A 56,507-nucleotide genomic window follows, 5' to 3' on the forward strand; every position below is an offset into this window, starting at 1 on the left:
CACACCTCCCCACCGGTTGCTACAATCTCAGCGGGCGCGCCGGGCCGCCCTCGGGGCCGGGGCCGCCCCCCCCCCCCCCCCCACCCACCCCCCCGCGCGGGGCCCCCCCCCCCCCCCGCCCCCCCCGCCCCTGCGAAACGTGTTACGCAACCAGGCTTTCGGCCGCGTAACCGTGTGCGGCCGCGACCGAAGCGGACAGCAGCACACCACCATGCGTACTGAGACCGCTCGCCAGGCCCTGATCCGCCGCCACTGCCTCGCGCCAGCCGTGCTCGGCCAGCGAAACAACGTACGGCAGCGTGGCATTGGTGAGTGCGACGGTCGAGGTGTAAGGCACCGCGCCGGGCATGTTGGCGACGCAGTAGAACACCGACTCGTGCACCCGGTAGGTCGGGTCCGCGTGCGTGGTCGGGCGCGAGTCGGCGAAGCAGCCACCCTGATCGATGGCGATATCGACGAGCACCGAACCCGGCTTCATCTGCGCGACGAGGTCGTTCGAGACCAGCGTCGGCGCCTTCGCGCCCGGCACCAGCACCGCGCCGATCACCAGATCGGCTTCGCGCACGGCTTTTTCGACTTCGAGCCGGTTGGACATGATGGTCCGCACCTGCCCTTTGTACTGCGCGTCGATCTCGCGCAGCCGGGCGATGTTCAGGTCGAGCACGGTCACCTCGGCGCGCATGCCGTGCGCGATGGCGATCGAGTTGCCGCCCGCGACACCCGCGCCGATCACGACCACGCTGGCGGGCGGGGTGCCGGGCACGCCGCCCATCAACACGCCACGGCCGCCGCCGTTGCGCATCAGGTGGTAGGCGCCTGCCTGCGGGGCCAGCCGGCCCGCGACCTCACTCATCGGGGCCAGCAGCGGCAGCGATCCGTCCCGGCCGGTGACCGTTTCGTAAGCGATCGAGGTGATGCCCGAGCTCAGCAGCGCATCGGTGCACTCCTTGGAGGCCGCCAGGTGCAGGTAGGTGAACAACACCTGCCCTTCCCGCATCCGCGCATACTCCTCGGCGACCGGCTCTTTCACCTTGAGCACCAGTTCGGCGGTGCCCCACACCTCGTCGGCGGAGTTCAGTACCCGCGCACCGGCGACGGTGTATGCCTCGTCCTCGAACGCCGACCCGCGACCGGCACCGGTCTCGATGTACACCTCGTGCCCGCGAGAGACGAGCTCGTGCACACCGGCCGGGGTGATCGCAACCCGATACTCGTGGTTCTTGACCTCGCGGGGGACCCCGATCTTCACCTGCGCTCCTGAATGTCGATGGATGTCACTGTCGATGGATGTCGATAGTCGATCCGCATAATATGGACCGTTACAGCTCAAATTATGAAGATCATGCAAGATCAGGTCTATATATATGAAGATAATTCTTCGAACTAGCCGATGCGTGGTGGAATCCTCAGAACAGATCCGCCGTGGCGGGTTCCGCCCGAAAAATGTTCGACAGCAGGCCGGAGCGAAACCGCCACAGGCTCCCGCACCATCAGCCGCGGATCGCCCACAGCCCTCCGGCACCTCGGGTATGCATCTCACCGACCGGCGTGGGGTCCGACGCACGAACGCATCGACCAACTACCCACCACTCGAGCGGTAACAAACCTCACAGTCGGTTCGCGCCTATTCCTACCTAAGATACAACTTGTGTCTAAGACGTATTCATCGGCCGAGCATGCCTACCGCGAGGTCAAGGAACGCATCCTGACCGGCGGTTTGTCCGGTGGCGAACTGATCAGCGAGGGTGAGATAGCCGCCGAGCTCGGCACGTCACGGACCCCGGTGCGCGAGGCGTTCCTGCGGCTGGAAACCGAAGGCTGGATGAAGCTCTACCCCAAGCGCGGCGCGCTCGTGGTGCCGATCCCGCCGGACGAGGCCGAGCATGTCGCCTACGCCCGCTACGTCGTCGAGGCAGCCGCCGTGCGTGCGCTGGCCGGCACCGACCGGACGGCGCTGTCGTCGCTGTTCCGTTCCTCGCTCGACCGGCAACGCGAGCTGGCCGCCGCAGGCGACCTCGACCAGTTCGCCCTGGTGGACACCGACTTCCATCGCTCGTATGTAATCGCGGCGGGCAACCCGCTGCTGGCGAGCTTCTACGACTCATTGCGCGAGCGGCAGCGCCGGATGAACAGCGTCGCGCTGCGCCGCGGGCCGATCGATATCGACCGGATCATCGAGCAGCACGCGCACCTGGCCGGCCTGATCGAAGCCGGCGAGGTGGACCGCTTCGCCACCGCATTGGCCGAGCATCTCTCCGGCGTGCACCAGCTAGAGCTACGGGGGTTGTGATGACGACGCTGACCACCGCGGCCCGGCCCACCACCCGGGCTACCCCGAAAGCCTGGTGGGGTGTCGCCGCCGCGATGTTCGCCATCGCCTGGGGCGGCAACGAATTCACCCCGCTGCTGGTGATGTACAAAAGCCACGGCCTGCCCGTCACAACGGTGGATCTGCTGCTGTTCTATTACGTGCTCGGCATCGTGCCCGCACTGTTGATCGGCGGACCGCTGTCGGACCGGTACGGCCGCCGCGCGTTGCTGCGTCCCGCCCCGCTGATCAGTGCGGCGGGCTCGCTGCTGCTGGCCTTCGGATCCGCCGCTGTGCCCGCACTTTCCGCCGGTCGGGTGCTGTGCGGGGTTGCGCTCGGACTGGCCATGGCGGTCGGCAGCAGCTGGTTGAAGGAGCTCGCGCAACCACCGTTCGGTCCCGCACTCCCCGGCGGCACCGGGGCGCGTCGCTCGGCCATGAGCCTCACCGGCGGCTTCGCGGTCGGCGCGGGCTTCGCCGGACTGCTCGCCCAGTGGGCACCGTGGCCGAACACACTCGCATATCTGATCAATGTCGCACTGTGCCTCGTCGCCGCACTATGGGTGGCGCGGGCTCCGGAAACGATAGTCCCCCACGAGAATCCGGGTCGCCTGCGCGATGACCTGAAGGTCCCTGCGGCCGGGCACCGCCGATTCCGCTGCGTGGCACTGCCGGTCGCACTGTGGTTGTTCACCTCGGCCGGCACGGCATACGCGGTCATGCCGACACTGATGGCGCCACACATCAACGGTGCACCGATCGCGTTCTCGGCACTCGTCGGAGTCATCACGCTCAGTTGCGGTTTCGCGATACAGTCCGTGGCCCGGCGGATCGACAAACCCGGCACCGCACGCGCAGCGGTCGTCTCCCTCGTCTTCGTCACCTGCGGAATGATCGCGGCGGCTTGGGCTTCCGGCGCACTCACGCTGTGGGCGACCCTCGCGACGGCCGTCATCCTCGGCGCGGGCTACGGCATCGGGATGGTCGCCGGACTCCAGGAGATCGAACGCATCGCCACTCCAGCCGATCTGGCCGGGTTGACCGCGGTGTTCTACTCGGTGAGCTATCTGGGCTTCGGCGTGCCGGCCTTGCTGTCGTTCCTGCACGAGGACGTGGGTTTCGGCTACCCGTCGATGTTCGCCGTTGCGGCGCTCGCGGCGGCAGCCAGCCTCACGCTCGTCCTCCGGAACTACCGCGCTGCCCCGCAAGCGACCTCCGAATAGGCCGACCCCGGTAGCCGAGATCGCCGGGGCCGACAGATCTGCGCGACCGCGCCCGCAAAATCAGTGGCGACAGCGACCTGCCCGTTGCTACGGTTGCCGCCGCGCTGGCAGAGCGCCTGAGAGATCGGTTTACCCGGGCTGACGGCCCACGGAAGAAAGAGTGTTTATGACCCGGACCGCGCCGAGCGCGCCTCCCCGCGTGGCGCCGAGCCGCACCGGTTCCGCCCACGCCCGCACCGCCCACAGCCGCTAAATACTCGCGAGGCGCGCTCGGCCTGCTCCTGCTGTTACTGCATCAAGCCCTCAGCAAAGGAGTAATCCGGGTGTCAGACAACACCTCTCCCGGTCCCAGCGCTTCGCTGCGTACCGACACCTTCACCTGCGTGCGCTGCGGCCTCGTCGTGGCCACGCTCGCGCCGGACAACAGCTGGCGTAACCACTGCCCGAGCTGCCTCAACTCACGGCACACCCACGACCACGTCGAGGGTGGCACCTCCGATTGCCGCGCCAGAATGGCGCCGCTCTCGATTGCCGTGCTGCGCACCGGCGAATGGGCCGTGGTGCACCGCTGCACCCGCTGTCACGAGCTGGCGCTGCACCCCGTGTGCGGCGACGACAACCAGCTCATCCTGATGCGCATGGCGGTCCGCCCGCTCGCCGAACCACCGTTCCCACTCGAAGTTTTCGGCGACCTGTAGGGAGGTGCGACATGCCACGAAGGAAACCGGCGGTCCGCCGCCCACAACGCACCAAGGACGTATTGCACGGTCGCGCAGGCGAATCCGGCGATGCGTTCCGCTGCGTCGGCTGCCGCATGGACGTGCCGATCACCGCACCGGGCACCGCACACCGCAACCACTGCCCACACTGCCTGTCCAGCCGCCACGTGGACCGGCGCGTCCCCGGCGACCGCGCCGAGCAGTGCCGTGGCCGGATGGATGCGGTGAGCATGTCCGCCCGCGACGACGGCGAATGGCAGTTGGTCCACCAGTGTCTCGCGTGCGGGGCACTGAAAGCGAACCGTATCGCGGGCGACGACAACGCCCTCGCCTTGATGCGAATCGCATTGCGCCCGTTGGCAGATCCACGTATCGGCCACCGCGCGCTACTGGCGCTGTGAATTACCCGGTGCCTACCGATCTCTCGGTAGGCACCGGAAACAGTGCGTCGCGCCCAACTATTCGACGTCGCCCGGCAATCCGGCCGCGGCCTCGGCCTCGTGAGTGTCGGCTTGGATCGCGCGCCGCACCTGAGCGGCCTCCGCGTCGAGCGCCGCGGCCTGGAGGTAAGCGGCAGTGGTTTCGGCGAGCAGCGTCGTCCACCGGGCGAGACGTTCGGTCCGGCGCAGAACTTCCCGCTCGGCCGCGGCCAGCGCCGTGTCGTCCCCGCTCGCCGCCGCCTCCACCGCGGCGGCGTGCGCCGCACGTAGCTTCTCATCGGCCCGGAATCGGAGTTCCCGGCAGTGGTCGGGGTCGAAAACCTCGGCGCGGATGTCGGCGGCTTCGCCCTCCAGTTCGGCGATTCGGCTCAGCCGTGGGTCGGCCTGATCGACCGTTTCGTCCGGGGCCCACTCCTCTTCGGCGGATTCCCAAGGGAGATCGAATGTTTCGTCGCTCAGCGCTTTACGCTGGAGAAAGCGGCGGTGGTCTTCTTCGGCCCATTCCAGGTATTCGCGGTACTCCGTCATGTCCTTGTCGGTGATCGGCCGATGCCGCGGGTGAGCTGTCATGGATATCGCGACGCTGCCGTCGGCATAGCGCAGCAGCACGGTGACCACGGTGACCGGGCGCGGTTCCGGGTTGCCGTCGACGCGCGCCATCATCACCTCGTACCGGTGTTCCTCCACCACCGTGTCGCAGGCTTGCTCGAACAGTCCGCACGCGACCTCGTAGTACTGCCCCGCGGTGCTGCCGGTCAGCGGATGCGGCTCGCCTAGTCGGCTCTCCCCCGAATCAACGGTCACCCCGTCATGGACGATCTCCCAGGTATAGCGCTCCGCGAGCTCATCGGTGCCCGCACCGAGCGGTGCCTCCGGGGTATCGGTGACGTCGTGCACAGGCCGCTCCCATCTCGTGGCGAACAGCGGACGCGGCCCGGCTTCGAATCGCCGCTCCCGCTGGCGGTTGCACGCCTATATTTCTCCTTCCGAGACCAGCACGCCAGCGGCAAATCTGGGGATTTCCGAGTGACCGGAAATCCTCCGGTGGCTCAGTCCGTCGACGGAAAGCTGAGCCGAAACAGCGCGCCGCCGCCCGGAGCGGATTCGGCGGCGACCTCGGCGCCGTGCAGAGCCGCTACCTGTTGGACAATCGCCAGGCCGAGACCGTGTCCGGGCTTCGCCCGCGCGGTGGTGGAGCGGTAGAAGCGATCGAAGATATGCGGCAGGTCCTGCGGCGGTATCCCCGGCCCGTGGTCGCGGACCGTCAATGCGTTGTGCCGCAACACAACGCGGACAACACCCTGGGCCGGGCTGAATTTGGCGGCATTGTCGAGCAGGTTGGTGATGGCGCGCACGAGCCGAGCGTGCGCGCCGCTGATGGTGACGGGTTCGAGCTCGGCGGCGAATGTCAGTGTCGGCCAGTGCCGCTCAGCGGTCCGCAGACAGTCCGCTACCAGCAGGTCGAGCCGTAGATCCTCGAAGGCTTCCGCCGCGGCGGCCGGGTCGTCGGCGCGCGCGAGGTCGATGAGATCGGTGACCAGACCGGAGAGTTCCTCGGACTGGATACGCAAGGCGGACGCCGTTTCGTCGAGTTGTTCGCCGCTGAGGCGGGCGGCCCGGCGCAGCAGATCGATATTGGTGCGCAGTGCCGTCAGCGGTGTGCGCAGTTCGTGCGAGGCGTCGGCGATCAAACGGTGCTGGGCCGCACGGGAGTTCCGCTCGGCGGTCAGCGCCTGATCGAGCTCGTCGAGCATCGTGTTGAAACTGCTTGCCAGACTGCGCAGTTCGTCGGGCCCGGTGACGGTGATGTGCTGGCGCGGGTCCCTGGTGCTCGCGATGCGCTCGGCGGCCCTGGTCACCGCGGTGACCGGCGCGACGGCCCGACGAGCGACAGCGAACCCCACCCCGACGGCGAGCAACGTCCCGACCGCCGCCGCGGCTAGCAGGGCGTAGGCGACGCGGCGAAGACTCGTATCCACGGGGTCGGCGCGCTGCGCGACCTGCACCGCACTACCGGAACGCAGTGGCGCGGTATACATCCGGAGCCGATACCCGTCCAGCCGGATATCGCTGAAGTACGCCGGTCGCGTGCCTGCCGCGACCGCGGCGGTAGCGGCGTCGACCGGCAGCGGCTGGTCCGGGTCGTGCTCGGATTCGATCCGCCCGTCCGCGCCCACCACCTGTACACAGCTGGGCGCGGTCAGGTACCGGCACGGCCCGGACGCGGTGGCCACCTCGGGGTCGGTGGTGACCGTGCGGCTGATCCGGGTGGCTTCCCGGCGCAGCCCGAGGTCGAGCGAGCGGTCGAGCTCATGCGCGACCACGGCGTAGGCCGCCACCCCCATCCCCGCCAGTGCGACCGCGATAGCGACCACGCAGAACAACGCGATACGAGCGCGCAGCGAACCGGGCAGCCTCACGGCGGGGCCAGCCGGTAGCCGATACCACGCAGGGTGTGGATCAGCCGGGGTTCGTTGTCGGCTTCCAGCTTGCGCCGCAGATACCGTATGTAGACCTCGAGCGAGTTCGACGTCGAGCCCACCCCGGCCCCCCAAACGCGGTCGATGAGCGTCTCCCGCGGCAACGCCTGGCCTTCATTGCGCAGCAGCACCTCCAGCAGCGCGAACTCGGTGCGGCTGAGTTCGACGAGCCGGGCGCCCCGGCGAACCTCGTGCGCGGTGGTATCCATGACGAGATCCGCACAGGACAGCACGGCACCGTCGTCGGGATAGGTCCGCCGGACCAGCGCGCGCACCCTGGCCAGCAGTTCGTCCAGGTCGAACGGCTTGACCAGGTAGTCGTCCGCGCCGGCGTCGAGCCCGTCCACCCGATCGGCGACCGCGTCCCGGGCGGTCAGCATCAAGATCGGCGTGCGGTCGCCCCGCGCCCGCAACTGCCTGCACGCGGTCAGCCCGTCCAGGAACGGCATCAGCACATCCAGCAGCACCACCTCCGGCTGCCACCGCTGGATCACGGCGAGTGCGGCCGCACCGTCTCCCGCGGCGCGGGTCTCGTAGCCCTCGCTGTCCATCGCGCGCACCAGCGCCGTCCGGACCGCGTCCTCGTCGTCCACCACCAACACGCGCATCTTCCGGATACTACGGATGGGATCCGCGCAGGCCGGGGACCCGCATGTCGTCTCATCGAACTCTCATCCGGCTTCGGCAACGTGCCGAGCATGAGACGTCGCAGCATCGAACTCGCCTACCGCGGGATCGCCTTCACCACCGTATTGCTGATCGCCGGCCTGACCGTCACGGCCTGCGACAGCAACGCCGACAGCACACGACCACAGCAACGCGGCGACCACGTCCTCGTACCGATCGCCGGCGGCCAGACGGAGGTGGACACCGCATCACTGGCTATCACCGGGGTCATCGACGACGGCACACGCGTCACCATCTCCGCAGGAGCGCCCGCGCTCGGCCCCGCAGGCCCGATCCGGATCACCGGCGACCTGGCCACCTGGACCTACCCCGACAGGGGCTTGACCGCCGCCGCCGACGCTGCCGACGGCCGCCTGCGTGTTGTCCTGCACAGCGACCGCGACGAACGACTCGCCTGGCCGGTCACCGGCACCGACCCCGCCGCTGCCGCCCTCCAGCTCCCCCGCGGCGAGGGACTGTCGCTCCCCGTCGACGACCCGTTCTGGAACTCCCCCGACGCCACCCTTGTCGGCAATCCCCTCGACCTGACCTCCGGACTGACCATGCCGTTCTGGGGATACCGCATCGGCGAGCGCGGCGTCAGCTACCTCGCCCCCACCGACATCGGTACCACGCTGACGGTGGACTCCGTCGATGGGAAACTCCGCGCGACAGCCGAACACGATTTCGCAGCCAGAGCCGATACCCGGGATTACACAGTCACTTTCGCCCTGACCGACGCCTCCCCGGTCGCCGCGGCCAAGGACTACCGCGCCTGGCTCAGGCAACACGGCCAGTTCCGTTCCCTGACCGACAAGATCCGGCAGAACCCCGCGATCGCGAAGCTGCTCGGCGCTTTCCACGCCTACCTCTGGGGCGACGGCCGCACCCCCGACGCGATCCGCACGATGCGCGATCTCGGCCTGACCCGCATGTGGCTCGGCTACGACGCCGGCGACGACCCGATGCCCCCCGACGCCATCGACGCCGCGAAGCAGGCCGGATACCTTGCCGGACCCTACGATTCGTACGCCAACGCCCAAGACCCGGCCACCGCCGACAACCCGAGCTCCCGCTGGCCTGACCCGCTGTGGCCGACCGGCTGCGTGCACGACGCGGACGGCAAGCCGCAGACCGGCTTCGGCGGTCGCGGCTGCTACCTCAGTTCCCAAGCACTGTCCCAGCAGCCGAGCCTGCTCGCCGACAGGTACGCAGGCATCACCGCCAACGGCGCGAACACCTACTTCCTCGACGTCGACGCCGCGGGTGAATTCTTCGACGATTACAGCCCCGACCACCCGATGAACCAGCAGCAGGACCGCACCAACCGGCTGGCCCGCATGCGCGCCCTGGCCGAGGACCGCAAGCAGGTGCTCGGCTCGGAGTCCGCAGGCGCGTGGGCGAGCTCAGTACTCGCCTACAGCCACGGCTCCCAGACGCCGGTCTCGGACCTGCTGTGGCAAGCCGAGCGCGACAAGCAATCCTGGGGCGGCTGGGCACCGGCGCGAGCTCCACGTAACTTCTTCCAGCCCGCCGAACTGCCGGCGCCGGTGGCGAAGGCCATGTTCGATCCGGCCTACCGGGTCCCGCTGTATGAAACCGTGCTGCACGACTCGGTGATCAACCTGGACCGCTGGGAACTGCCGTACTACAAACTGCCGCAACAACAAACGATGCGCGCATTGACTTCGATCTTGAACAACACCCCACTGAACCTCGTCCTGGACCAGGAGCAACTCACCACCCACAGTGCCGAAATCGCCCGCCTGCAACAGTATTTCGCACCGCTACACGAGGCAGCCGCCGCGACGCCGATGACCGACTTCCAGTGGCTCACCGCAGATCATCTGGTGCAACGCAGCACATTCGGTGACGGCACACTGACGGTCACCGCCAACTTCGGCCCCCGAGCCTACGGCGATCTGCCCGCAGGGTGCGTCGACGCTCAGCTCGGAACCGACGGCGCGCCAAGACGACTCTGCCCGGGGAGATAACTGCGCTACGGCACGACTCCAACAATGTGCCGTGGCAATAGTCCGGCTGCCGCGGAGATCACCGCGCAAGCCACGAGACCCGGTGCCCTCCGGCACCGGGTCGCACGCCCGCAGCCGACCACTACTCGCCTTCCGGCACGCCCAGCACCGACCTGCCGATCTCGCCGGCGAGCACCTCGGTCGAGTACGCCATCAGCTGGCCCGCCTCGGCGTCACGCAGGTGGCGCTGGATGGGCGACTGTTTGAGATAACCCGACGCACCGCCCACCCGCACACCCAATTGCGCGACGTCCACGGCGACCTTGTTGGCGAGATACTTCGCGCGCGACAGCTCGGGGAAGAAGCTCGGTATCCCGTTGTCCGCCTCCCACAGTGCCCGCTCGTACAGTGCGTGCGCTGCCGCCAGTTTGATCTGCACGTCGGCGACCTCGTACTGCACCCACTGCTGATGCGACAACGGCTTACCGAGGATCACCCGCGACTGCGCGTGCTGCACCAGCGCGTCCAGCGCGGCGTCGGCGATGCCGAGCGAGATGGCGGGTAGCCCGGCCTGGATGACCGCGAAATCTCCGAAACCTGGTGCCCGACCACGGTATTCGCTGCGCAGCAGCGTGTTGTCGAACGACAGCAGCTGGCTGCGTGTCGCCCGCAGGCCGAGGGTGTCCCAGATCGGGATGGTCGACACCGTCGCGTCGGGAACCACTCCGAAGAACGCAGGCGCCTCGTCGACCCGCGCGTTCACCAACAGGTACTCGGCGATCTCGCATCCGGAGACGAATCGCTTCGCCCCGGTCAGCGACCAACCGCCCGCCACCGCGACAGCATCTTGCTGAGGGTTGAGAAACCGGTTCCCGCTGGCGGGTTCGGACAGCGCGTTGGCGAAACGCTTCCCCGCGAGGAACTCCTCGGCGAAGAACGAGCCCAGTGTCTCCTTGGTGAACTCCGCGAGCGCGACACCGGCCCCCGCATGCATTGTCCAGATCGTCGCCGTCGACGGATCCGCCTTCGCCAGCACGCACACCACGTGCCCGAGCGCCGCGTAGCTCAGCCCGAGCCCGCCGACGTGTTCCGGTAACACCGCCCGATCGAGGTCGGCGTCGTGTAGCGCCGTCAGGTGCGCCACCGCGATCTCGGCCCGCTCGTCGTACTCGGCCGCGACGGCCCGAAACCCCTCCGCCAACTCGGCGACTCGGTCGAGCACCTTGCGCTCGACATCGCGGACCGGAAAAGCAAACTGGGCAGTAGTCACGAAACGCTCTCTGGTCGAAGGGGTTCGGCTGACCTGTGGTCGCCGGGCGACTCGCCGACCCAGGGTACGCAGAACCTCCGCCCGCCGAGGCGGGAACGGACAAGCCGGGCACGACCACTGCTCCGGCCCGGAATCCCCGCCTGACGTGCTACTGCGCTACCGGTTGACCGGTTCCGCTGCGGCGCAGGCCTTTATAGTCGTACCAGCGGGTGATCACCACGCCGAGCACGAGACCGATGGCCAGTCCGAGCGCCGCCATCCAGACGCCCCGGCTGAGCCCCGCCGGACCGCTCGCGTCGAAGTAGAGGATCGCGCGCACGCCGAGGAACACCTGGTGCATCGGCTCGAAGGACGCGAGCCAGCTGAAGTATTTCGGCGTCGCCTCGATCGGCACGGTGCCGCCGGAAGACGGCAGCCCGAGAATGATGAACAAGATCAGGTTGATCAGCAGGCCCGCCGATCCCACGGCCGCGAGCACGGACAGCCCGGTGACGCCGACGGCGATGATGGCCAACGCGCTGTAGAGGAAGAGCCCGAGCGGGTGGTCGACGGGCATGCCGAGCGCCTTCGCGACGAGAAGGAACACCCCCGCAACAACATTCGCGGTCACCACCATGACGCCCCATTTGATCAGCAGCGTGTGGAAGCGCGAGATCGGCGTCGGCGGGAAGTGCACGAACCACGGTCCGTACTCGGTGGGCACGAAGCCGAGTTGCGCGTCGATCATCGTGTGGATGGTCATCGAGCCGACCAGCCCGGCCAGCAAGAGCAGCAGCGCGTAGAAGAACGCCGTGAGCCCCTGCCCGGTGCCGCTGGGCAGCGGATGGAACGGTTCGGTGACGATCTGCAGCGGTTCAGCGAGCGCAACCCGGCTGGCGCCGCTCAGTTCGGGCGCGGGCGGCCCGCCGGGCGAGGGCGTCAGCTGCGCCCGCACCTGCTCGGTGAGCTGCTGGCCGACCTGCGTATTCACCTGATCGAGTGCCTGCGTACCGATCTGTGTGACGATCTCGGTCACGAACGCGCCGCTGCGCGGATTGGTCTGCAACGCGATGATCGGCCGCTCGATATCACCGGGGATCACGCTACCCACCCCGAGGATGCCCAGCCGTTTGCTGAAGTCGCTCGGGATCAGGATCGTGCCGTACACCTTGTTGTCCTGCATACGCAGCGACGCCTCGTTGGCGGAGACCACCTGCAAGTCGATCTTGTCCGCGGGCACCGCCCTTTTCAGGCCGTCGGTGACTTGATCGCCGAAGACCACCCGCCGTTGCTGCCCCGGCGCGCCGATCGTGTCGCCGACGTCCTGATTCACCAGCGCGATCGGAAAGTCGTGCATGTTCTCTTCCGGATCGACCACGTACGCCAGATACATCGTGCCGAGTAGCGCCATGAACACGCCGAGCACGGCCACCGGCAGGAGCCACATGCGCAGGCCGAGGCGGCGGTCCGAGCCGGCTGCTTCCACGCTGTCCGAAGTCACGGTGTCGGACGGTAGCAGCAGACCGCGCCACCTTCAGGGAGCTGCGCCGGACTGTTTGCTACAGGGATGCGAAGGCGGCCCACACCCCTTGCACCAGCCGAAGTCCGCGTGTCGCCCGCCCCGGCGATTCGCTGGCGATGCGCAATCAATGGCCCGCTGGCGACAGGTGCAGCCCGATCAACCTGCACAAGGTCAGCGCCCCTGCCGCCATCACTGTGCGTTACCGCCCATCACCACGACAGCGAGACCGGTAGCACTGCGCAATGCTACGGCGAACGCAGGTCGAGTCGCCGCATCACCCGATCGACCAGATCCGGCGGCACCCCCGGTTCCCGCCGCGCGGCCATCGCCTCGGTACGCCCCGCCGCCAGCACCGCCTGATTGATCCGATCGAGCTTGCGATTCAGGCCGAAACTGCCCTCGGCCGCCGCCTTCGCGTCGTCGGCCGCTTCGGGGTCGGCTCTGGCCAATCGTCTTTCGATACCGACATGCAATCGGTCGTACACCTCGTCCGGCAGGCCCTCGGCGTGCGCGACTTGTTGCAGCCGGGCGAGCTCTGCACGCAGAATCCGGGTCCACAGCTGCCGCTCCATCAACCGCTCCGCCGCGCTGTCGACTCGAACTCCCGTCGCGCGCACCACCAGCGACAGCGTCGGCCCCTGGATCAGCAGCGTGAAAAGCACCAGGGCGAAGGCGGTGAACAGGATCCCGTTGCGCCACGGGAACGCGGCTCCCGACTCGGTAGTCAGCGGCACCGCCAAGGCCAACGCCACCGTGGCCACCCCGCGCTGCCCCGCCCACCAGGTGACCATGGTCTCCCGCCAGGTATATGGCTCGTCCGCCTCTCGTCGCCGCCACCAGCGACCGAACACCGCCCACGTCCCCATCGACCAGACCAGCCGCACCCCCACGACGGCGCCGATCACCGCACCCGAGACCCCCAGGAACCGCGGCCACTCCGGGCCGACGTCGCGCAGCACGGTGGCCAACTCCAGTCCGATGAGCCCGAAAGCGACGCCGGTGACCAGCATTTCGACGATCGCCCAGAACGAGTCGCCGACCAGCCGGTAATCGCTGTCACCGAAATCGCCGGCCGCGTCGGTCAGATACAACGCGCACACCAGCACCGCGAGCACCGCCGAGCCACCCCAGGCTTCGGCCAGCCGATAGGCCGCGAACGGCAGCGCCAAACCCAGCGCCACCTGCCACGCGGCCTCGTCCAGCCGCCGCATCAACCGACTGCCGCCCCAGCCGAACACCAACCCGACCGCGACACCGACCACCGCCGACACCACGAAGTCCAGCCCCGCCGACCAGGCGGAGAACTGCCCGGTGACCACCGCCTGCACCGCGATCCCGTACAGCACGATCGCGGTGACGTCGTTGAACAGCCCCTCGCCTTCCAGCACCGCGACCAGCCGCCGCGGCAGCCCGAGCCGCCCGGCCAGCGCGCCGACGGCCACCGGGTCCGGCGGTGCCACCAGCGCGCCGAGCACGAACGCCACGGCCAGCGGCACCGCCGGATGCCACAGGTGCACAACCACCGCCACCACGACCGCGGTAGCGATCACCAGCCCGAACGCCTGCAGCGCGATCGCACTCCAGTTCTGCGCGAACGTCCGCCACGAGGTGCGCCGCGCCGCCGCGTACAGCAGCGGCGGAAGCAGCAGCGGCAGAATCAGATCCGGCGCGACCCGGACATCGGGCACCGCCGGGATCAAGGCAAGCACACAGCCGAACACCGTCATCAGCACGGCCGGGGCCACGCCGAGCCGCCGACCGAGCGGCTGGGCGAGGATCGTGCCGAACAGCACGAGAAACGGCAACTCCAGATGACTCACGCCCACGCAGTCTGCTGACCGGACCTGAGAAACGCGAGTGCGTCACCCTGAGAAACGCTAATGCGTTCGTACCTGCGCTCAGGGCTGGACGGTGCCCGCCGCGGTCTCGATGAGCTCGGTGACCGTCGCGGGCTGCGACAACGCGACCGCGTGACTACCGGCCTGCTCGACCGTGGTCGCGTTCATCCGCTTGGCCATCTCCCGCTGTCCGTCGGCCGGGATCATCCGGTCGTCCTTGGCCACCAGCGCCCAGCTCGGCAGCGACTTCCACGCCGGGGCCCCGCTGGGCTCCATGAACGAGGTCACCGCGATCGGCCGCTGCGCCGCGGCGAGCACCGCCGCCTCGTTCGCAGGCAGATCCTGAGCGAAGTTGTCGTGGAACTTGTCCGGCGCGACCGTCAGCTCCTGACCGACGCCACCACCGGGCAGCGGAAAGTCGTGCGGTACACCAATTTTGGTCGCCGGTCCACCGAACTTCGCGTCCAGCGCACCGACCGGCTCGCCCTGATCCGGCGCGAACGCCGCCACGTACACCAGCCCCGCCGCCTTCGCCGAACCCGTTGCGGCATTGGTGATCACGGCCCCACCGTAGGAGTGACCCACCAGAATCGTCTTGCCCGGCAGTCCGTCCAGCACGCTGCGGATGTAGGCCGCGTCGTAGGTGAGCCCGCGCAGCGGCACCGCCGCCGTCGTCACCTGATACCCGTCGCGCTGCAACTGCGCGGCGACCTTGCTCCAGCTCGATCCGTCGGCGAACGCACCGTGCACCAGCAGCACGCCCGGCTTGTTCACGCCCGGCGCCGGACTCGGGTCGCTGTCGGCGGAGGCGGTGCACGCCGTCGCGCTCATACCCAGCGTGAGCGCGGCGACCGTGAGTACGGCGCCGCGCCAGCCACGACCGGCCGCACGGGCGCGGGACCTGTTGTTACGCATGCTTTTTCGAACCCTTCGATAATGGGACTACGGACTCTCGCGGCGAGCAAGCTCCAAGGTAGGTGGACAATCAGGCAAAAGCTATGCTTCAGAAGCCGAGATAGTTTGCCGAAACTCCAGGAGCCTCGATCGTGTTCACCCAGGCCGAGAACCTCGACGCACTCTCGGAAATCCTGGAGACCGTCCGCCTGCACGGCGACGCGGTCGTCCGTTTCGCGCCACCGCCGCCCTTCGAGGTGACCATCCCGGACGGAATCCGCCTGCTGCACATCGTCGAACGCGGCACCATCCGGCTGCGCGTCGGCGACCGCCCACCGATCCTGCTCGGCCCTGGCGACCTGGTCCTGCTCGGCTGCGGCGACGGACACTCGCTCGAGGTCGGCACCGGCGCGACCGCGCGACCGCTGCGCGACTCCGACACCTTCCGCCTCGACACCGAACTCGCCGACCCCGAAGCGCCACGCTGGGTCACCGGAACGTTCGCGGTCCAGGAGGCCATCGCCGCTCCACTGCTATCGGTGCTGCCCCCGGCGATCCACATTCCCGCGAGCCCCGGCGACCGGCCGTGGCTCGCGGCCATCCTGCCGGTGCTGCTCATCGAGGTGACCAACCCCAATCCCGGTGCCGCGGTGATGATCTCGCGTGTCCTCGATCTGCTGTTCATCCATACCTTGCGCGCCTGGTTCGCGAGCAACGACGCTCAACCCGGCTGGCTCACCGCGGCCATGGACCCGGCGCTGGGACCGGTCCTGGCCGCCATCCACCGCGACCCGAGCAAGCCGTGGACCGTCAGCACGCTGGCAGGCGAAGCCAGAATGTCCCGTTCGGCCTTCGCCGAGCGCTTCACCCGGCTGCTCGGGCGAGCCCCCTCGGCCTACGTCACCGAGCGCCGCCTCGACCGCGCCGCCGAACTGTTGCGCTCCACCACCGACCCGGTGTCGCGGATCGCCGCCGACGTGGGTTACACCTCCGATGCCGCGTTCAGCCGCGCCTTCCACCGCCGCTACGGCGACGCCCCGCAACGCTGGCGCAAGCTGACAGCGCGGTGAACGAGTTGTCCGGTGGACGTCCGGTCGATCGCCGTTTGGGGTGCGCCGCACTGCGGCAATCTGGTGCTTACGACGCAGTTCCGACGAGGTGGTGAAAGGAGAGTCCGATGATTATCGGGATGGTCAGCCACTGGGTACGTGTGATGCTAGACGTGATCGGTATCTGACCCGGCAACTCGAGCACGTACTACTGCGGAGACCCGCGAGACCGCCCGGTCTCGCGGTGTTCTCCGCCCCTTCGCGACACGCGTACGACCTCGAATGATGGGTATTCCCCCGCCATGGACGCAGCCGCGGCGACAGTCGGCGTCGAAGAGGAATTCCTGCTCGCCGATCCCGAAACCGGTGCGCCCGCCGCGAAGAACGTCGAGGTCGCACGAACCGCGGCCGAACTCGGCATCGATCTGCAACTCGAGCTCACCCGCTGCCAGGTGGAGACCAGCACCAAGGTGCACACCGACTCGGCCGAACTCGCCAAGGAACTACGCGACCTGCGTTGTGGCGTCGCCGCCTGTGCGGAGAAGAACAGCGCCCGACTGCTCGCCGTCGCCATTCCGCCGACGGTTCCGTACAAGTTCCCGGTCACCGACACCCCGCGCTACCAGCGGATCGCCGACTCGTTCGGCATGCTCGCCCATGAGCAAGGCCTGTGCGGTTGCCATGTCCATGTAGCAGTACCCGACCGCGACACCGCCTTGCAGGTCAGCAATTTCCTGCGCCCGTGGTTGCCGCTGCTACTGGCGCTCACCGCGAATTCGGCCATCTATCGCGGCGCCGACACCGGCTTCGCCAGTTGGCGCAGCATCCTGTGGCGGCGCTGGCCGAGCGCGGGCCCACCTCCCTATTTCGAGTCGGCCCGCGACTACGACGCCATGGTCGCCATCATGCTGTCCAGCGGCAGCATCCTCGACAAGAAGATGGTCTATTGGGACGTCCGCCCCTCGTCCACCTTCCCCACCGTAGAGATCCGCGTCAGCGACGTGCCCGCCACGACCGAGGAGACCGTCCTGCTCGCCACGCTGGTGCGGGCGGCGGTGCTGACCGCACGAATATCGTTGGCCCAGCACCGATCCGCGCCGGCGGTCAGCGCCGAGATGCTGCGCGCGGCCTACTGGAAGGCGGCCCGCACCGGACTCGACGGCGACCTGCTCGACCCGATGTGCGGCCGCATCGTGCCCGCCCGCGATCTCATCGCCGAGCTCGTCGACTACGTCGGTCCCGCACTCGACGAACTCGGCGATCGGCAGCTGGTCACCGACTCCCTCGCCGCCGTCCTCGCCCGAGGCAACGGAGCGATCCGGCAGCTCAACGCTTTTCGCAAGCGTCGCGACGTCGGCGATGTGGTGGCCGAGCTGGCGTCGGCAACGTTGGCAGGGTGCCGCTGACCCGCACGGGCTACAGCCACATGAGACAGAAGATGTGCCCCACCGGGTCGGCGTAGACCCGGAACTGGTCATTGTCGTTGGGCTGCACCAGTTCAGCGCCCAGCGCGAGCGCCTTCGGCTCGGCCGTCTCGATATCGTCGACCAGGACATCGAAGTGGATCTGTTGCGACGCTTCGGGATCCGGGAAGCGCGGCGGCTTGTACTCCGGTGCGCGCTGGAAGACGATCCGCCTGCCCTCGTTGTCGACGGTGACGACCCACGAGTCGTCCTCGTCGCCGGTCAGTTCGAGGCCGAGCAGGCCGATATAGAACTCCGCGAGCTTGCGCGGTTCCGGGCAGTCCAGCACCACACTGCGCAGGCGGCCGACGAAACTGTCTGAACTCATGGATGACCTCCTTGGAATCGGGACCTTGATCGCCTACCCGCCGCCCAGGCAAGCAAACGTCCGGCGATACCTCCGCAACCAGCCGCCGAATGAAACACGTTGTGGTCAAATACAATTCGCCGCCGAAGCGCACACCCCGCCATACCCGGACTCCTACGATGAGACCCGACAAACAGCATCGGACGAGGGGGCACGACATGACCGACCTGACGCACGTCATCGACCAATCCAAGCCGAGTATCGCCCGGGTGTACGACTACCTACTCGACGGCAAGGACAACTTCGCCGCAGACCGCGCGATCGGCGATCACTTCAAGAACAACCTGCCCGGCTCGGTGGCCATCGCCTTCACCAACCGGCAGGCCCTCGTCCGCGCCGTGCGCGACATCGCCCGCGACGGCGTGCGCCAGTTCATCGACCTCGGCAGCGGCCTGCCCACCGCGGACAACGTGCATCAGGTCGCGCACCGCTACGCACCCGGCGCCAGGGTGGTCTACGTCGACAACGACCCCATCGTCCTCGCGCACGGCCGCGCCCTGCTGGCCACCGACGCCGACACGACCGTCTTCCAGGCCGACCTGCGCGACCCACAATCCATCCGGGAGCACGCCGAGGTAGTCCGCATGATCGATTTCGACCGGCCCGTCGCCGTCGTCTTCAGCGCCATCCTGCACCACCTCAACGACGACGAGGACCCGGGCGCCGTGGTGCGCTACTGGTCCGAGCAGCTGACGCCGGGCAGCCTGGTCTACATCTCGCACTTCCGCTCGGGCGGCAACCGGGAGACCGCCGTCGCCGAGGAGAAGCTCCAGTCGACCTTCGGGCGCGGCCGCTGGCGGACCGACCAGGAGATCGAGGCCCTGTTCGGCGACCTCGAAATCCTCGACCCCGGCATCGTGCCCTGTGCGCACTGGCGACCGGATCTGGTGCCGGTCGATGCACCGGCACCGGACCGTGCGCTGTCGGTCTGGGAGCAGCTGATCGTCACCGGCTTGGCGCGCAAAGCCTAGGCGCGACCACGACACCCCGCACTCGAATAACGTTGCGCGGCTCGGCTACTCCGCAGGCTCCAGGATCACCGGCAGCTTGCCGTGACCGTTGGAGATGAAGCTCGCCACGGCGCCCAGCTCAGCCGGGTCCGCCGCCAACCGCATGTTCGGGAAGCGCGCGAAGAGCGCGGGCAGCGCGATCGCGGCCTCCAGCCGGGCCAGCGGCGCGCCGAGGCAATGATGCACGCCGTGCCCGAAGGCCAAGTGGTCCTTGGTCGCCCGGGTCACGTCGAACTCGTCGGCGGTCTCCCCGTGCACCTTCGGATCCCGGTTGGCCGCCGCGTACGCGGGCAGGATCGGTTCACCCTTGGCGATCCGCACACCCTCGATCTCGATGTCGTCGACCGCGAACCGCAGCGGCAGATGCGCGACCGGCGCCTCGAATCGCAGCGACTCCTCGATCAGATCCGACCAGCCGACCTTGCCCGCGAGCACCGTCGACCGCTGCTCCGGCCGGGTCACCATCGCGTAGATCGACTGGTCGAGCAGGTTGACCGTGGTCTCGTGGCCCGCGCTGATCACCAGCAGCAGCGTGTCGATGAGCTCCTGCTCGGTGAGCTGGGAACCGTCGTCCTCGTCGCGATGCGAGACCAGCAGACTGGTCATATCGTCGCTCGGGTTCTCTCGCCGGTAGGCCACCAGCTCGGCGAGGATGCGGTACATCTCCATGTAGTTGGCCTGCGACTCCTCCGGAGTCAGCGAGGTGTCGAAGATGCCGTCGACGCACTTGCGCAGGCCCGGGTTCAGCGTCTCCGGCACGCCCATCAGCTCGGAGATGACCTCGATCGGCACCGGATACGCGAAACCTTCCCGCAGATCGACCACTTCACCCGCGGGCAGCGCCGCCAGCTCGGCGATCAGCCGCTCCACGATCCGGGTGATCCGCGGCCGCATCGCCTCGGTGCGCCGGTGCGTGAACGCGGGCGCCACCAGCTTGCGCAGCCGCCGATGGTCGGCGCCGTAGGCGGTGAACATGTTGTTCACCGCCACCCAGAGGAACAGCGGCCAGTCCTGCGGCACTTCACCTTTGGCGAAGGCAGGCCAGTGCTGCCTGGCGTCTTTGGACACTTTCGGATCGACGAGCAGCCGCTTGAGCAGGTCGGCGTCGGTGATCGACCACGCGCGCACGCCGCCGGGCAGCTCGACCAGGGTCGCCGGTCCACGCTCGCGCAGCCGGGCGGACTCGCCCTGGATGTCGGTGCCGGTCGGGTCAAGGACTAGCGGCTCGGTGTCCATCGGGGGTCCTCCTAAAACACGTTCAACGGTGGTGACCTAGGGAAGACTACCGGCAGGGAGACCAGCGCCCGATGGAAAGGACCTGGCCGCCAAGACAATTCGTCGGCGGGAACGGCGAGGCCCAATTCGGGCAGTGCGTCGAGGAGTTGGTCGATGGCGTCCTGCACGATCAGGTAGGCCATCGACCTGGCGGGACAGGAGTGCGGCCCGACACTCCAGGCCAGGTGCGAGCGGTTGTCGACGTATTCGCCGACGCTGATGGACGGATCGTTGTTGCAGCCGGACATACTGATCACGACCGGCTGGTGCGCGGGCAGCCAGACACCGTCGATCAAGATCGGCTGCCGCGGGTAGGACACGCAGTAGTTCGCCATGGGCGGGTCGGTGAACAGCACCTCGTCGAGGGCGTCGCGGGTCGAAAGGCTGCCGCCGAGTACGTTTCCCGCGAACCGGTCGTCGGTGAGCATCAGCAGCAGCGTGTTCACAATCAGGTTCTGCTGCGGCTCGATCCCCGCCCCGTACAACGTGACCAGTTGGTGGATCATCTCCACGTCGTCGAGCTTGGCGGGGTGCGCGAGTAGTCGAGAGGTGATGTCGTCGCCCGGCTCCCTGCGCTTCGTGGTGACCAGTTCGAACAGCGCGTCGGTGAGCATCGCATTGCCCTTGTCCGCGTTGACGCCCTCGAAGATCGCGGCCATCCCGGTCGCGACCTGCTGGCCGATGTCCGGCGGGCAACCGAGCGTGGCGTTGAGCACCGCGAAGGTGAGCGGAAAAGCGTACTGGCTGATCAGGTCCGCGGCACCGTCCTGACAGAACGCGTTGATCAGCGGGATCGCGATCCGCTCGACGGTGGCGTGCAGACTGTGCAGATCGACGCCGGCGATGGCGGCCACGTTGGCCTGCCGGTAGCGCTCGTGTTCCAGGCCCGCGCTGCGCAGCGCGTTCGGCCGCCACTCCAGCATCGGCAGGATGGGGCACTCCCCGGCCACCCCCTTCTGCCAGGTGCGCGGGTCGGCCGGAAAATGCTCGGGATCGTTGAGGATGCGTAACGCGGTGTGGTAACCGATCACCAGCGTGGCGGGTACGTCGGGCGAGAGACTCACCGGCACCAGCGAGCCGTACTGGCGGCGCATCTCGCGGTAGGCGCGGTGCGGGTCGGCGGCGAACTCTTCGGAGTACAGCGAAACCCGGGGACCATCGGTGTCGATCGGTGAACCGTGTAGGACCGGGCAGGAACGCGAGGACGTGCTCAAAGACGTGACTCCTGACGATAGAACAGGAATTCGACGAGCGTGATCAGCGACCGTAAGCAGGTGCCTCGATCACGCGCGTCCAGAGAAGTGAGCGGGGTGTCGGGCGTCAAGTCCAGTGCGTCACGGACCTCGCCGAGCGGAAAGTGCTTGGCACCTTCGAACTGGTTGACCGCCACCGAATACGGCACCCCGCGCTCCTCGAGCACCGAGAGCACCTCGTCGGACTTCTCGATGCGCCTGGTGTCGACCAGCACCAGCGCGCCGAGCGCACCCCGGGCCAGCTCTTCCCACAGCGGTACGAACCGCTGCTGGCCCGGCGTGCCGAACAGATAGAGCGCGAGCTGCGGATTCAGCGTGATGCGACCGAAATCCATCGCGACGGTGGTCTGAGATTTACCGGGCAGGCCCATCATGTCGTCGACGCCGACGCTGGCCTCGGTGATCGTCTCCTCCGTGCGCAGCGGCTCGATCTCCGAGACGCTGCTCACGAAGGTGGTCTTGCCGACACCGAAATTGCCTGCCACCAACAGCTTTACGGAACGGGTAACGGTCTCCGGCACATAGTCGACTGTTCGATCAGACGGCGAGAGCACGGAGCCCATTAAGTACCTCCTCGAGCAGAGCGATCTCCGGCAGGTTTTCCGCCGGGGTAGGTGTGACCAGGTGTCCGCCGTCCATCAGATCGGCCGCGACGATCTTCACGACGGACGGCGGCAGGTCGAGGTACGCGGCGATCTCGGCGATCGATAGCGTGCCCCTGCGGCTACAGAGATTCATGACCCGGCGTGCATCGGGCGCGACACCGGGTGACGGGTCCTTTGCGGCACGGACCAATGTGACCAGGTCCAACTCGCGGGTGGGACGCGTACGTCCCCCGGTGCGCACGTATGCCCGAACCAAATCGGGATCACGCCGGGACCGTGGTGTCATGGCAATTCGCCACCATCGACTCGCCTGCGCGGCTGGCTGCCCAGCTCGTGCCCGACCCGACCCGCGAGTTCGTTCATCCGGTGTGCGATGAGCGCCACGTCGATCTCCGGGGTGGTCGCCACCCCGAGCAGCGCGCCGTCACCGGCGGCGGTGATCAGGATCATGCCCTGGTCGTACTCGGTCATGTTCTGCCGCACACCGTTGTCGCCCTCGCCGCAGAACTCCCCGAGGGCCTTACCCAGTGACCGCAGGCCCGACGCGGCCGCGGAGAAACGCTCCGCCTGGTCGCGCTCGATGCCGGCCGAGTGCGCGATCCTTAACCCGTCTTCGGATAGCAGTACCGCGAATCTGACGCCCGGGACATTGAGGTCTTCGAGTAGCCAGCCCAGCTTGTTGCTGCTGTCGGTCACGGGTGTGGCCATCAGGGTGTCATCCCTTCCGTGTGATCGGAGTTATCGGACTGATCGGTGGCGGCTGCGCGGCCGCTCTTGGAACCCGTGTGCCAGGCTGCGGCGACATCGGGCCGGGCTAGGCCTGGTTCGGTGCGCGGCCCGACCGGGGCGAGCGCGACCGTCCGGCGGCGCCGCTTCGGTAAGCCGCCGCTGGTGATCTCGTGCACGGCGAATGGCTCACTCTCACTGGGCTCTTCGCTCTGCGGTGCGCTGTGCGCGGGGCTCGCGGTGACCGCAGCGGGAACGGGTTCGGCGGGGACCTCGACCTCGCGCGCGGGCGTGGCATCCTGGCCGGGCTGCGGGGTCATCAGCAGGGCCTCGGGGATGTAGACCATCGCACGCATGCCGCCGTACACGTTCGGGCCGTCGATGTAGACGGTGAAGCCGTAACGACGGGCCAAGGCGGCGATGCCGGGGAAGCCGACCTTCGGCGCCGGGCCGAGCTGGTGGATGTCGACCGAGCGCTCGTGCGCGAGCACCTGCCTGGCCTCCTCCATCTGCTCGGCGTTCATCCGCACGCCCGCGTCGTCGATGATCACGGTGACGCCGTGGTGCCCCTCCTGGAAGGTGACGTCCACGAAAGACGTTGGCGGGGAGTAGCGCAGCGCGTTGTCCAGCAGGGTGGCCAGCGTGTGCACGAGCGGCTCCACCGCACGGCTGATGACCACCCGGTCGAGCTGGCCGGGGCGCACCCGTAGATAGTCGCGGACGCGGCCGACCGCGCCACCGACGACGTCGGTGAGCGACTGGGCGGGCCAGCGCCTACCGGGCAGGCCACCGCAGACGATCACGTAGGACTGCGCCTGCCGGATCATCTGCTGCACGGTGTGGTCGATGCGCGTGAGGGTTTCGTACACCTCGTCCTTGCGGTGCTCGCGCAGCGCGGCGCTGACCACCTGGCTGACGTCGGCGCCGAGACTGACCACCGACGTGCCGAACGAGCGCACGGCCGCACTGGTCGCCTGTCTCGACGCGTTGGACACCTCGGTGCGCACCGCCTCCTCGGCGGCCTTGATCGCCTGCTGCGCCTCGTGGTTCGCGTGTTCCCTGGTCTCGGACCGCAATAGGCTCAGGTCGTCGGCGTAACGCTCGGCGATCCACCGCAAGACCTGCGCGATGCGCGAGTTCTCCAGGCCCGGCGGCACTTCGACCGTAGGGGCTGGGCTGTCGAAACGTCTGATCGACTCGGCTACCGACGGCATCGTGGTCGTCGCGAAGCGTTCGACGGCTTCTTCGGCGGCTCGTTGCTCTCTACTGAGTGCTTCGGCTCTGGTTCGCTGCTGTTTGGCGTAATGCACTGCGTACAACGCCACCGCTGTCACCACTACGAGAGCGGCGGCGAGGACCCATGAAAGCACCACGGCGATATCTTGATTCATCAGTTCTTTCGTCGTCGATTGGCGCCGAGGAATCGACTGTCGGTCATGGTGGTTCGTCTCGCCTTCCTCGCGACGCCGACCAGCACACCCTGGTCGGATCTGGTCCACGTCGGAGGACCGGCAACCGCCGAACAACAGATTGTGTCCGAACAGTTACCAGAACCCGACGGACCGACATTAGCAGCAATGCAACTAGTTCTCGCCAGATCCGGTCACATCATTGCGTTTGCAGACAACACATGACGGACGCCGCGCCATGCGCAATAATGCTGCGCCACTGGCGATCACGGCCGCTAGCCACGCGTTGACCAGCGACGTTTCCGATGTCGCGGTAAAGGACAGATCATCCGATCTATCAATGGTGCCGCATATCACGCGCGCGCTGTCAACCATGCCTATCGCCAGGCAGTCCGGAAAGGCCGGACAGAACAGGGCATTCGGTTTACTTCCGCGCGGAAGTTTGCTGGCCTGTCCAGTTTGTTCTAGGCCTGTGGCACCCGAGTCGTCCACCGAGCCACCACACCGAAGATTGCTCACATGTCGCCGGACCGCGCCCAAAGGTTCCGCGCACAGTGCGCCGGGAGGTGTCTGCGGGTGCGCGGACCCGCTTCGGCCCGCACCAACTACGCCGAACCCGTGGTACCGGATACTATGCGGCCATGGCAAAGCTGAAGGTCTCCGTGGATGTGCCGATCTCGCCGGAGGACGCGTGGTCGCACACGTCCAACCTGGCCGATCTCGACAAGTGGCTGACGATGCACGAGGCCTGGCGCAGCGAGGTGCCCGAGCAGCTGACCGTCGGCACCCAGCTGGTCGGTGTCGCCTCGGTCAAGGGGCTGCGGAATCGGGTGACTTGGACGGTCAAGGCCGCCGAACCGCCGCGCAGGCTGCTGCTCACCGGTGCGGGCAAGGGCGGCACCAAGCTCGGTCTCGAACTGCTGGTGGCACCGAAGGGCGACGGTTCGGAGGTGACCGTCGATATCGAGCTCGGCGGCAGACCGCTGTTCGGGCCCATCGGTGCCGGGGTGGCGCGGGCGGTCAAGGGCGATATCGAGCGGTCGCTGGACAAGTTCGTGGCGCTGTACGCCTGAAATAGGCTGCGCCACAGCAGCGCCGGCTTCCACACGGAGCTCCTCTCTGCGTCGCTCGGGCTCCCGCCTGCGCCACTCGAGCTCCCCCCTGCGTCACTCGGGCTCCCGCCTGCGTCGCTCGAACTCCCGCCTGCGTCGCTCGAACTCCCGCCTGCGCCACTCGAGCTCCCGCCTGCGCGACAAGCGCTGGCACCTGCGTCACGAGAACTTCTGCTACCGCGACGCACCGGTGATCCGACGGCCGAGCCCGGCCTTCAAATGATCTATAACAGCCCGGGTTCGGCGTGGCAGCGGTGCGGCGGCGGCATAGAGCGCGGAGATGTCGGCGCTGGGCGTCTGGATGTCCGGGAGCACCTGGACCAGCGATCCGTCACGTAGCAGCGGATCGACGTGCCAGAGCGAGCGCATCACCAATCCGCGCCCCTCCAGGCACCACCGGGTGATCACGTCACCATCGTTGCTGATCAGATTGCCCGCCACGCGGATCGCGAGTTCCTTTCCGCCGCTTTCGAACCGCCACAGCGCGTAGTCGGACTCGTTCTCCCGCAGGATGATGCAGTTGTGCTGCGCGAGCTCATCGAGCGTCGCGGGTGTTCCGTTGCGCCGCAGGTACTCCGGTGACGCGCACAGCACCCGGCGGTTCACCCAGAGCCGGGTCGCGGTCAAGCGCGAATCCGGCAGCACGCCGACCCGGATATCGATGTCGAACCCGGTGCCCGCGATATTGAGCGGCAGCGCCGACAGCTCCAGATCCACCTGCACTTGGGGATTGCGCTCGACGAATTCGGCGAGCAGCGCCGAGATGTGCGCCCGCCCCAGACCAATAGTCGACCGGACGTGCACACGGCCGCGCAGTTCGTGCCGTTGCTCGGCGATCGAGTCCTCCAGCTCCTCGAGCTGGGCGGCGATCACCGACGCCCCGGCCGCGTAACGCTCCCCCTCCGGCGTCAGCGTCAGCCTGCGCGTACTGCGCTGCACCAGCAGCACCCCGAGCCGGGCCTCCATCTGTGCGAGCCGTTTGCTGACCGACGACACCGAGACGCCGAATTCGCGCGCCGCCTCGGTCAGGCTGCGGGAACGGGCGACGATATCGAAGAAGGTGACGTCGTCGGTGGACGCGCCTGGCACGGCGACCTCCTCGTCTTTTCCATTCCGGAAACAGTCTCTTTCGCGTTCCGCGCTTTTGCCACGGAATGTCCGAGCCTACCGTTGTGACCGACCCCGAGACAACGAAAACTGGGGCGTATCGAGGAGATCGGAGCACGCGACGATGGGTGCAACTCACCGAATTGCGATCATTCCAGGCGACGGTATCGGCAAGGAAGTCGTGCCGCAGGGAGTCCGGGTATTGGAGGCGGCCGCCGCGGCATTCGACTTCACCCTGGATTTCACCGAATTCGATTTCGCGAGCGCGGAATACTACGTGGCGACCGGAAAAATGCTGCCGGACCGCTGGTTCGACGAACTGGCCGGATTCGATGCCATCTTCTTCGGCGCCGTGGGCTGGCCCGAGGTGGTGCCGGACCACGTCTCGCTGTGGGGCAGCCTGCTGCAGTTCCGGCGGCATTTCGACCAGTACGTCAGCCTGCGGCCGGTCCGGCTGCTGCGCGGCATCACAAGTCCGCTGGCCGGTCGGCAACCAGGCGAGGTGGACTTCTACGTGGTCCGGGAGAACACCGAGGGTGAGTACTCGAGCATCGGCGGCAAGATCTTCGAGGGCACCGACCGGGAAACGGTGTTGCAGGAGACGGTGATGACCAGGACCGGCGTCGACCGAATACTGAAGTACGCCTTCGAACTGGCCCGGCGCCGACCGAAACGGCACCTCACGTCGGCGACCAAGAGCAATGGAATCTCCATCACCATGCCCTATTGGGACGAACGCGTCGCGGCGATGGCGGTGGACTACCCCGACATCGAGGTCGACAAGTATCACATCGATATTCTGACGGCCAATTTCGTGCTGCACCCCGACTGGTTCGATGTGGTCGTCGCGAGCAACCTGTTCGGCGATATTCTGTCCGATCTCGGCCCCGCCTGCACCGGCACGATCGGTATCGCCCCGAGCGGAAACATCAACCCCGAGCGCCTGTTTCCCAGCCTTTTCGAGCCCGTGCACGGCTCCGCCCCCGATATTGCCGGACAGGGCATCGCCAATCCGATCGGTCAGATCTGGAGCGGGGCGATGATGCTCGAGCATCTCGGCGAGCAGCCCGCCGCCGATGCCGTGCTGGCGGCCATCGAAACGGTGCTCTCCCGGGGCGAGTCGGCGCTGACGCCGGATATGGGCGGCTCGCAGACAACGGAATCCGTTGGCGGACAGGTGCGTGCGCAGCTCGAGTCCGCGACGTCGATGGCGCCCGTGAGCCGGCCATGAGTCTGCAGGCACGCCCCGCGCGGTCGTTCGCGCTGCCCACTCTCGACGGCATGCCGCTGATCGTCCCGGTCATCCTGACCGCAGGGGTACTCACCGCCGGGCTCTTCGACGCCATCCCCGAGAACATGATCGGCGGGCTCGCCGTGATCGTCGGCCTCGGCATGCTGCTCGGCCCGCTCGGTAACCACCTTCCGGTCATCTCCAAAATCGGTGGCGGCGCGCTCATCTGCCTGATGACGCCCTCGGTCCTGGTGTACTTCGGCGCGTTCAACGACAACACCTTGGCGGCGGTGAACTCGCTGATGAAGGAGGCCAACTTCCTCTACTTCGTCATCTGCACCCTGGTGGTCGGCAGCATCCTCGGGATGAGCCGGAAGGTGATGGTCGGCGGGTTGATCCGTATTTTCGCGCCGCTGGTCCTCGGTACGGCCGCGGCGGTCTCGGTGGGCATCGGCGTCGCCATGGCGTTCGGCTACAGCTTCCATCGGGCGTTGTTCTACATCGTGGTGCCGATCATCGGCGGCGGCATCGGCGAGGGTGTCATTCCACTCTCCTCCGCCTACGCATCCGCGTTGGGTGGCACACCGGGAAGTTATGTCGCCGAACTCATTCCGGCCGCGATCATCGGCAATATCGCCGCGGTGATCACCGCCGGACTGCTGCGCAGACTCGGTGATCGCCGCCCGCAGCTCGACGGTGGCGGCCAATTGGTGAAGGTGCCCACCGATCCCCTTGCGGCCCCGCCGGCCCCGCCGCCCGACTTCCCCGCCCGCAACCACGCGCTCGGTGTGCTGCTCATCTGCGGTCTGTTCGTCCTGGCCACGCTGCTGGAGGAGGTCGTGCATCTTCCGGCGCCGGTGCTGGTGATCGTCATGTCGGTGCTCTGCAAGTTGTTCAATGTCTTCCCTGCCGCCGTCGAGGACAGCGTGCGCGGCATATACACCGTAATCTCGCGATACTTCATCTACCCGACCATGATCGGTCTCGGCATGCTGTACCTGCCGTTGAAGAACATCATGGGTGTGCTGTCGGTGGGGTACGTCGCGGCCTGCGTCGCCGTGGTGCTCGCGATGGCGGCCACCGGCTTCTGGGTCGGGCGCGCGATCGGCATGTACCCGGTCGACGCCTCGTTGGTCACGGTGTGTCACAGCGGCCTCGGTGGAACCGGCGATGTGGCAATTCTTTCGGCGTCCAACCGGATGAATCTGATGCCGTTCGCGCAGATCTCCACCCGGATCGGCGGGGTGACCACGGTGATCTCGGCGGCGACGTTGATCAGGGTGCTCGACGCATGAGGGTCTTGGTCGCGCCCGACAAATTCAAGGGCAGCCTCAAAGCGGCCGAGGTCGCGCGGCGGCTGGCCGAGGGGCTGGCCCGCGCCGGTGTCGACAGCACGGAGCTCCCGCTCGCCGACGGTGGTGACGGCAGCGTCGACGCCGCCGTCGCGGCCGGGTTCTCCCGAGTGGCCTGCACTGTCGCCGGTGCCGTCGGCACCCCGCGTCGGGCCACCATGGCATTGCGTGGCGACACGGTGATCGTCGAGGTCGCCGACACCTGCGGGCTGGCCACACTGCCCGGCGGGCGGATGCAACCCATGGAAGCGTCGAGTCTCGGTTTCGGACAGGCGATTCGGCAAGCGCTGCGGCTGTCGCCGCGCCGCGTGGTGCTGGCACTCGGCGGCAGCGCGGGCACCGACGGCGGCATGGGATTGCTGACCGCCTTCGGGTTTCGGTTCACCGATCAGGCCGGGCGGATCTTGCCGCCGAGTGGACGGGCGCTGCTCGACATCGCCTCGGTCGATACCTCGACGGCGGTACGCCTACCGTCGGTCGACCTCGTACTCGCTTCCGACGTCACCAACCCGTTGACCGGGCCCGATGGTGCTGCGGCCGTCTACGGTCCGCAGAAGGGAGCCGATCCGGCCCAGGTGCAGCGGCTCGACCAGGGCCTGCACCGCATAGTGGAAGTATTGGCCCGCAACGGCTTTGCCAAAGCCGCACGTTTTGCGGCTTCCCCGGGCGCGGGCAGCGCGGGCGGGCTCGGGTTCGCCGCCTTGCTGCTCGGTGCTCGAATGACCTCCGGTGCCGAGTTCTTCCTCGACCTGCTCGACTTCGATCGCCATTGCGCGCAGGCAGATCTGGTCGTCACCGGCGAGGGCAGCTTCGATGCGCAGTCCCAGCACGGAAAACTGCCCGCCGTCGTCGCGCGGCGGGCCGGCCCGGTTCCCGTCGTAACCGTCGCCGGACGCAACGAGGTGCCCCGAAGCCGCTGGAGTCGAACAGGTTTCGTCGACGTCTACGCGCTGACCGATTACACCGATCGAGATACCGCGCGCGATCCGTCGTTGACGGCGGAACTGCTGGTGCGAATCGGTCGCGAGATCGGGCATTCCCGCCTGCTCGACTCGGCAGGCGTTCGATGAGCCCCGGCCGTCGAGCGCACTGGTGTGTGACCTCTCAACCTGGCAAGTCCGCGGTGATGAGCCGGTAACCCAGATCCAGATGCGATCGTTCGAGGAGGTCGGCGTAGTGGGTTTGCCACGCGCCGGTCTCCAGGTCTTCACGCAATCGCGACAATCCCTGTTGCAGCAACGGTTTCGGCGTGAGCGTCAGCATCGACATCCCCGCCTGCACCGTCTCGTCGAGATACGCATCAGGCCTGCGCCAGTAAGCACCACCGAACCCGTCCACGCAATCATGCGGCACCGGAACCGGCTGCACCACAGGGTCGTTCAACAAGCCCGTCAGCCGACCCAACGAGACCGCGAGTCGCGCATCCGTCGCGGCGGCCGCAGGCAGATAGTCACGCACCAGCCAGAACTCCCGAAACACCGCATGATCCCACGTAAGAATCGCCACCCGCCGCCGCGCAACCCGCACCATCTCGGCAACCCCACGCTCGAGATCACCCCAGTGATGAACGGTCAGCACAGCCAACGCCGCATCCACCGCACCACTGCGCACCGGTAGATATTCCGCAACCGCCCGAACCGCAGGAGCCGCCCCCACCAGACGCTGAGCAATCATCACCCGACTCGGCTCCACCGCAAGCATCGTCCGGTCCGGCTCATAAGATCCGGTCCCCGCACCAACATTCACCACGGTCCCCATGCCCTCCAGCGCCGCCCCGATCGCCTCGGCAATCTGCGGATCCGGCCGCCGAGTCAGCGCATATGTCCGCCCCGTCGCGTCATAGACAGTCATCGTGCGCACTGCTCCAGCTTGCGGTCGCCATGATCGGACACTACCGCCAGGTCGGCGGCCATGACCGCAACGGCCTCGCCGATCCGCGAGCTTCCGCAGCGGCAGCGAGCTACTGGAGCCAGCGCGAGTTCAACGCGCGCTCCGCCGCCGCAGTGAGCGAGCCGAGCACCCGAAGCCGAGCGATGCCACCGTCCGGGTAGATGTCCACGCGGACATGGGTAGCCGGACGATCGCTGGGCGCAAGGCGGAACCGATGGGGTGTGTCGGGTTGCAGTGTTGTCCTCGGCAGCACCTCGAACCAGGCGGGGTCGTCGGTGGGCGGCAAGGGCTCGGGACCTTGGTGATCGATCGCCAGGATGCGGGTTTCGCCGGGCGCGTTGAACAACAGGTTGGTGGTGTCGAGTTCGATCAGCGCCGGTACCCCCTGGGCCGCGAGTTCGACGACAGCCCAGTCGTTTCCGCTGTCACGACGGCGAGCGGTCTCCCATCCTTCGGCTTGGTTGCGGGCCAAGCCGGGCGAGAGCATGTTGTCAGGGGCGGAGTAGAACATGTTGGAGCAGGCCACGGTGCGTGCGCCGTTTTCGAGGGCGGCGAGGTCGACGGTGAGTCCGGTGAGCAGGGTCGGGTCCGGGACCACCTCGCCGTGCACGCGCAGGCGCGCGACACCGCCGTCCGGGTAGATGTTCAGCCGGACGTGGGTGAAGATGCGGTCGTCGGCCACGGGGAGTTCGTGTTTCGCATCGCCACCCAATGCGCTGCGCGGCACGATCTCCACCCACTCGGCCGAATCCAATTGGGACGGCGACGGATAGCCGGGCGCGCGACAGGCCTCGACCGAGGTGAACGGCGGATAGTTGCCCTTGAACCAGGCGGTGTCGACGACAACCCCGCGGATCACGCCGGGCATCCCGAGCCGGATGATCGCCCAGTCGTGGCCGGGCCCGCGATGGCGGCGAGTCTCCCAGCCGTCGTACTCCTGGCCTTTCGGCCCGAAGGTGTGCTCGGCGAAGCGGGGTTCCCAAGGGTTGATCAGGTTTTCCCGCTCTTCGAACGACTCGTCGCTCGCGGCCACCACCCCGGCGCGGTGCGTGCGCAGCGCCAGGTCGGGCAGGTTGGTGAAGTCAGACATGGTTCCCTATCCGGTTGTGGTGCAAGGAGATCAGGCTGCCTGCGGGCGGGTGGCCGTTGCCGACGACCCGTCCGCGCAGCCAGGTGGCGTGCACGAGGCCGCGCAGTTCCCGGCCGCCGTAGGGCGTGATCGGGTTCTTGTGCGCCAGCGCGCCGGGGTCGACGGTGATCGGCGCCCACGGGTCGAACGCGACCAGGTCGGCGTTGCACCCGATCGCGATCCGGCCCTTGTGCGACAGCCCGGCCAGTTCAGCGGGTGCGGCGGCCATCCAGCGGACCACATCGGTCAGCCGGAAGCCGCGCTCGGCGGCGGCGGTCCACACGGCCGGCAGTCCGATCTGCAGCGACGAGATGCCGCCCCAGGCGGTCGCGAAGTCGCCTTCCTTCAGCTCGGGCGTGCACGGCGAATGATCGGAGACGACGCAGCACAGCACCCCGTCGGCCAAGCCCTGCCACAGCGCGTCCTGGTTACCCGCGTCACGGATCGGCGGGCAGCACTTGAACGCGGTGGAGGACGCCTCGGCCGCCGAGAGCGTCAGATAGTGCGGGCAGGTCTCCGCGGTGATCCGCACGCCACGCGCCTGCGCCGCGGCCAGCGGTTCGAGACAGGCGGCCGCCGAGACGTGCAGGATGTGCGCGCGTACGCCGGTCGCTTCGGCCAGCGCGATAACCTCTTGCACCGCAGCCTTTTCCGCCGCCCCGGGCCGCGAATCCAGGAACGCGCGATAGGACCCGTCGACCGGATCGTGCAGCCGCACCGGATCTTCGGCGTGCACGACGAGCAGCCCGTCGAACGCCGCGAGCTCCCGCATCACCTGCTCCACCTCGCCAAGCCCCAGCGGCGGGAATTCGTCGACCCCGGACGGTGACAGGAAGCATTTGAAGCCGACCACCCCCGCCTCGTGCAGCGGCCGCAGCGACGTCAGGTTGCCGGGAATCGCGCCGCCCCAGAAGGCGACGTCCACGTGACACTGCCCCGCCGCAACAGACCGCTTGGTCGCCAAGTGTGGCACGGTGACCGTCGGCGGCAACGAGTTCAGCGGCATGTCGACGATCGTGGTCACCCCGCCCGCCGCGGCGGCCTTGGTGGCCGTGGCGAAGCCCTCCCACTCGGTCCGCCCCGGCTCGTTGACGTGCACATGCGAGTCCACCAGACCCGGCAGCACGACGAGATCCGCGAGGTCGGTGGTCGCCGCCGCGGGCAGGACCGCGTCATAGTCCGCCAGCGCCACGATCTTGCCGTCCCGCACCGCGATCGCGGCCGCGCGGATCCCCTCCGGCAGCGCGACCCGCCGGGACCGGATGACCAGATCATGCATGTGCGCTCGCTCCCAGCCAGGCCCCGGCGATCTCACCGGCCAGCCGTTCCAACAGTGGTCCCGCGTTCGCCATGCAGACCTCCGGGTCGGGTTCCAGGTCGGTCAGCGCGTACGCCTGCTCGATGTGGGCGCGGCGCAGCTGCTCGCCGGTGAGCGAGCGCTGGCCGGCCACCGCGACGACCGGCACGGTGGCGCCTGCCGCGGCTCGCGCGACCCCGACCGGCGCTTTGCCGTGCAGGGTCTGCGGATCGAGGGAGCCTTCACCGGTGATCACCAGCCGGGCCCCTTCGATCTGTTCGGTGAACGACATCAGCTCCAGGATGAGCTCGATGCCGGGCCGCACGGTCGCGCCGAGGAAGGCGAGCGCGGCGTAGCCGACCCCGCCCGCGGCACCGGCGCCCGGCCGGTCCGCGACGTCGGCGCCGAGATCGCGCTCGACGATGGAGGCCAAACGCGCCATGCCCCACTCCAATTCGTCGATGTCGCTGCTCCGCGCGCCCTTCTGCGGACCGTAGACGTGCGCGGCGCCGCGCGGCCCGAGCAGCGGATTGTCCACGTCGGAGGCGACGATCACCGGAACCTGCAGCATGTCGCTGGCATCGATGCGCGCCAACCTGCTCAGCGCCGCACCACCCGGCGGCAGCTCGCGGCCGTGCTCGTCGAGAAAGCGCACGCCGAGCGCCGACATCATGCCGACTCCCCCGTCGGTGCACGCGCTGCCGCCGAGACCGAGCACGACCCGGCGCGCGCCGCGGGTGGCGGCCGCGCGGATCAGCTCGCCGGTGCCGTAACTCGTTGCCGTCATGGCGGTTTGGAAGGTCGGCCGAATGGGCAGCCGACGCAGGCCGGACGCTTCCGCCAGCTCGATCACGGCCGCCTCGCCCCTCATCGCGAACGAAGCGGCCACCGGCAATCCCAGCGGACCGGCGACGCTCGTCTGAAAGCGGACGAAGCCCGACTCCACGACGGCGTCGACCGTACCGTCGCCCCCGTCTGCCACCGGCATGCTGACGACGGGGATGTCCGGGCGTACCCGGCGGAGTCCGGTGACGATGTGCGCGGCGACCTGAGGCGCGGTCAGCGACCCCTTGAACTTGTCGGGGGCGACGACGCAATGGCCATCGCGCCACCCGCCGCGCACATCTTTCGAGCGGGGCGCGTCCGGCCCGCTCACCTGCCGCCTCCGACCGGTTCCGGCTCCGGTTCGATGGCGACGGTGGCTGTTGGCGCGTCCGCGGCGGACTGCGCCAGTTCCTCGAATTCGACGATGTTGTCGATCTCCAAGCCCATCGACACGTTGGTGACGCGTTCGAGGATGCACTCGACGACCACCGGCACCCGGTGTTCGACGATCAGCTTCTTGGCGTCTTCGAGTGCCTGTCCGATCCGGTCCGGTTCGAAGACCCGAATAGCCTTGCAGCCCAAACCTTCCGCGACCTTGACATGGTCGACGCCGTAGCCGCCGACCTCCGGGCTGTTGATGTTGTCGAAGTCGAGCTGGACGTAGTAGTCCATGGAGAAGTTGCGCTGCGCCTGGCGGATCAAACCCAGGTACGAGTTGTTCACCAGCACGTGGATGTACGGGATGTTGAACTGGGCGCCGACGGCCAATTCCTCGATGAGGAACTGGAAGTCGTAGTCACCCGAGAGCGCCACCACCGTCGAATCAGGATCCGCGGTCGCGACACCGAGGGCGGCGGGCAACGTCCACCCCAAGGGTCCGGCCTGCCCCGCGTTGATCCAGTGCCGCGGCTTGTAGACGTGCAGCAGCTGCGAGGCCTGGATCTGCGAGAGCCCGATGGTGCTGACGTAGCGGACCTCCGGCCCGAACGCCCGGTTCATCTCCTCGTAGACCCGCTGGGGTTTGATCGGCACGTTGTCGAAGTGGGTCTTGCGCTGGCCGAGCTGCTTTCGTGCCCGGACCTGCCCCGCCCAGTCGCTGCGATCGGGCAGTTCGCCGGCCGCGGCGAGCTCGCGGGCGACCTCGATGAACGCCTGCAGCGCCGCACCAGCGTCGGAGGTGATGCCGAAGTCAGGGGCGAAGACCCGGCCGATCTGGGTCGGCTCGATGTCGACGTGCACGAAAGTTCGGTCTTTGGTGTAGGTCTCGACGCCGCCGGTGTGCCGGTTGGCCCACCGATTGCCGATCCCCAGCACGAAGTCCGACTCGAGCATGGTCGCGTTGCCGTACCGGTGCGAGGTCTGCAAACCGACCATGCCCGCGTGCAGTGCGTGGTCGTCGGGGATCGTGCCCCACCCCATCAACGTCGGCACCACGGGAACACCGGTCAGTTCGGCGAACTCCACCAACAGTGCGGCGGCGTCGGCGTTCACGATGCCGCCACCTGCCACGAGGAGCGGACGCTCGGCCGCGTTCAGCATGGCGATCGCCTTCTCGGCCTGCGCCCGCGTCGCCGCGGGCCGATGCACCACCAGCGGCTCATAGGTATCGATGTCGAACTCGATCTCGGCGAGCTGCACATCGATCGGCAGGTCGATCAACACCGGACCCGGCCTGCCCTCCCGCATCAACCGAAAAGCCTTCTGGAAGCTACCGGGAACCTGCGCGGGCTCCAATACCGTGACAGCCCACTTGGCGACCGGCGCGGCGATCGAGGAGATGTCGACAGCCTGGAAATCCTCCTTGTGCAGCTTCGCCACCGGCGCCTGACCGGTGATGCACAAGATCGGGATGGAATCGGCACTGGCCGAGTACAACCCGGTGATCATGTCGGTGCCCGCGGGCCCCGAAGTGCCGATGCAGACGCCGATGTTGCCCGCCACGGCACGGGTGTAACCCTCGGCCATATGCGAGGCTGCCTCCACATGGCGCGCGAGCACATGCTTGATGCCACCATGCGCGCGCATCGCACTGTAGAACGGGTTGATCGCCGCGCCGGGCAGGCCGAACGCCTGTGTCGCGCCTTCTTTTTCGAGAATCAGGACCGCGGCGTCGACGGTACGCATCCGTGCCATGGTCAACGCTCCTTGTTCTGGCTTGTGTTGCGTGTTTGCACCGCGTGCGGCTTCGCACGGTCGGCAGGTTTGTCGCTGCGCACCCAGCCGTCGGGCAGCCGGATGCCGCATTCTTCGTGCCGCGCGAGCGACGGCGCGAGCATTCTCATGCCTCGCCTCGACCCGACAGTGCCTCGGCGACCAGCAGCAGACCCGAGTGGTCCAGTGAGCCGTAGCCCATGGCGCGGCCCGCCGCGATCAGCTGCGCGGTGAGCGCGCCCATCGGGATCGACACCTCGGCCTCGCGGGCGGCCTGCAGGATGATGCCCATGTCCTTGTGGTGCAGGTCGATCCGGAAGCCGGGCACGAAGTTGCGGGCCAGCATGGTTTCGCGCTTGAGCTCGAGGATCTTGCTGCCCGCCAGGCCGCCGGCCAGCACATCGAGCCCCTTGGCCGCGTCGGCGCCCAGGTTTTCCATCAACAGGATCGCCTCGGCAACCAAGGCATACGTGCCGCCGACGACGAGCTGATTGGCCGCCTTCACGCATTGCCCCGCGCCGCTGCCGCCGACCAGCGCGAAGGTCTTACCGACCGCCTCGAAAATCGGGGTGGCCGCGGCGAAATCGGCCTCCGAGCCGCCGACCATGATCGACAGGGCCGCGTTGATCGCACCGTTCTCCCCGCCGCTCACCGGGGCGTCCAGCACCCGCAGGCCGTTCTTCTTGCCCTGCTCGGCCGTCCACTTGGCGGTCTTCGGGGTAATGGTGGAGAAGTCGATGTAGAGCGAGCCGGGGACCGAGTGCTCGACGATCTCGGGGAAGACCTGCTCGATGTGCTCGTCCTGCGGCAGCATCGTGATGATGATGTTCTTGTCGCGCACGGCCTCGGCGACGCTGGCGGCGGCGGAACCGCCCGCCTCCTTCAGCTTTTCGAGACCCTTCGGGCCGATGTCGTAGCCGGTCACGTCGTGTCCGGCCTTGACGAGGTGGCCCGCCATCGGGCTGCCCATGATCCCGAGGCCGATAAAACCGATACTGCTCATGCCTGCATCCACTTCCAATCAAGCTCGGGGTCTTTGTATTCCAGTCCGATCCAGCCGTCATAACCTGCGGCGGCGAGGGTTTGGAACAGCGTGTCGAAGTCGAGTTCACCGGTCCCCGGCCGGCCGCGACCCGGGTCGTCGGCGATCTGTACGTGGCCGATGTGCTGGGCGTAGGTCTTGATCACCTGAATCAGGTTCTCGTCCATCCGCGCCAGGTGGTACAGGTCGCAGAGGAAGCGCACGTTCGGCTCGCCGGTCTGCTCGATCACGCGCACGGCCTGCTCGGCGCTGACGATCGGATAGTGCGGCGACTCATGCGCGTTCAGCGCCTCGACCAGTACGGCGGCACCGATCCGGGCTGCGCCGCGGGCGGCAAGCCGTAGGTTCTCCAGGGCGAGCTCGTCCTGCTTCGCCGGATCCTCGCCGGCGATGCGGTTGCCGTAGAGGGCATTCAGCGCCCGGCAACCGGTGCGCTCGGCGATCCCGACGGCCACCTCGATGTTGTCGCGGAACCGGGTGACCTCGCCGGGCACCGAGACCAGACCACGGCCTACCGGAATAAGGTCGATGAAATTCAACCCGACCAACTGCACACCGGCGTCATCGATCGCGCGAACGAACGTGTCGATCTCCTTGTCCCCCGGCGTCGGATCCTCACCGAAGGGCCACCAGAATTCGACCGCGTCGAAACCGGCGGCCTTGGCTGCGGCCGGACGCTCCAGCAGCGGGAGATCGGTGAAAAGAATAGAGCAATTGACATCGAATCTCGGGAGACCGGACTCCCCTGCGTAATGCTTCATTCAGCTCCTTCTCGATATTTCTTCCAGCTGCCGATGCGGGTGATGTCGATCAGCTCCGGGTACGACGTCGGCGGCCTGCGCAACACCATCGACAGGACCGACCTGCCGTCGTCCAGCTCGATCGCGCCGAGCTCCAGCTCGGGCGGTTCCGCAGGTAGCAGGCTTTCACGGAGTACGTCGAGCGGCACGTCGAACAGTTCGCCGGTGATCGAGTGGCCGCCGTCCGGCGACGGGTCGAGGCCGGGAAAACGGTCGCCGACCGAGAAGAATCGGTAGCGTGGCGCGGTTTTCGCCTCACCGGCGAACGGCGCACCGTTCAACAAATGGTTGAGCGGCCCTCCGCGCATGGCGGAACCGTTCAGGAAAATCAACGGCATTATCGGGTCCTTTGTATCGAATTTCATCAAGTATGCGTGGATTACGCGCTGTTCGGATAGATGAGATCAACCCAAAGCTGATCGAGCATTCCGAAGTCGATTTCGTATGATGCTCCAGCCGAATACCTTCACCGGGTCGGCACCAGGTCCCGGTGGATGGCTCCGTCGGTGGTATTGAGTGGCCGGGCCGAGCCGCCGCGCCGGACGGCCACGATCTCCGCGGCGATGGCGACGGCGGTCTCCTCGGCCGTGCGCCCGCCCAGATCGAGTCCGATCGGCGAATGCAGCACCGCCAGTTCGGCGTCCGAGAGGCCGGCGGCGCGCAGACCGGCCATCCGATCCTCGTGGGTGCGCCTCGAACCCATCGCACCGACGTAGGCCACCGGCAGCCGTAATGCCTTCTCCAGCAACGGTATATCGAACTTCGCGTCGTGGGTCAGCACGCACAGCACGGTCCGGGAGTCGACCGTGGTGCGCGCGAGGTACCGGTCGGGCCACTCCACCACAACCTCGTGTGCGTCGGGGAATCGTGCCGGTGTGGCGAAGATGGGGCGGGCGTCGCAGACGGTGACGTGATAGCCGAGAAACCGGCCCATCCGTGTCACGGCGGCCGCGAAATCTATTGCGCCGAAGACGATCATGCGCGGCGGCGGTACGTACGATTCCACAAACACCGTCGATTCCCGGTCACCGCAGCCGATGACGCGTACGCCGGTAGCGCCGAGGTCGAGCATCGCCCGCGCTTCGGCGACCACCACCGGTTCGAACGTCGCCCCGAGCGTCCACCACGGCCCCAAAGCCATTGCGGCCCCGGTGTTCAGGTCGCGGACGAGCGCCACCGGCTCGGCGGAGCGCAGCAAGGCCTCGATCGTGTCGTGCTCCGCGGGTGTGACGGTCTGGACGAAAACTTCGATCTTGCCCCCGCAGGTCAGCCCGACGGCGAACGCGTCGTCGTCGCTGTATCCGAAGGTTTCGCGCACCGGCTGCCCGGTACGCAGTGCCTCGCGGCAGAGCTCGTACACCGCGCCTTCGACGCAGCCACCGGAAATGCTGCCGATGACAACACCTTCGGCGTCCACCGCCAGGGCGGCGCCCGGCGGCCGCGGCGCGCTACCGCTGACGCCGATCACGGTGGCGACGGCGTAGGTCTTACCCGCCGTATGCCAGGGCAGGAGCTCTGCCGCGAGGTCACGCATTTGTTTCCGCCGTTCTATCCGCCGAGCATCAGTTCGATGGCCGCGATGCCGAAGTACCCGGCGAAGACCGCGGCGACCACCCAGATCAGCCAGTGGATCTCGCTGAACTTGCCGCGGGCCGCCTTGATCACCACGTAGGCGATGACGCCGGCGCCGACACCATTGGTGATCGAGTAGGTGAACGGCATCAGCACGATGGTCAGGAAGGCCGGGACGGCGACTTCCAGGTCGGCCCAGTCGATCTTGCGGGCCTGGGTCATCATCAGCGCGCCGACCAGCACCAGCGCCGGCGCGGCGGCCTGGATGGGCACCACGGCCGCCAACGGGGTGAACAGCACTGCGAGACAGAACAATCCACCGGTCATGACACTGGCCAGCCCGGTACGCGCGCCCTCACCGACACCCGTCGCGGACTCGACGTACACGGTGTTCCCCGCGCCGCCGCTCACGCCGCCGATGACCTGCCCGATACCGTCGACGGTCAGCACCTTGCCCAGACCGGGCATGGTGCCGCGCTCGTCGAGCAGGCCGGCCTCGTCACAGACCCCGAACACGGTGCCCATGGCGTCGAAGAACCCGGTGAGCACCAGCGTGAACAGCACAACACCCGCGACGAGCCCACCCGCTCTGGCGAATCCACCGAGCAGATCGATCTCGAGCACCAACCCGAAGTCCGGCGCGGCGAAGAACCCCTTCGGCGTCTCCGGCACCACCGGACCCCACGTCTTCGGATCGATCTTCGCCAGCGAGTTGACCACGATGGCGAGCACCGTGGCCACGGCGATGCTGATCAGGATGGCACCGGGCACCTTTCGGATGAACAGCGCCAGCATGAGCAGCAATCCGACGGCGAAGATCACTACCGGCCAGCCGGAAAGGTGCCCGCCGGCGCCGAGCGTGACCGGCGGACCGGTCTGCGCACCGTGGCCGACGACGCCCGCCGACACCAGGCCGATCATCGCGATGAACATGCCGATGCCGACGCCGATCGCGTTCTTGAGCGACAGCGGAATGGCGTTGATGATCATCGTGCGCAGGCCGGTCGCGGCCAGGATCACGATGACCACGCCCATCAGCACCACCAGGCCCATGGTCTGCGGCCACGTCATGTGCGGGGCCGCCTGGAAGGCGACCACCGGGACGACGCCGAGACCGGCCGCCAGGGCCAGTGGTACGTTGCCGACGAGGCCCATCAGAATGGTGCTGAGCCCGGCCGAGAACGCGGTAGCGGTGGTGAGTTGCGCGATACTCAGCGTGTTGCCGTCGATATCCGTGACCCCGCCGATGATCAGCGGGACCAGCAGGATGACGTAGGCCATCGCCACGAAAGTGGTGATACCGCCGCGGATTTCGCGGGAGACGGTGGTCTTGCGTTCGCTCAACCGAAAGAATCGGTCGAGCGGGGATCTTCCGGTGACCGGCTCCGGGACGGAGGAGTGGGTCTGGACTTGGGTCATTGGCGTGCCCTCCTCGGGGCATAGCCGACCTACGAGCCGGCCGTCATGGCTGGATCGCGTGGTTCGGTTCTGCTGTTGTGGGGTCTGTGTTGCGTTGTCCCGCAGGCGATGTCGTTGCCGACACGGTGCCTGCGGGACGGACACAACCCCTGTTGATCAACTGCTCCGGATGATGTCTTCCGGACGCACCGGCACTCGGTTGATGTGCACGGTTCCTCCCGCGGAACGGCATGCGTCCCGAATGGCCGCGACGACCGCGGGAGTCGAGGAGAGCGTGGGTGGCTCTCCGGCGCCGCGCAGCCCGTATGGGGCGTGCGGGTCGGCGTTTTCGAGAATCTCCAGCCGCTGTGGCGGCATATCGAGAATCGTGGGGATCAGGTAGTCGGTGAAGGACGGGTTGAGCACCTTTCCGTCGCGGACCTGAATTTCCTCCATGACCGCGAGGCCGAGGCCCTGGGCGGAGCCACCGTGGATCTGGCCCTCCAGCGACAAGCGGTTCATGATCTTTCCGACATCTTGGACGGCGTCCAGCGCAACGACTTTGACCAGACCCAGTTCGGTGTCGACATCCACCACGGCCCGGTGCACGCACAGGGCGAGCTGGGTGTGGCTGTCGCCCTGGCCCGTCACGGGATCCATGCCGGTGGTCGGCCTGTGATGGAACTCCCTTGTCTCCTCGATGATCTCGTCACCGAGCAGATCGACGAGCGCGGCGTACACCTCGCCGGTGTGCGAGACCACCTTGCCGCCGACCAGCCGAAGTCCGCGGGCCGCGCCGAAACGTCCCTGGGCCAGGGCGAGTACGCGCATCCGCACCGCCTCGCAGGCGGCCTTCACCGCACCGCCGGTCATATAGGTCTGCCGGGAGGCCGACGAGGAGCCGGAGCTGCCGACCTGGTTGTCGGCCGGATGGATGGTGACCTTCTCGACGCCGAGTTCGGTGCGTGCGATCTGCGCTTCGACGGTGACCAGCCCTTGGCCGACCTCGGCCGCGGCGGTGTGCACCAGCGCGACCGGTTCACCGCCGATGACCTCCAGCCGCACCCGCGCGGTGGAGTAGTCGTCGAATCCCTCGGAGAAGCAGATGTTCTTGATGCCGACGCCGTAGCCGATGCCGCGCACCACACCCTCGCCGTGGGTGGTTTGCGAGGCGCCGCCGGGCAGGTTCCGGATATCGGCGACGTCCAGCGGCGCGGGCAGCGGCATGTCGCGCGCCTGCCCGAGCATCTCGGCCATCGGCATCGGCGCGTGCACCACCTGCCCGGTGGCGATCTTGGAACCCTGACTCACGGCGTTGATCTGCCGCACGTGCACCGGGTCGAGCCCGACCGCCTCGGCGATCTTGTCCATCATCGACTCGTGCGCGAAACACGCCTGCACCGCACCGAATCCGCGCATCGCGCCGCACGGCGGGTTGTTCGTGTAGACGCCGTACGCGTCGATCTCGAGGTTCGGGATCTCATAGGGCCCCACCGCGAGCGAGGCCGCGTTACCGGTGACGTTGAGTGTGGCGGAGGTGTAGGCCCCGCCGTCCAGCACGATCCGCACCTTGGCGAACACGATCTTCCCGGCCCGGCTGACGCCGTACTCGTAGCGCATCTGCGCCGGATGCCGGTGCACGTGCCCGAAGAAGGACTCCTCGCGGTTGTACATCATCTTGACCGGCTTGCCGGTGTAGAGCGCCAGCATGCCCGCGTGGATCTGCATGGACAGGTCCTCGCGGCCGCCGAACGCACCGCCGACGCCGGCCAGCGTCATCCGCATCTTGTCCTCGGGCAGGTCCAGACAGGGTCCGATCTGCGTGAGGTCCCAGTGCATCCACTGGGTGGCCACGTAGAAGTCCAGGCCGCCGTCCTCGGCGGGCACCACCAGGCCGGACTCCGGGCCGAGGAACGCCTGGTCCTGGATGCCGACCTCGTAGTCCTCGGCGATCACCACATCGGCCAGCGCCCGGCCGACCTCCATGTCGCCTACGCGCACCGGCTGGTACCGGGTGATGCCGCCGCGCTCCTGCACCTTGTGCCGCTCCGGGTCGGCGACCACGGCGAGCGGGTCGGTGATCGGCTCCAGCACCTCCCACTCGATCACGATGGCTTCCATTGCGCGCCGGGCGATCTCGGGATGATCGGCGGCGACCAGCGCGATCGGTTCACCGTGGTGGCGGACCTCGTCGATGGCAAGCACCGGCTGGTCCCAGGTGTGGTCGAGCCCGTACATCTTGCGGCCGGGCACGTCCTCGTGGGTGAGCACCGCATGCACGCCAGGCAGTTTCAGCGCAGGGCCGATATCCAGGCGCAGGATGCGGGCGCGCGGATGCGGGCTGCGCAGGGTCGCGCCCCAGAGCATGCCGTCGATCCACAGATCCGAGGAGTAAGCGAATTCGCCCTTCACCTTCAGGGTGCCGTCGGGCCGCAGCGGGCTCTCGCCGACGCCGCCCTTGCCTGGCGCGGCGACCTCACCGGGGAAACGGGTGGTTCGAGCCGAGGTCATCGAGATTCCTCCTGTAGCAAGCGATTGCGCGCGGCCGCGCCTGCCCGGCCGACCGCGTCGTGCGAGACGGTGCGCAGCTCGTCGTTCTCCACCACGGTGCGGCCACCGACCAGCAGCCGGGCCAGCGGCGGCGTCGGCCCGAAGACCAAGGTGCACACCGGATCCTGAACCGCGGCACGGAACCCGTCGACCCGCCACACGGCGATGTCGGCGAGCTTGCCGGGCTCCAGACTGCCGATCTCCAACTGGCGGCCCAAGTTCCGGGCACCGCCCAGGGTGCCGACCTCCAGGGCCTGGCGCGCGGTCAACGCGGTCGGTCCGTGCACCGCGCGCTGGAACAGCATGGTCTGGCGCAGTTCACCGGCCAGCGAGGTCAATTCGCTGGAGGCCGCGCCGTCCACCCCGAGGCCGACCGGCGCGCCCGCCGCCAGCAGATCGGTGATCCGGGCGATGCCCGCACCGAGCCGGGCATTGGAGCTCGGGCAGTGCGCCATGCCCGTGCCGGTCTCGGCGAAGCGGCGAATGTCGGCGTCGTGCAGGTGCACCGCGTGCGCGAACCAGACGTCGTCGCCGAGCCAGCCGAGCTTCTCCATGTATTCGACCGGCGTGCAACCCATCTGCTCGCGGCAGTGCTCTTCCTCGTCGAGCGTCTCGGCGAGATGGGTGTGCAGCCGAACGCCTTTGCTGCGCGCCAGCGACGCGGCGTCGGTCATCAAACCCTCGCTCACCGAGAACGGCGAGCATGGCGCCACCGCGACGCGCAGCATCGAGTCGAACGACGGATCATGGTATTTGTCGATGATTTCCGCGGTGTTCAGCAGGATCGCGTCGCGATCCTCGACTACCTCGTCCGGTGGCAGCCCGCCGTCGGACTGACCGCGGTCCATCGAGCCGCGGCACGGGTGGAACCGGATGCCGAGCTCGCGCGCGGCCCTTACCTCGGCGTCGAACAGGTCACCGCGGCCCTGCGGGAAGACGTAGTGGTGATCGCTGCTGGTGGTGCAGCCGGTCAGCGCCATCCAGCCCAAACCGGCCGAGGCCGCGCCGTAGACGACCTCGGCGTCCATCCGCGCCCAGGTGCGGTACAGGCCGGTCAGCCACTCGAACAGCGTCGAGTCCTGGAACATGCCCTGGGTCGCCCACTGGTACAGATGGTGGTGAGTGTTGACCAAGCCCGGGGTGACCAGGCAGCCCGTCCCGTCGATGCGTTGCGCGTCGGGCACGATGGGGGCCGGTCCCGCGCCGAGTGATTCGATCCTGCCGTCGGCGATCACGAGGTGACCTGAGGGAATTTCCGGTCCGACGACCGGTGCGATGTACGCGTTCTCGATAACGGTCTTGCTCATTGCGCCGCCGCCTTTCGCTGTGCCGCGAGCCGCACGGCATCCAGAATTTTCTCGTATCCGGTGCAGCGGCAGAGGTTTCCGGCCAGTGCCTCGCGGATCTCCGCATCGGACGGATCGGCATTGTGTTCGATGAGGTCGTGCGCCTGCACGATGAGACCCGGTGTGCAGAAACCGCATTGGACCGCCCCCGCCTCGACGAACGCCTCCTGCATCGGGTCCAGCTGCGCGCCCTTGGTCAGGCCCTCCACCGTCCGCACCGAGCAGCCCTCGGCCTGACCGGCCGCCACCAGGCAGGAACACACCGGCGTACCGTTCAAATACACCGTGCAGGAACCACATTCGCCCTGCTCGCAGGCGTTCTTCGAGCCGGGAAGACCCATCCGCTCGCGCAGCATGTAGAGCAGGCTCTCGCCCTCCCACACGTCGTCGACGGTCTCCGTGGCGCCGTTCACGTCGAAGGTCACGCGCATCAGGCTGCCTTCCTTTCTGTCAGGTAGTCGGTCCATGCCCAGCCCAGCGTGCGGCGGGCCAGCACCGACAGGGCGTGCTTGCGGTAGTCGGCGGTGCCGCGGACGTCATCGATCGGGGCCGCCGCGGCCGACACGAGTGCGCCGAACTCGCGCAGCACACTGTCGGACAGCGGTGCCGGATCGTGCCAAGGCAGCTGTGCGGCAAGGAATTCCTCCGCGGGCTTCGCGCGCAGCGGCGTCGGGCCTGCCGAGCCGATGCCGGTCCGCGCGGTGCCGGTGCCCGGATACAGCGCGACGGCGAACGAGCACACGGCGATCACCATGGCGTTGCGGGTGCCGACCTTCGAAAAGTACTGCGGCCCTTCGGCGGGCGGCAGCCAGATCGCGCGGATCAGCTCGTCGGGTTCGAGGGCGTTCTTCTTCACCCAGACGTAGAAGTCGTCGATCGGGATCATCCTGGTGCCGCGCGCGGCCGACTCGACCTCGATCACCGCGTTGCCCGCGAGCAGTGCCGGATGGGTGTCCCCGGCCGGTGACGCGGCGCCGAGATTGCCGCCGACGGTGCCGCGGTTGCGGATCTGCGGCGAGCCGACGGTGCGCGAGGCCTGGGCCAGGCCGGGCAACCGGTTGCCGAGCCGGTTGATGATCCGGACGTACGGCACCCCCGCGCCGATGCGCAGCTTGCCGTCGATCTCGCTGTACTCGAACAACTCTCGGCACGGATTGAGGTCGAGCAGGGCACTCGGGCGGCCCTTGTCGAAGTTGAGCTCGACCATCATGTCGGTGCCGCCCTGGATGGGGGTCGCGTCCGGGCGGTTCGACTTGATGTCGAGGGCGTCCGCCCAGCTGGTGGGTCGCAAGAAGTCCATCGTCACTCCCACGCCGGTCCGGCGGCGGGCGCGTCCTCGCGCAGCACGGTGCCTTCGATCAGACCGTAGGGGCGGTCGGCCGCGTAGAACACCTCGTTGTCATTGGTCAGGCCGAAGGCGGACAGGTCGACGACGAAATGGTGCTTGTTGGGCAGCGACAGCCGGACCTCACCGATCTCCGCGCAGGTCGCGAGTACCCGCTCGCCCATCGCGTAGAGGGTCTGTTGCAGTGAGTAGCTGTAGGTTTCGGCGAACGCTTCCAGCATGGCGCGCCTGGCCTCGCGGTAGGTCTTGTCCCAGTCGCTCGGCTCGCCGATGTAGCGCCACTCCGCGTTGACCTCGGTGGCCAGGACACGGTCGTAGGCCTCTTGCAGCGTCGTGTACTTGTCCTTCAGGTACCCGTGGAACTCCGAACCGGTGGAGTTCAGCACCACCAGGCCCTGCAAACCCGCTACGACCCAAGACTTTTCGCCGTCGTAGTGCACCCGAGCGGTCCGGACCTCCTGGCCCGAGCGCACGAACGAGTGCTGCTCGTTGCTCGCGCCGAGCACGATGCGCTCCCAGGCGTACTCCTCGACGCTGACCCGTGCGTGGTGAATGGTCGGCTGCGAATCGACGAAATGCCGGGCCAGCAGCTCACCGAACGCCTCGGGCGAGGAGATGCCGTGCTCCTTGGCGAAGGCGAAGACGGTGTTCTTCTGCGTGTCCGTCGGCAGCACCGCGCTGTTGTCGCCGGTGAGGTGCACCTCGTCCATGTCACCGGACAGTGCGACGCCGACATTGAGATCCCGGATCTCGTGCACGCCACCGTTCTTCGTCACGCCGACGACATGGGTCTCCGCTTTGCCATATCGGTTCGGACCGAGCTTGATCGACATTGTTCAGCTACCTCGATAGGTGGAGTAGGAATACGGACTGAGCAGCAGCGGCACGTGGTAGTGCGCCGCCGGGTCGGCGACGGTGAAGTCGATGGCGACCGAGGGGTAGAAGGGGCTGATCTCGGCGGTGTCGAAAGTCAGCCGGTGCGTGCCCGGTTCGGGCGCGGGCAGATCTTTGATGCGGCCGTCGTCGTCGGTGTGCCGTTCGGCGAGCACGGTTCCGTCGGCGCGCGACAGCTGGACCCGCAACCCGGTGGCGGGCCGCCCGGTCACCGCGTTCAGCACGTGGGTGGACAAACTCACCTGTCCCCCAGCAGCTTTCGCACGCGCAGCCGCGTGATGTCGGCGAGCTCGCTCTGCACCTTGATGCGTTCGTCGAGCAGCGAGTTGGCCAGACGCTTGCGCAGCTCGGTGAGCATCTCCTCGGCGCTGCGGCCGGTGGCGCGGATCAGGAACACGTGACCGAACCGGTCTTCGTAGGCCCGGTTGCCCGCGGCGAGCTCGGCTCGCACGGCGGCGTCGGCGGTGGCGGCGCCGGACTGTTCGCCGCGCGACCACGCGGCCTCCCGCTCGGACAACTCGGCCTTGGCTCGATCGCCGATGCGCGGATGCGCCGAGAGCGCCTCCTCGACATCCGGCCAACTCAGCTCGCACACCGCGGCGACGGCCGCGGCGGTGGCGCTCGCGGCGTCGGGATAGGGCCGCGAGGCCGCCACCTTCCGCGCCCACTGCCGGGACGCGCAGCAGGTCAGCAGTTCCTGCACGGCGCGGTCCGGCGGCAACGAGTTGAGCCATCCGATGTCGCCTGCCATCTGACCTCCTGTCGGGGTTCGCCAATCTGTTCCGCAAGTACACCCGCCGGGGAACACCGCAGCCAGAAACGAGAAATCTGAACTGTGCGCCAGTTCACAACCAACTCTTTGTGCGAATGTCCAAGGGCGTTCACCAGGGGTCCGGCTGTTAGCCTTCGCACCGTGCGCCTTCGATCACTGCTGACCATGGCGGACCTGGGACTAGAGCTCGTCACCGGCGAGGAAGAGCTGGACCGGTTCGTGCGCTGGGTGGTGACCACCGACATGCTCGACCCCGGTCGCTACCTCTCCGGTGGCGAGCTGGTGCTCACCGGCATGCAGTGGCGCCACGATCCCGCCGACAGCGAGGTGTTCGTCCGGGCGCTGGCCCAGGCCGGGGTGGCCGGGCTGGCCGCGGGCGACGCCAGGTACGGCGGTGCGCCGCCGGATGTGGTCGAGGCCTGTCGCAAGCATCGGATTCCGCTGTTCCGGGTGCCGGAGACGGTCGCGTTCGCCGCGGTCACCGAGCAGATCACCCGCAACCTGTCGACCGGACGGGCCGCGGATCTCACCGCCATCCTGGACCGGCACCGCCAGCTCGTCTCGGGCGCGGGCCTCGGCTCGGTCCTCGAGCTCATCGAACGCGACCTGGGCATGCGCTGCTGGGTGGTGTCGTCCACCGGGCGGGCGGTCGCCGGGCCCGCGACCGCTCCGCCGGTCGAGGTGACCACCGCGTTTCTCAGCGCTCGCCGCCTGCCGTGCGCGTTGCTGCACGAGGGCAGCCGATTCTCCCTGTTCGCGGTGGACGAGCACCGCACTTCCCGCGCCGCGGACTGGTTCCTGGTGTTCGAGGGCGATTACACCGAGTGGCCCGAGGAGCGGCGGGCGCTGGCCGGCGAACTGGCCGCCGTGGTGTCGCTGGAACGGGCCCGCCAAGACGACCGGCAGAGCGCCGAGGGGCGGCTCGCCCAGGAACTCATCGAGCTCATCGTCTCGGATGCCAAACCGACCGAGATCATTTCGCGGCTGGAACTCACCGGCTTGGGGCCCGCCGAGACCTACATCGCGGTCGCGGCCGCCGGTGACGACACGTTGCGGCCCGGCGAGTTACGCGTGCTGCTGCGCGAAATCCTTTACGGCAGAAGGCCCGCCGCCGGTGTGGTCGACGGCGAGGCGATCGCGCTGATCCCGGCAGGACCGGACACCCCCGTGATCGACGAAATCAACCGCGCCGTCACCGCTTTGGAGCCCGGGCTACGCGGCAGCCGACTATCCGTGGGCGTCAGCGGCGTGGTCGACGGCGAGGGCCTGCGCGGCGCCGTCGAAGAAGCCCGCTACGCCCGCCGCATGGCCGCAGGCCGCCTCCAGCCGGCCAGCGTCGTCGGCCACGACGAACTCGCCACCCACATGCTGCTGCTCGCCTCGGTCCCCGACGAGGTCCGCCGCATGTTCCGCCTGCGCCTGCTCGACCCCCTCACCACCTACGACCAGGACAACCGCGCCGACCTCGTGCACACCCTGGAAACCTTCCTCGAGGTCTCCGGCTCCTGGACCAAATGCGCCGACCTCCTCCACGTCCACGTCAACACCCTGCGCTACCGCATCCAGCGCATCGAAGAACTCACCGCCCGCGACCTCTCCCGCCTCGAAGACCGAGTCGACTTCTTCCTCGCCCTCGCCCTGCGCTGAGCAGAGTTCTCGCTCCTAGCCGACGCCCAACGCTCCAGCATTGTCCTCGAGGCGCTTCGCGCCGATCCAGCTGCTGCGCAACAGTTTCAACGACATCTACGCATCGGCGGAACCGACCTGGGTGATCGTGCGGTTGCCGAGGCGGGACATCAGGTCCTGGTGCAGGATGCGCAGTAAGTCTGTCAGGTCGGCCTGCTGGTCGGGGGTCAAGCCGGAGAGCAGGTCTGCTTCGCGGCCCAGGACCTGGTCGACGAGTCGTTCGACGAGGTCGTGGCCGGCGGGGGTGAGGGCGACGACGACGGCGCGCGAACCGTCGTCCAGGGGTGAGCGAGCGACGAGGCCTTCGGCTTCGGCGCGGGCGACCCGCTGAGAGATCGCGCCCGCGGTGAGCATGGTGTGGTCGCGGAGCTGGCGGGTGGTCAGGCGGTACGGCGGGCCGCTGCGGCGCAGCACGCTGAGCAGGTCCAGGGTGGCTGTGTCGGCGTGCTCCGCGGCGAGAACTCGGCGGCGGTCGTCGCCGAACATCTTGGCCAAGTGCCAGATTCGAGTTACCACGCCGATGCCGTCGACCGGCGTGCCCGGGCGCTCGCGCCGCCAAGCCAGTGCGATCGCGTCGACGGGATCGTTGTCGTCCATGCCACTCCTCGGTTGCGTTCAGACCTAAACGACGGCTACGTTTAGATCTAAACATACCCGATGAAGGAGAGTCACATGGCACGCAACATCGTGGTCACCGGCGCAGCCACCGGCATCGGCCGGGCCATCGCGCGCACCTTCGCGGAGGCGGGCGATGCGGTGGTGATCACCGGGCGTCGGGCCGAGCCGCTGCACACCACCGCGGCCGAGCTCGGCGCGACGGCCTACGTCTGCGACGCGACCGATCCGGCACAGATCGAGACGCTGGTCGATCAACTCCCCCGCGAAATCCACGTGCTGGTCAACAACGCAGGCGGCAATACCGACTTCGACCTGAACGCGCCGACCGACCTGCGGACTCTGGCCGCCGCCTGGCGAGCCAACCTGGACGCCAACTTGATCAGCGCCGTCCTGATGACCATGGCACTGCGCGACCGGCTGGTGAATCCCGGTGCCGTGGTGAACATCGGCTCGATCGCCGCGGACAAAGGCGCGGGCGCCTACGGCGCGGCCAAAGCCGGACTCGCCTCATGGAATACCCAACTGTCCGCCGAGCTGGGCCCGCTCGGCATCACCGCGAATGTCGTTTCCCCCGGCTATATCTCCGACACGGAGTTCTTCCGGGACAAATTGACCGACGAACGGCGCGCATCGCTCATCGCCGCCACCCATACGCGCCGCCCCGGCGTTCCCGACGATATAGCCGCCGCAGTGCACTATCTCGCCTCACCCGCCGCCCGACAGGTGACCGGTCAGGTGCTCGCGGTCAATGGCGGCGAACGCACGACGCGGTAACCCGCCGATACCCGCGGCGCGCGGAGAAAGGCGGTCAATGGTGTCGATACGGGCATTACTGAAAGTGGGGATTAGCATGATCGAGCTGGTAACGGTGGATTTGCCGATCCCAAGGTGGTTCGATGACGAAAGCTGTTCCACAGCCTGTTGCGCTGGGCGATGATGCTGCCCGGACACTGGCTAATGCCACGAAGACTGTTCCGCAGATGGAGTCGATCACCCCACGGTGGTTGGTCCATCTGCTGAACTGGGTCCCCGTCGAGGCCGGTATCTACCGGCGCAACCGGGTTACCCACGAACAAACCGTCGATATTCAGTGCGACAACTTCGATGAGTCTCCGCTCCCGGAGACATTTATCGATTACGAGCGGGACCCGCGCGAGTATCGACTCAAAGCGGTGCACACGATCCTCGACGTGCACACGCGCGTTTCAGATCTCTATTCAAGCCCGCACGACCAGATTGCTCAGCAGTTGCGGCTCACCATCGAAGCGATCAAAGAACACCAAGAAGGCGAGCTGATCAACAGCCCTGACTATGGGCTGATCGCCAATGCGGCGAAAAAGCAGCGGCTCACGACGATCGCCGGGCCGCCGACGCCCGACGACCTCGACAATCTGATCACGAAGGTATGGAAAGAGCCCGGGTTCTTCCTTACTCATCCGCAGGGCATCGCGGCCTTCGGCAGGGAATGCACCCGTCGCGGCGTGCCGCCGCCGACGGTGAGCATGTTCGGGTCGCAGTTCCTCACCTGGCGTGGGATTCCGATCATTCCGTCGGACAAGGTTCCGGTGGATCGCGGCAAGACCAAGTTCCTGCTGATTCGCACCGGCGAAGCCAGGCAGGGCGTGGTCGGCCTGTACCAGCCGGGTTTGGCCGGCGAACAGGGACCGGGTCTCTCGGTGAAGTTCATGGGTATTGATCGCAGCGCGATCGCGTCGTATCTGGTGTCGCTGTACTGCTCGCTGGCGATTCTGACCGACGACGCGGTGGCAGTGCTCGACGGAGCCGAGGTGGGCAAGTTCCATGACTACGCACCGACCTACCGGAGCTGACATCTCGCGCCCATCCGACGATGGCGGCGCCGAGTGGATGCTGCCGGACGAGGCGACGCTGAATCGCCTTGCCGGAGCTTTCTTCTCGGCGCTGCCGTCGGCGTCGGCGGGACTTCCCGCCGCACCGATGGGCCCGAGTTTGACGCAACCGGATCTGCCGACCTCGCCGCCGAACGTGCCGGTACCGTCTCCGGTGCCGACCGCGACGGCGGTTGGCGCGCCCGGATTTTCGGGTGCACCGCATCCTGGTGGACATCCGCCGGTGACCGCATCGTCAGGTGCGCAAGAGGTTTCGGGCGCTACGCCCGGTGGCCGCACCGCGTCGTACATCCCAGGGATCACCGAAGTCACTGTGCCCGTAAGCGCGCCGTCGGCTGCGTCCGGCACGACAGGACTCTCCGGCGCGACACCGCCCGGCGGCCGCACCCCCTCAGCTGCATCCGGCGCGGCAGAGCCCTCAGGCGCTCCCCGGTCTTCGGCCGCATCCGGCACGAATGGATCCTCGGGTGCAACACCGCCTGGCGGCCGCACGCCGGAACCATCTGTCCCCGGCGTGTACGGCACTACCGTCCCGGGCGGGCGGACATCGTCAGACCCACAGGGACTTTCGGGAACCACGCCGCCCGGCGGCCGCACACCCGCACCGTCGGTGCCGGGTTGGGGACGCGACGTGCCGATGGCCGACGCGGCGGGACAACCGGCACACCCGCCGGTCACTACCGCGGGCATCCACAACGACCCGTTCCTGACCGCCCTACCGTCGTTGCGCGAAGTGCTTTCGCCACAGCGTTTTCCCGAAGCCGCGCCACCGTCGTCCGCGGCACCGAGCTTCTACTTCCTGGACTCGCCGACCTCGACGGGCACTGCCACGCCGACCCGGCTGCCGGACGCGCATCCACCTTTCGACGTGTACACGGTGCGCAACGACTTCCCGATCCTGCGGGAACAGGTGAACGGCCATCCGCTGGTGTGGTTCGACAACGCCGCGACGACGCAGAAGCCGCGGTCGGTGATCGAGCGAATCACCCGCTTCTATGAGCACGAGAACTCCAATATCCACCGGGCCGCCCACGAATTGGCGGCGCGGTCCACCGACGCCTACGAGCAGGCCCGCGACATCGTGGCCCGGTTCATCGGCGCGTCCTCGGCGGAGGAGATCATCTTCGTCCGTGGCGCCACCGAGGGCATCAACCTGATCGCGCAAACCTGGGGCCGCAAGAACATTCGCGCGGGCGACGAGATCATCATCTCGCACCTGGAACACCACGCCAATATCGTCCCCTGGCAGATGCTGGCCGCAGAGACCGGCGCGCGGCTGAAGGTCATCCCGGTGGACGACAACGGCGAGCTGATGCTCGGCGAGTACACCAGGTTGCTGTCCGATCGAACGAAACTTGTTTCGGTGACCCATGTTTCGAACGCCCTCGGCACCATCACCCCGGTGCGCGAGATCGTCGCCGAGGCACAGCGGGCCGGGGCGGTCACCCTCGTCGACGGCGCCCAATCGGTGCCGCACACCAGCATCGACGTGCGCTCGATCGGCGCGGATTTCTTCGTGTTCTCCGGGCACAAGCTGTTCGGGCCCACCGGGATCGGCGTGGTCTACGGAAAATCCGAGATACTGCAAGATGTTCCACCCTGGCAGGGCGGCGGCAACATGATCAGCGACGTCACCCTGGAGCGCTCACTGTTCCAGCCGCCACCGGGGCGATTCGAGGCAGGCACCGGCAATATCGCCGACGCGGTCGGGCTCGGCGCGGCCATCGAATACGTCGAACGCCTCGGCATGGACGCCATCGCGCGCTACGAGCACCACCTGCTCGAGTACGCGACGCCCCGGGTCGCCGCGGTGCGCGGGGTCCGGCTGGTGGGCACCGCCGCCGACAAGGCGAGCGTGCTCTCCTTCGTCATGGACGGTTACGAGCCGATCGAGGTCGGCCGGGCGTTGAACGAGCAGGGCATCGCGGTGCGCGCCGGTCATCACTGCGCACAGCCGATCCTGCGCAGGCTCGGACTGGAGGCGACGGTGCGTCCGTCGTTCGCCTTCTACAACACCTGCGCCGAGATCGACCGGATGGTAGCGGCTCTCGACCAGCTCGCGACTCATTCGCCGCGGTGATCACCCCGCCGGTGCGCCTTTACGTCAGCCGCCCACTCGAGCGGCTGACGTAAAGGACTCGGCGCCAACCTCAGTCACTCAGTACGGCTTGGCCTGACCGGACCACCGCGAATTCAGTGTCCCGGATAAGCGCGCAGGGAAGGAGATCTGCTGTGGACTACCGTCCGAGGTGTATCGCTGCTGCGGATCCGCGGCGAGCCGGTCCAGCCAGTAGGTGGAGTCGAAGTCGACCGCCGTTGCCCCCGAACGGATTCGGGGCACTGCCGTGGGATCGAGGTCGCCGTAGTGCGACGGCGCGGGCTCGGAACCGACCAGCATCACCGCCTCGAACGCATAGTCCGTGCCGTCCCAGCTACCCGCGGTGGCCAGGGCCCGGTCGGCCGGGGAGATGCCGAGCGGCAACGCCATTGTCCGTACCCGACCGGGCGCCGCCGACACGATGGCGCGCACGTTGTCTGCCAGCTCGCGTTGGACTTCGGTGCTGTCCAGCCGGGCGAGGTTCGCGTGGGTCGCGGTGTGCGCGCCGATCTCGTAACCGTGTGCGGCCAGCCAGGACAGCGCGCGTGGATCGTTACCGAACGGCTCATTGTTGACGTAGAACGTCGCGGTGGGCGCGAAGTCGGGATGCTCGGTGCGGAATTGTTCGAGGATTCCGATGGCGGTGTCGGGTGCCACCTGACCGTCCGCGGTGAAGGTGAGCTGGCTGAGGGTGGAGTCGTCGAAGGTGAGCACCACCGGATGGGTGCCCGCCGGGAGGTCGACGGCGCCGGAGATGTACGCGGCGGCGGTCACCGGACGGTAGTTCTCGCGATACAGCCGATCGAGCTCAGCGCGGAATTTCGCTGGCGTCTGGTCGTATTCGCTGTCCGGCGCGGCCACCAGCTGGTGGTACATCAAGATCGGCACGACGCCGAGCTCGTTGGCGCCCACCGCGGCGGGATCGGGTGCGGGACTGTTCGCAGGCGGCGTCTCCGCCGTCGCCCGCGGTGGATCGACTGGTTCGGCGTCCGCCGTGCAGGCCGCGGCGGCCGTGCACACCAGCACCGACAACATAACTCGAACACTGAGGGTCGCGTTCTTCGCCACCGCGCGAACAGTACGCGAGCGCGACCATTTCGTTGCACACGAAACACCGGCAAAGTAGCGACGGCCGCGGGCCGAACCCGCGATAGTTGATCATCCTCGGACGAAAGTTGGTGTGCGCGTTGCTAGAAAGACTAGGCGTTACAGGACACCGGCGGTTGGCGGCGGTCCTGGTTATCTCAGTCTTATCAATTCTTGTCGCTTCTGTGACCCTCAGCTGGGTGCGTACCGAGCCCAAGGGATTGAGCTTGGCCGGCCTGCCGAGCACGCTGGTCGGCGCGGCTGCCTTGTCCGCCACGACATTGCGGGTGGACGCGGGTGAACACGACCCCGCCGCGATGCGGCTCGAGCTCAACGGTGCGCCGGTCGACGGCATCGTCGAAGGCAACACCGTGGTGTACCGCCCGGGCGCGCTGCCCGATGGCGAGCACAAATTCACCGCCGAGATCCCGCCGAGCGTGCTCGGCTTCCTGCGCACCGGCCCCGGCGTGTCCAAGACCTTCACGGTGGACAACGAGCCACCGACCCTGGAGCTGACCCAACCCGAGGGCGTGACGTCCTACCGCCAGCCGGTTACTGTGCGCGGCAAAGCAAAAGGCGCCGAACGCGTCTCGGTCGGCACGCAGTCGGTGACCCCCGCCGCCGACGGAGCGTTCGAGATCACGATGCCGAGGATCCAGACAGGTGCCGACGTAGTCGCCGTGGACGGCGCGGGAAACCGAACCACCGCACCGATCACGGCGACGGTCGAGCAGCCACGGATCACGTCGGTCCACGTGACCGCCTACGGCTGGGCCGACGACGGGCTGCGCGAGGACGTGCTGGCCATGGCCCGCGACGGGCGCATCAACACCGTGCAGCTCGACATCAAGGACGAGGACGGCGTCGTG

54 protein-coding genes (1 of these 54 running past the window's edge) are annotated in these 56,507 nt (G+C 67.7%); 17 read left to right on the top strand and 37 right to left on the bottom strand.

What is annotated here, in order from left to right:
* Positions 1-142 precede the first annotated feature (142 nt).
* Positions 143-1,249, bottom strand: coding sequence for an alanine dehydrogenase (gene ald, locus ACIHA7_RS31655; RefSeq protein ID WP_397294595.1), 1,107 nt, complete (start codon positions 1,247-1,249; stop codon positions 143-145).
* A 399-nt stretch (positions 1,250-1,648) separates the two neighbouring features.
* Here ald and ACIHA7_RS31660 point away from each other — a divergent pair, with 399 nt between their 5' ends.
* From ACIHA7_RS31660 to ACIHA7_RS31675, 4 genes are all read left to right on the top strand, one after another.
* Entirely contained in the window at positions 1,649-2,290 is a 642-nt protein-coding gene (locus tag ACIHA7_RS31660; protein ID WP_397294597.1) for a GntR family transcriptional regulator, read from the top strand.
* The gene (locus tag ACIHA7_RS31665; RefSeq protein WP_397294598.1) at positions 2,290-3,531 is read left to right on the top strand and encodes an MFS transporter; all 1,242 of its coding nucleotides are present in this window, start codon (positions 2,290-2,292) and stop codon (positions 3,529-3,531) included. Before ACIHA7_RS31660 ends, ACIHA7_RS31665 begins: the two co-directional genes overlap by 1 nt.
* A 323-nt stretch (positions 3,532-3,854) precedes the next feature.
* The gene (locus ACIHA7_RS31670) at positions 3,855-4,229 is read left to right on the top strand and encodes an RNHCP domain-containing protein (protein ID WP_397294600.1); all 375 of its coding nucleotides are present in this window, start codon (positions 3,855-3,857) and stop codon (positions 4,227-4,229) included.
* Positions 4,230-4,240: 11 nt separating this feature from the next.
* Complete coding sequence (locus ACIHA7_RS31675; RefSeq protein WP_397294602.1) at positions 4,241-4,651, top strand: RNHCP domain-containing protein; 411 nt, start codon at positions 4,241-4,243, stop codon at positions 4,649-4,651.
* A 57-nt stretch (positions 4,652-4,708) separates the two neighbouring features.
* Here ACIHA7_RS31675 and ACIHA7_RS31680 read toward each other — a convergent pair whose 3' ends face one another.
* The 3 genes from ACIHA7_RS31680 to ACIHA7_RS31690 form a co-directional block, all read right to left on the bottom strand.
* Positions 4,709-5,587, bottom strand: coding sequence for a hypothetical protein (locus tag ACIHA7_RS31680; protein ID WP_397294603.1), 879 nt, complete (start codon positions 5,585-5,587; stop codon positions 4,709-4,711).
* A gap of 152 nt (positions 5,588-5,739) precedes the next feature.
* The gene (locus tag ACIHA7_RS31685; protein ID WP_397294604.1) at positions 5,740-7,110 is read right to left on the bottom strand and encodes an ATP-binding protein; all 1,371 of its coding nucleotides are present in this window, start codon (positions 7,108-7,110) and stop codon (positions 5,740-5,742) included.
* Complete coding sequence (locus ACIHA7_RS31690) at positions 7,107-7,778, bottom strand: response regulator transcription factor (protein ID WP_397294605.1); 672 nt, start codon at positions 7,776-7,778, stop codon at positions 7,107-7,109. Before ACIHA7_RS31690 ends, ACIHA7_RS31685 begins: the two co-directional genes overlap by 4 nt.
* A 90-nt stretch (positions 7,779-7,868) precedes the next feature.
* Here ACIHA7_RS31690 and ACIHA7_RS31695 point away from each other — a divergent pair, with 90 nt between their 5' ends.
* Positions 7,869-9,830, top strand: a complete 1,962-nt coding sequence (locus ACIHA7_RS31695; RefSeq protein ID WP_397294607.1) for a glycoside hydrolase — start codon at positions 7,869-7,871, stop codon at positions 9,828-9,830.
* A gap of 121 nt (positions 9,831-9,951) precedes the next feature.
* Here the strand turns inward: ACIHA7_RS31695 and ACIHA7_RS31700 are convergent, their stop codons facing one another.
* From ACIHA7_RS31700 to ACIHA7_RS31715, 4 genes are all read right to left on the bottom strand, one after another.
* Positions 9,952-11,079 carry an acyl-CoA dehydrogenase family protein gene (locus tag ACIHA7_RS31700; protein WP_397294609.1) on the bottom strand — a complete coding sequence of 376 codons (1,128 nt, stop codon included), beginning with the start codon at positions 11,077-11,079 and terminating at the stop codon, positions 9,952-9,954.
* Positions 11,080-11,227: 148 nt separating this feature from the next.
* Positions 11,228-12,505 (bottom strand): ABC transporter permease, encoded by a 1,278-nt coding sequence (locus tag ACIHA7_RS31705; RefSeq protein WP_397295531.1) that lies wholly within the window; start codon positions 12,503-12,505, stop codon positions 11,228-11,230.
* A gap of 320 nt (positions 12,506-12,825) precedes the next feature.
* On the bottom strand, positions 12,826-14,400 hold the full coding sequence (locus ACIHA7_RS31710) for a Na+/H+ antiporter (RefSeq protein ID WP_397294611.1): 1,575 nt from the start codon (positions 14,398-14,400) through the stop codon (positions 12,826-12,828).
* A 78-nt stretch (positions 14,401-14,478) separates the two neighbouring features.
* Entirely contained in the window at positions 14,479-15,333 is an 855-nt protein-coding gene (locus ACIHA7_RS31715; protein WP_397294612.1) for an alpha/beta fold hydrolase, read from the bottom strand.
* Between the two features lie 131 nt (positions 15,334-15,464).
* Between ACIHA7_RS31715 and ACIHA7_RS31720 the strand changes: the two genes are divergently transcribed.
* Entirely contained in the window at positions 15,465-16,382 is a 918-nt protein-coding gene (locus ACIHA7_RS31720) for a cupin domain-containing protein (RefSeq protein WP_397294614.1), read from the top strand.
* Between the two features lie 281 nt (positions 16,383-16,663).
* Positions 16,664-17,767, top strand: a complete 1,104-nt coding sequence (locus tag ACIHA7_RS31725; protein WP_397294615.1) for a glutamate--cysteine ligase — start codon at positions 16,664-16,666, stop codon at positions 17,765-17,767.
* Between the two features lie 10 nt (positions 17,768-17,777).
* Here ACIHA7_RS31725 and ACIHA7_RS31730 read toward each other — a convergent pair whose 3' ends face one another.
* Positions 17,778-18,152, bottom strand: coding sequence for a VOC family protein (locus ACIHA7_RS31730; RefSeq protein WP_397294616.1), 375 nt, complete (start codon positions 18,150-18,152; stop codon positions 17,778-17,780).
* 197 nt (positions 18,153-18,349) lie between these two features.
* Here ACIHA7_RS31730 and ACIHA7_RS31735 point away from each other — a divergent pair, with 197 nt between their 5' ends.
* Positions 18,350-19,162 carry an SAM-dependent methyltransferase gene (locus ACIHA7_RS31735; RefSeq protein WP_397294618.1) on the top strand — a complete coding sequence of 271 codons (813 nt, stop codon included), beginning with the start codon at positions 18,350-18,352 and terminating at the stop codon, positions 19,160-19,162.
* Between the two features lie 45 nt (positions 19,163-19,207).
* Here the strand turns inward: ACIHA7_RS31735 and ACIHA7_RS31740 are convergent, their stop codons facing one another.
* The 7 genes from ACIHA7_RS31740 to ACIHA7_RS31770 all read right to left on the bottom strand — a co-directional run bounded on the left by ACIHA7_RS31740 (position 19,208) and on the right by ACIHA7_RS31770 (position 24,961).
* Positions 19,208-20,437, bottom strand: a complete 1,230-nt coding sequence (locus tag ACIHA7_RS31740) for a cytochrome P450 (protein ID WP_397294620.1) — start codon at positions 20,435-20,437, stop codon at positions 19,208-19,210.
* An 11-nt stretch (positions 20,438-20,448) separates the two neighbouring features.
* Complete coding sequence (locus ACIHA7_RS31745) at positions 20,449-21,690, bottom strand: cytochrome P450 (protein WP_397294623.1); 1,242 nt, start codon at positions 21,688-21,690, stop codon at positions 20,449-20,451.
* Positions 21,687-22,292 carry a GTP-binding protein gene (locus ACIHA7_RS31750; RefSeq protein WP_397294625.1) on the bottom strand — a complete coding sequence of 202 codons (606 nt, stop codon included), beginning with the start codon at positions 22,290-22,292 and terminating at the stop codon, positions 21,687-21,689. Before ACIHA7_RS31750 ends, ACIHA7_RS31745 begins: the two co-directional genes overlap by 4 nt.
* Complete coding sequence (locus ACIHA7_RS31755; protein WP_397294627.1) at positions 22,267-22,620, bottom strand: DUF742 domain-containing protein; 354 nt, start codon at positions 22,618-22,620, stop codon at positions 22,267-22,269. Before ACIHA7_RS31755 ends, ACIHA7_RS31750 begins: the two co-directional genes overlap by 26 nt.
* A complete protein-coding gene (locus tag ACIHA7_RS31760; RefSeq protein WP_135236777.1) occupies positions 22,617-23,042 on the bottom strand; it encodes a roadblock/LC7 domain-containing protein in 426 nt (141 codons plus the stop codon). The genes ACIHA7_RS31755 and ACIHA7_RS31760 overlap by 4 nt, the downstream gene beginning before the upstream one ends.
* Positions 23,042-24,433 carry a sensor histidine kinase gene (locus ACIHA7_RS31765; protein ID WP_397294630.1) on the bottom strand — a complete coding sequence of 464 codons (1,392 nt, stop codon included), beginning with the start codon at positions 24,431-24,433 and terminating at the stop codon, positions 23,042-23,044. Before ACIHA7_RS31765 ends, ACIHA7_RS31760 begins: the two co-directional genes overlap by 1 nt.
* 210 nt (positions 24,434-24,643) lie before the next feature.
* Positions 24,644-24,961, bottom strand: a complete 318-nt coding sequence (locus ACIHA7_RS31770; protein ID WP_397294631.1) for a hypothetical protein — start codon at positions 24,959-24,961, stop codon at positions 24,644-24,646.
* A gap of 149 nt (positions 24,962-25,110) precedes the next feature.
* On the opposite strand from ACIHA7_RS31770, the gene ACIHA7_RS31775 reads away from it, so the two are divergent.
* Positions 25,111-25,542 (top strand): SRPBCC family protein, encoded by a 432-nt coding sequence (locus ACIHA7_RS31775; RefSeq protein ID WP_107656084.1) that lies wholly within the window; start codon positions 25,111-25,113, stop codon positions 25,540-25,542.
* 213 nt (positions 25,543-25,755) lie between these two features.
* On the opposite strand, the gene ACIHA7_RS31780 is transcribed toward ACIHA7_RS31775, so the two are convergent.
* Positions 25,756-26,670: a LysR family transcriptional regulator gene (locus tag ACIHA7_RS31780; RefSeq protein ID WP_397294633.1), complete on the bottom strand. Its 915-nt coding sequence runs from the start codon at positions 26,668-26,670 to the stop codon at positions 25,756-25,758.
* Positions 26,671-26,812: 142 nt separating this feature from the next.
* Between ACIHA7_RS31780 and ACIHA7_RS31785 the strand changes: the two genes are divergently transcribed.
* From ACIHA7_RS31785 to ACIHA7_RS31795, 3 genes are read left to right on the top strand one after another with little or no spacing between them, the layout of a single operon-like run.
* The gene (locus ACIHA7_RS31785) at positions 26,813-27,919 is read left to right on the top strand and encodes a tartrate dehydrogenase (protein ID WP_397294636.1); all 1,107 of its coding nucleotides are present in this window, start codon (positions 26,813-26,815) and stop codon (positions 27,917-27,919) included.
* Positions 27,916-29,214, top strand: coding sequence for a 2-hydroxycarboxylate transporter family protein (locus ACIHA7_RS31790; protein ID WP_397294637.1), 1,299 nt, complete (start codon positions 27,916-27,918; stop codon positions 29,212-29,214). Before ACIHA7_RS31785 ends, ACIHA7_RS31790 begins: the two co-directional genes overlap by 4 nt.
* Positions 29,211-30,341, top strand: coding sequence for a glycerate kinase (locus ACIHA7_RS31795; RefSeq protein ID WP_397294638.1), 1,131 nt, complete (start codon positions 29,211-29,213; stop codon positions 30,339-30,341). Before ACIHA7_RS31790 ends, ACIHA7_RS31795 begins: the two co-directional genes overlap by 4 nt.
* 34 nt (positions 30,342-30,375) lie before the next feature.
* Here ACIHA7_RS31795 and ACIHA7_RS31800 read toward each other — a convergent pair whose 3' ends face one another.
* The 18 genes from ACIHA7_RS31800 to uraD all read right to left on the bottom strand — a co-directional run bounded on the left by ACIHA7_RS31800 (position 30,376) and on the right by uraD (position 48,261).
* Complete coding sequence (locus tag ACIHA7_RS31800) at positions 30,376-31,122, bottom strand: class I SAM-dependent methyltransferase (protein WP_397294639.1); 747 nt, start codon at positions 31,120-31,122, stop codon at positions 30,376-30,378.
* A gap of 109 nt (positions 31,123-31,231) precedes the next feature.
* Positions 31,232-32,251, bottom strand: coding sequence for an allantoicase (gene alc, locus ACIHA7_RS31805; RefSeq protein WP_397294640.1), 1,020 nt, complete (start codon positions 32,249-32,251; stop codon positions 31,232-31,234).
* On the bottom strand, positions 32,244-33,569 hold the full coding sequence (allB, locus tag ACIHA7_RS31810) for an allantoinase AllB (protein ID WP_397294642.1): 1,326 nt from the start codon (positions 33,567-33,569) through the stop codon (positions 32,244-32,246). The genes alc and allB overlap by 8 nt, the downstream gene beginning before the upstream one ends.
* Positions 33,562-34,743, bottom strand: coding sequence for a glycerate kinase (locus ACIHA7_RS31815; protein WP_397294644.1), 1,182 nt, complete (start codon positions 34,741-34,743; stop codon positions 33,562-33,564). Before ACIHA7_RS31815 ends, allB begins: the two co-directional genes overlap by 8 nt.
* Positions 34,740-36,545 carry a glyoxylate carboligase gene (gcl, locus tag ACIHA7_RS31820; protein WP_397294645.1) on the bottom strand — a complete coding sequence of 602 codons (1,806 nt, stop codon included), beginning with the start codon at positions 36,543-36,545 and terminating at the stop codon, positions 34,740-34,742. The genes ACIHA7_RS31815 and gcl overlap by 4 nt, the downstream gene beginning before the upstream one ends.
* Before the next feature lie 2 nt (positions 36,546-36,547).
* Positions 36,548-36,694, bottom strand: a complete 147-nt coding sequence (locus ACIHA7_RS31825; protein ID WP_397294647.1) for a hypothetical protein — start codon at positions 36,692-36,694, stop codon at positions 36,548-36,550.
* A complete protein-coding gene (locus ACIHA7_RS31830) occupies positions 36,691-37,566 on the bottom strand; it encodes an NAD(P)-dependent oxidoreductase (protein ID WP_147133645.1) in 876 nt (291 codons plus the stop codon). The genes ACIHA7_RS31825 and ACIHA7_RS31830 overlap by 4 nt, the downstream gene beginning before the upstream one ends.
* Positions 37,563-38,366, bottom strand: coding sequence for a hydroxypyruvate isomerase family protein (locus ACIHA7_RS31835; RefSeq protein WP_397294649.1), 804 nt, complete (start codon positions 38,364-38,366; stop codon positions 37,563-37,565). Before ACIHA7_RS31835 ends, ACIHA7_RS31830 begins: the two co-directional genes overlap by 4 nt.
* Entirely contained in the window at positions 38,363-38,743 is a 381-nt protein-coding gene (locus ACIHA7_RS31840; protein WP_397294651.1) for a gamma-glutamylcyclotransferase, read from the bottom strand. Before ACIHA7_RS31840 ends, ACIHA7_RS31835 begins: the two co-directional genes overlap by 4 nt.
* A 128-nt stretch (positions 38,744-38,871) precedes the next feature.
* A complete protein-coding gene (locus tag ACIHA7_RS31845; protein WP_397294653.1) occupies positions 38,872-39,939 on the bottom strand; it encodes an XdhC family protein in 1,068 nt (355 codons plus the stop codon).
* A 14-nt stretch (positions 39,940-39,953) separates the two neighbouring features.
* Positions 39,954-41,396, bottom strand: a complete 1,443-nt coding sequence (locus ACIHA7_RS31850; protein WP_397294654.1) for an NCS2 family permease — start codon at positions 41,394-41,396, stop codon at positions 39,954-39,956.
* 156 nt (positions 41,397-41,552) lie between these two features.
* Entirely contained in the window at positions 41,553-43,886 is a 2,334-nt protein-coding gene (locus ACIHA7_RS31855) for a xanthine dehydrogenase family protein molybdopterin-binding subunit (protein WP_397294656.1), read from the bottom strand.
* A complete protein-coding gene (locus ACIHA7_RS31860) occupies positions 43,883-45,232 on the bottom strand; it encodes an 8-oxoguanine deaminase (RefSeq protein ID WP_397294658.1) in 1,350 nt (449 codons plus the stop codon). Before ACIHA7_RS31860 ends, ACIHA7_RS31855 begins: the two co-directional genes overlap by 4 nt.
* On the bottom strand, positions 45,229-45,702 hold the full coding sequence (locus tag ACIHA7_RS31865) for a (2Fe-2S)-binding protein (protein WP_107656068.1): 474 nt from the start codon (positions 45,700-45,702) through the stop codon (positions 45,229-45,231). The genes ACIHA7_RS31860 and ACIHA7_RS31865 overlap by 4 nt, the downstream gene beginning before the upstream one ends.
* Positions 45,702-46,571 (bottom strand): FAD binding domain-containing protein, encoded by an 870-nt coding sequence (locus tag ACIHA7_RS31870; protein WP_397294661.1) that lies wholly within the window; start codon positions 46,569-46,571, stop codon positions 45,702-45,704. The genes ACIHA7_RS31865 and ACIHA7_RS31870 overlap by 1 nt, the downstream gene beginning before the upstream one ends.
* A 2-nt stretch (positions 46,572-46,573) precedes the next feature.
* Positions 46,574-47,449 carry a factor-independent urate hydroxylase gene (gene pucL, locus ACIHA7_RS31875; RefSeq protein WP_397294663.1) on the bottom strand — a complete coding sequence of 292 codons (876 nt, stop codon included), beginning with the start codon at positions 47,447-47,449 and terminating at the stop codon, positions 46,574-46,576.
* Between the two features lie 3 nt (positions 47,450-47,452).
* Positions 47,453-47,752: a hydroxyisourate hydrolase gene (gene uraH / locus ACIHA7_RS31880; protein ID WP_397294665.1), complete on the bottom strand. Its 300-nt coding sequence runs from the start codon at positions 47,750-47,752 to the stop codon at positions 47,453-47,455.
* Positions 47,749-48,261: a 2-oxo-4-hydroxy-4-carboxy-5-ureidoimidazoline decarboxylase gene (gene uraD / locus ACIHA7_RS31885; RefSeq protein ID WP_397294667.1), complete on the bottom strand. Its 513-nt coding sequence runs from the start codon at positions 48,259-48,261 to the stop codon at positions 47,749-47,751. The genes uraH and uraD overlap by 4 nt, the downstream gene beginning before the upstream one ends.
* A gap of 162 nt (positions 48,262-48,423) precedes the next feature.
* Between uraD and ACIHA7_RS31890 the strand changes: the two genes are divergently transcribed.
* On the top strand, positions 48,424-49,929 hold the full coding sequence (locus ACIHA7_RS31890; protein WP_397294668.1) for a PucR family transcriptional regulator: 1,506 nt from the start codon (positions 48,424-48,426) through the stop codon (positions 49,927-49,929).
* Positions 49,930-50,025: 96 nt separating this feature from the next.
* Here ACIHA7_RS31890 and ACIHA7_RS31895 read toward each other — a convergent pair whose 3' ends face one another.
* Positions 50,026-50,565 (bottom strand): MarR family winged helix-turn-helix transcriptional regulator, encoded by a 540-nt coding sequence (locus tag ACIHA7_RS31895; RefSeq protein ID WP_397294670.1) that lies wholly within the window; start codon positions 50,563-50,565, stop codon positions 50,026-50,028.
* A 75-nt stretch (positions 50,566-50,640) separates the two neighbouring features.
* Here ACIHA7_RS31895 and ACIHA7_RS31900 point away from each other — a divergent pair, with 75 nt between their 5' ends.
* The 3 genes from ACIHA7_RS31900 to ACIHA7_RS31910 all read left to right on the top strand — a co-directional run bounded on the left by ACIHA7_RS31900 (position 50,641) and on the right by ACIHA7_RS31910 (position 54,534).
* Positions 50,641-51,360 carry an SDR family NAD(P)-dependent oxidoreductase gene (locus tag ACIHA7_RS31900; RefSeq protein WP_397294672.1) on the top strand — a complete coding sequence of 240 codons (720 nt, stop codon included), beginning with the start codon at positions 50,641-50,643 and terminating at the stop codon, positions 51,358-51,360.
* Positions 51,361-51,482: 122 nt separating this feature from the next.
* Positions 51,483-52,415, top strand: a complete 933-nt coding sequence (locus ACIHA7_RS31905; protein ID WP_397294673.1) for a family 2A encapsulin nanocompartment shell protein — start codon at positions 51,483-51,485, stop codon at positions 52,413-52,415.
* Between the two features lie 37 nt (positions 52,416-52,452).
* Positions 52,453-54,534, top strand: coding sequence for a family 2A encapsulin nanocompartment cargo protein cysteine desulfurase (locus tag ACIHA7_RS31910; RefSeq protein ID WP_397295533.1), 2,082 nt, complete (start codon positions 52,453-52,455; stop codon positions 54,532-54,534).
* A gap of 78 nt (positions 54,535-54,612) precedes the next feature.
* On the opposite strand, the gene ACIHA7_RS31915 is transcribed toward ACIHA7_RS31910, so the two are convergent.
* A complete protein-coding gene (locus tag ACIHA7_RS31915) occupies positions 54,613-55,587 on the bottom strand; it encodes a polysaccharide deacetylase family protein (RefSeq protein ID WP_397294675.1) in 975 nt (324 codons plus the stop codon).
* A gap of 236 nt (positions 55,588-55,823) precedes the next feature.
* On the opposite strand from ACIHA7_RS31915, the gene ACIHA7_RS31920 reads away from it, so the two are divergent.
* Positions 55,824-56,507 carry the 5' portion of a putative glycoside hydrolase gene (locus ACIHA7_RS31920; protein WP_397294677.1) on the top strand. The gene runs 825 nt beyond the window's last position, so only the first 684 of its 1,509 coding nucleotides appear in the window; the start codon lies at positions 55,824-55,826; the stop codon falls past the right edge of the window.

Source organism: Nocardia sp. NPDC052316 (assembly GCF_044547795.1).
Classification (GTDB): Bacteria; Actinomycetota; Actinomycetes; order Mycobacteriales; family Mycobacteriaceae; genus Nocardia.

Excerpts from the sequence above, each read along its gene's own strand:
- ACIHA7_RS31665 (WP_397294598.1), top strand. The coding sequence starts at position 2,290 with ATGACGACGCTGACCACCGCGGCCCGGCCCACCACCCGGGCTACCCCG.
- ACIHA7_RS31675 (WP_397294602.1), top strand. The coding sequence starts at position 4,241 with ATGCCACGAAGGAAACCGGCGGTCCGCCGCCCACAACGCACCAAGGAC.
- ACIHA7_RS31690 (WP_397294605.1), bottom strand. The coding sequence starts at position 7,778 with ATGCGCGTGTTGGTGGTGGACGACGAGGACGCGGTCCGGACGGCGCTG.
- ACIHA7_RS31695 (WP_397294607.1), top strand. The coding sequence starts at position 7,869 with ATGAGACGTCGCAGCATCGAACTCGCCTACCGCGGGATCGCCTTCACC.
- ACIHA7_RS31705 (WP_397295531.1), bottom strand. The coding sequence starts at position 12,505 with ATGTGGCTCCTGCCGGTGGCCGTGCTCGGCGTGTTCATGGCGCTACTC.
- ACIHA7_RS31715 (WP_397294612.1), bottom strand. The coding sequence starts at position 15,333 with ATGCGTAACAACAGGTCCCGCGCCCGTGCGGCCGGTCGTGGCTGGCGC.
- ACIHA7_RS31725 (WP_397294615.1), top strand. The coding sequence starts at position 16,664 with ATGGACGCAGCCGCGGCGACAGTCGGCGTCGAAGAGGAATTCCTGCTC.
- ACIHA7_RS31730 (WP_397294616.1), bottom strand. The coding sequence starts at position 18,152 with ATGAGTTCAGACAGTTTCGTCGGCCGCCTGCGCAGTGTGGTGCTGGAC.
- ACIHA7_RS31735 (WP_397294618.1), top strand. The coding sequence starts at position 18,350 with ATGACCGACCTGACGCACGTCATCGACCAATCCAAGCCGAGTATCGCC.
- ACIHA7_RS31740 (WP_397294620.1), bottom strand. The coding sequence starts at position 20,437 with ATGGACACCGAGCCGCTAGTCCTTGACCCGACCGGCACCGACATCCAG.
- ACIHA7_RS31750 (WP_397294625.1), bottom strand. The coding sequence starts at position 22,292 with ATGGGCTCCGTGCTCTCGCCGTCTGATCGAACAGTCGACTATGTGCCG.
- ACIHA7_RS31755 (WP_397294627.1), bottom strand. The coding sequence starts at position 22,620 with ATGACACCACGGTCCCGGCGTGATCCCGATTTGGTTCGGGCATACGTG.
- ACIHA7_RS31760 (WP_135236777.1), bottom strand. The coding sequence starts at position 23,042 with ATGGCCACACCCGTGACCGACAGCAGCAACAAGCTGGGCTGGCTACTC.
- ACIHA7_RS31775 (WP_107656084.1), top strand. The coding sequence starts at position 25,111 with ATGGCAAAGCTGAAGGTCTCCGTGGATGTGCCGATCTCGCCGGAGGAC.
- ACIHA7_RS31785 (WP_397294636.1), top strand. The coding sequence starts at position 26,813 with ATGGGTGCAACTCACCGAATTGCGATCATTCCAGGCGACGGTATCGGC.
- ACIHA7_RS31790 (WP_397294637.1), top strand. The coding sequence starts at position 27,916 with ATGAGTCTGCAGGCACGCCCCGCGCGGTCGTTCGCGCTGCCCACTCTC.
- ACIHA7_RS31795 (WP_397294638.1), top strand. The coding sequence starts at position 29,211 with ATGAGGGTCTTGGTCGCGCCCGACAAATTCAAGGGCAGCCTCAAAGCG.
- ACIHA7_RS31800 (WP_397294639.1), bottom strand. The coding sequence starts at position 31,122 with ATGACTGTCTATGACGCGACGGGGCGGACATATGCGCTGACTCGGCGG.
- alc (WP_397294640.1), bottom strand. The coding sequence starts at position 32,251 with ATGTCTGACTTCACCAACCTGCCCGACCTGGCGCTGCGCACGCACCGC.
- allB (WP_397294642.1), bottom strand. The coding sequence starts at position 33,569 with ATGCATGATCTGGTCATCCGGTCCCGGCGGGTCGCGCTGCCGGAGGGG.
- gcl (WP_397294645.1), bottom strand. The coding sequence starts at position 36,545 with ATGGCACGGATGCGTACCGTCGACGCCGCGGTCCTGATTCTCGAAAAA.
- ACIHA7_RS31825 (WP_397294647.1), bottom strand. The coding sequence starts at position 36,694 with ATGAGAATGCTCGCGCCGTCGCTCGCGCGGCACGAAGAATGCGGCATC.
- ACIHA7_RS31830 (WP_147133645.1), bottom strand. The coding sequence starts at position 37,566 with ATGAGCAGTATCGGTTTTATCGGCCTCGGGATCATGGGCAGCCCGATG.
- ACIHA7_RS31835 (WP_397294649.1), bottom strand. The coding sequence starts at position 38,366 with ATGAAGCATTACGCAGGGGAGTCCGGTCTCCCGAGATTCGATGTCAAT.
- ACIHA7_RS31840 (WP_397294651.1), bottom strand. The coding sequence starts at position 38,743 with ATGCCGTTGATTTTCCTGAACGGTTCCGCCATGCGCGGAGGGCCGCTC.
- ACIHA7_RS31845 (WP_397294653.1), bottom strand. The coding sequence starts at position 39,939 with ATGCGTGACCTCGCGGCAGAGCTCCTGCCCTGGCATACGGCGGGTAAG.
- ACIHA7_RS31850 (WP_397294654.1), bottom strand. The coding sequence starts at position 41,396 with ATGACCCAAGTCCAGACCCACTCCTCCGTCCCGGAGCCGGTCACCGGA.
- ACIHA7_RS31855 (WP_397294656.1), bottom strand. The coding sequence starts at position 43,886 with ATGACCTCGGCTCGAACCACCCGTTTCCCCGGTGAGGTCGCCGCGCCA.
- ACIHA7_RS31860 (WP_397294658.1), bottom strand. The coding sequence starts at position 45,232 with ATGAGCAAGACCGTTATCGAGAACGCGTACATCGCACCGGTCGTCGGA.
- ACIHA7_RS31865 (WP_107656068.1), bottom strand. The coding sequence starts at position 45,702 with ATGCGCGTGACCTTCGACGTGAACGGCGCCACGGAGACCGTCGACGAC.
- ACIHA7_RS31870 (WP_397294661.1), bottom strand. The coding sequence starts at position 46,571 with ATGGACTTCTTGCGACCCACCAGCTGGGCGGACGCCCTCGACATCAAG.
- pucL (WP_397294663.1), bottom strand. The coding sequence starts at position 47,449 with ATGTCGATCAAGCTCGGTCCGAACCGATATGGCAAAGCGGAGACCCAT.
- uraD (WP_397294667.1), bottom strand. The coding sequence starts at position 48,261 with ATGGCAGGCGACATCGGATGGCTCAACTCGTTGCCGCCGGACCGCGCC.
- ACIHA7_RS31895 (WP_397294670.1), bottom strand. The coding sequence starts at position 50,565 with ATGGACGACAACGATCCCGTCGACGCGATCGCACTGGCTTGGCGGCGC.
- ACIHA7_RS31900 (WP_397294672.1), top strand. The coding sequence starts at position 50,641 with ATGGCACGCAACATCGTGGTCACCGGCGCAGCCACCGGCATCGGCCGG.
- ACIHA7_RS31905 (WP_397294673.1), top strand. The coding sequence starts at position 51,483 with ATGACGAAAGCTGTTCCACAGCCTGTTGCGCTGGGCGATGATGCTGCC.
- ACIHA7_RS31910 (WP_397295533.1), top strand. The coding sequence starts at position 52,453 with ATGCTGCCGGACGAGGCGACGCTGAATCGCCTTGCCGGAGCTTTCTTC.
- ACIHA7_RS31915 (WP_397294675.1), bottom strand. The coding sequence starts at position 55,587 with ATGTTGTCGGTGCTGGTGTGCACGGCCGCCGCGGCCTGCACGGCGGAC.